The sequence below is a fragment of the Paenimyroides aestuarii genome (genome assembly GCF_024628805.1).
GTDB lineage: Bacteria > Bacteroidota > Bacteroidia > Flavobacteriales > Flavobacteriaceae > Flavobacterium > Flavobacterium aestuarii_A.
In genome coordinates this window covers 576,336-632,785 of sequence record NZ_CP102382.1, presented here as the reverse complement: position 1 = coordinate 632,785, position 56,450 = coordinate 576,336, and the positions used below count along the sequence as shown (strand labels likewise).

64 protein-coding genes, 1 tRNA gene and 1 pseudogene (2 of these 66 cut by a window edge) are annotated in these 56,450 nt (G+C 35.5%); 37 read left to right on the top strand and 29 right to left on the bottom strand.

Annotation, left to right across the window (positions count from 1 at the left end; translation table 11 throughout):
- The 3 genes from NPX36_RS03090 to NPX36_RS03080 all read right to left on the bottom strand — a co-directional run.
- On the bottom strand, positions 1 to 632 hold the 5' portion of the coding sequence (locus NPX36_RS03090; protein WP_257499963.1) for an NAD(P)/FAD-dependent oxidoreductase. Its footprint begins 427 nt before the window's first position; only the first 632 of its 1,059 coding nucleotides appear in the window; the start codon lies at positions 630 to 632; its stop codon lies beyond the left edge, outside the window.
- Between the two features lie 89 nt (positions 633 to 721).
- Complete coding sequence (locus tag NPX36_RS03085; RefSeq protein WP_257499962.1) at positions 722 to 970, bottom strand: NifU family protein; 249 nt, start codon at positions 968 to 970, stop codon at positions 722 to 724.
- 36 nt (positions 971 to 1,006) lie between these two features.
- Positions 1,007 to 2,134, bottom strand: coding sequence for an Mrp/NBP35 family ATP-binding protein (locus NPX36_RS03080; RefSeq protein WP_257499961.1), 1,128 nt, complete (start codon positions 2,132 to 2,134; stop codon positions 1,007 to 1,009).
- 229 nt (positions 2,135 to 2,363) lie between these two features.
- On the opposite strand from NPX36_RS03080, the gene tpx reads away from it, so the two are divergent.
- Positions 2,364 to 2,864, top strand: coding sequence for a thiol peroxidase (gene tpx, locus NPX36_RS03075; RefSeq protein ID WP_257499960.1), 501 nt, complete (start codon positions 2,364 to 2,366; stop codon positions 2,862 to 2,864).
- Positions 2,865 to 2,939: 75 nt separating this feature from the next.
- Here the strand turns inward: tpx and NPX36_RS03070 are convergent, their stop codons facing one another.
- The 5 genes from NPX36_RS03070 to NPX36_RS03050 all read right to left on the bottom strand — a co-directional run bounded on the left by NPX36_RS03070 (position 2,940) and on the right by NPX36_RS03050 (position 6,349).
- Positions 2,940 to 3,251, bottom strand: a complete 312-nt coding sequence (locus NPX36_RS03070) for an MGMT family protein (protein ID WP_257499959.1) — start codon at positions 3,249 to 3,251, stop codon at positions 2,940 to 2,942.
- On the bottom strand, positions 3,251 to 3,874 hold the full coding sequence (locus NPX36_RS03065) for a LysE family transporter (RefSeq protein ID WP_257499958.1): 624 nt from the start codon (positions 3,872 to 3,874) through the stop codon (positions 3,251 to 3,253). The genes NPX36_RS03070 and NPX36_RS03065 overlap by 1 nt, the downstream gene beginning before the upstream one ends.
- Positions 3,874 to 4,548 carry a tRNA (guanosine(46)-N7)-methyltransferase TrmB gene (trmB, locus tag NPX36_RS03060; RefSeq protein ID WP_257499957.1) on the bottom strand — a complete coding sequence of 225 codons (675 nt, stop codon included), beginning with the start codon at positions 4,546 to 4,548 and terminating at the stop codon, positions 3,874 to 3,876. The genes NPX36_RS03065 and trmB overlap by 1 nt, the downstream gene beginning before the upstream one ends.
- A gap of 68 nt (positions 4,549 to 4,616) precedes the next feature.
- Positions 4,617 to 5,666 carry a sensor histidine kinase gene (locus tag NPX36_RS03055; protein WP_257499956.1) on the bottom strand — a complete coding sequence of 350 codons (1,050 nt, stop codon included), beginning with the start codon at positions 5,664 to 5,666 and terminating at the stop codon, positions 4,617 to 4,619.
- Positions 5,666 to 6,349 carry a response regulator transcription factor gene (locus NPX36_RS03050; protein ID WP_257499955.1) on the bottom strand — a complete coding sequence of 228 codons (684 nt, stop codon included), beginning with the start codon at positions 6,347 to 6,349 and terminating at the stop codon, positions 5,666 to 5,668. The genes NPX36_RS03055 and NPX36_RS03050 overlap by 1 nt, the downstream gene beginning before the upstream one ends.
- A gap of 181 nt (positions 6,350 to 6,530) precedes the next feature.
- Here NPX36_RS03050 and NPX36_RS03045 point away from each other — a divergent pair, with 181 nt between their 5' ends.
- The 5 genes from NPX36_RS03045 (at position 6,531) to NPX36_RS03025 (ending at position 13,145) form a co-directional block, all read left to right on the top strand.
- The gene (locus NPX36_RS03045; protein ID WP_257499954.1) at positions 6,531 to 9,266 is read left to right on the top strand and encodes a TonB-dependent receptor; all 2,736 of its coding nucleotides are present in this window, start codon (positions 6,531 to 6,533) and stop codon (positions 9,264 to 9,266) included.
- Positions 9,267 to 9,353: 87 nt separating this feature from the next.
- Positions 9,354 to 10,553, top strand: coding sequence for a hypothetical protein (locus tag NPX36_RS03040; RefSeq protein WP_257499953.1), 1,200 nt, complete (start codon positions 9,354 to 9,356; stop codon positions 10,551 to 10,553).
- Between the two features lie 195 nt (positions 10,554 to 10,748).
- Entirely contained in the window at positions 10,749 to 11,099 is a 351-nt protein-coding gene (locus tag NPX36_RS03035; RefSeq protein ID WP_257499952.1) for a T9SS type A sorting domain-containing protein, read from the top strand.
- 121 nt (positions 11,100 to 11,220) lie between these two features.
- A complete protein-coding gene (locus NPX36_RS03030; RefSeq protein ID WP_257499951.1) occupies positions 11,221 to 12,081 on the top strand; it encodes a lamin tail domain-containing protein in 861 nt (286 codons plus the stop codon).
- Positions 12,082 to 12,164: 83 nt separating this feature from the next.
- Positions 12,165 to 13,145, top strand: coding sequence for a LuxE/PaaK family acyltransferase (locus NPX36_RS03025; RefSeq protein ID WP_257499950.1), 981 nt, complete (start codon positions 12,165 to 12,167; stop codon positions 13,143 to 13,145).
- Between the two features lie 61 nt (positions 13,146 to 13,206).
- On the opposite strand, the gene NPX36_RS03020 is transcribed toward NPX36_RS03025, so the two are convergent.
- From NPX36_RS03020 to NPX36_RS03005, 4 genes are all read right to left on the bottom strand, one after another.
- Positions 13,207 to 14,085: a hypothetical protein gene (locus NPX36_RS03020; RefSeq protein WP_257499949.1), complete on the bottom strand. Its 879-nt coding sequence runs from the start codon at positions 14,083 to 14,085 to the stop codon at positions 13,207 to 13,209.
- Between the two features lie 210 nt (positions 14,086 to 14,295).
- Positions 14,296 to 14,916: a DUF4230 domain-containing protein gene (locus NPX36_RS03015; RefSeq protein WP_257499948.1), complete on the bottom strand. Its 621-nt coding sequence runs from the start codon at positions 14,914 to 14,916 to the stop codon at positions 14,296 to 14,298.
- Between the two features lies 1 nt (position 14,917).
- Entirely contained in the window at positions 14,918 to 15,871 is a 954-nt protein-coding gene (locus NPX36_RS03010) for a GSCFA domain-containing protein (RefSeq protein ID WP_257499947.1), read from the bottom strand.
- Between the two features lie 21 nt (positions 15,872 to 15,892).
- Positions 15,893 to 16,252: a putative quinol monooxygenase gene (locus NPX36_RS03005; RefSeq protein WP_257499946.1), complete on the bottom strand. Its 360-nt coding sequence runs from the start codon at positions 16,250 to 16,252 to the stop codon at positions 15,893 to 15,895.
- A 90-nt stretch (positions 16,253 to 16,342) separates the two neighbouring features.
- Between NPX36_RS03005 and NPX36_RS03000 the strand changes: the two genes are divergently transcribed.
- A complete protein-coding gene (locus NPX36_RS03000) occupies positions 16,343 to 16,927 on the top strand; it encodes a hypothetical protein (RefSeq protein WP_257499945.1) in 585 nt (194 codons plus the stop codon).
- Here NPX36_RS03000 and NPX36_RS02995 read toward each other — a convergent pair.
- From NPX36_RS02995 to NPX36_RS02980, 4 genes are read right to left on the bottom strand one after another with little or no spacing between them, the layout of a single operon-like run.
- A complete protein-coding gene (locus tag NPX36_RS02995) occupies positions 16,921 to 17,517 on the bottom strand; it encodes a phosphatase PAP2 family protein (protein ID WP_257499944.1) in 597 nt (198 codons plus the stop codon). The genes NPX36_RS03000 and NPX36_RS02995 overlap by 7 nt on opposite strands.
- A complete protein-coding gene (locus NPX36_RS02990; protein ID WP_257499943.1) occupies positions 17,517 to 17,903 on the bottom strand; it encodes a twin-arginine translocase TatA/TatE family subunit in 387 nt (128 codons plus the stop codon). The genes NPX36_RS02995 and NPX36_RS02990 overlap by 1 nt, the downstream gene beginning before the upstream one ends.
- A gap of 34 nt (positions 17,904 to 17,937) precedes the next feature.
- Positions 17,938 to 18,666, bottom strand: coding sequence for a hypothetical protein (locus NPX36_RS02985; RefSeq protein WP_257499942.1), 729 nt, complete (start codon positions 18,664 to 18,666; stop codon positions 17,938 to 17,940).
- 50 nt (positions 18,667 to 18,716) lie between these two features.
- Positions 18,717 to 19,406 (bottom strand): hypothetical protein, encoded by a 690-nt coding sequence (locus tag NPX36_RS02980; protein WP_257499941.1) that lies wholly within the window; start codon positions 19,404 to 19,406, stop codon positions 18,717 to 18,719.
- 121 nt (positions 19,407 to 19,527) lie between these two features.
- On the opposite strand from NPX36_RS02980, the gene pepE reads away from it, so the two are divergent.
- Positions 19,528 to 20,235 carry a dipeptidase PepE gene (gene pepE / locus NPX36_RS02975; protein WP_257499940.1) on the top strand — a complete coding sequence of 236 codons (708 nt, stop codon included), beginning with the start codon at positions 19,528 to 19,530 and terminating at the stop codon, positions 20,233 to 20,235.
- Between the two features lie 53 nt (positions 20,236 to 20,288).
- The gene (locus tag NPX36_RS02970) at positions 20,289 to 20,819 is read left to right on the top strand and encodes a hypothetical protein (RefSeq protein ID WP_257499939.1); all 531 of its coding nucleotides are present in this window, start codon (positions 20,289 to 20,291) and stop codon (positions 20,817 to 20,819) included.
- Between the two features lie 175 nt (positions 20,820 to 20,994).
- Here NPX36_RS02970 and NPX36_RS02965 read toward each other — a convergent pair.
- Positions 20,995 to 21,081: transfer RNA gene (locus NPX36_RS02965), tRNA-Ser, on the bottom strand.
- A gap of 37 nt (positions 21,082 to 21,118) precedes the next feature.
- Entirely contained in the window at positions 21,119 to 21,364 is a 246-nt protein-coding gene (locus NPX36_RS02960; protein WP_257499938.1) for an energy transducer TonB, read from the bottom strand.
- 41 nt (positions 21,365 to 21,405) lie between these two features.
- Between NPX36_RS02960 and NPX36_RS02955 the strand changes: the two genes are divergently transcribed.
- From NPX36_RS02955 to NPX36_RS02915, 9 genes and pseudogenes are all read left to right on the top strand, one after another.
- Positions 21,406 to 22,317: a hypothetical protein gene (locus NPX36_RS02955; RefSeq protein WP_257499937.1), complete on the top strand. Its 912-nt coding sequence runs from the start codon at positions 21,406 to 21,408 to the stop codon at positions 22,315 to 22,317.
- An 86-nt stretch (positions 22,318 to 22,403) separates the two neighbouring features.
- Complete coding sequence (locus tag NPX36_RS02950; protein ID WP_257499936.1) at positions 22,404 to 23,441, top strand: NAD(P)-dependent alcohol dehydrogenase; 1,038 nt, start codon at positions 22,404 to 22,406, stop codon at positions 23,439 to 23,441.
- 249 nt (positions 23,442 to 23,690) lie between these two features.
- A pseudogene (locus NPX36_RS02945) lies at positions 23,691 to 24,059 on the top strand (RHS repeat-associated core domain-containing protein); the annotation flags it as partial.
- Between the two features lie 24 nt (positions 24,060 to 24,083).
- Complete coding sequence (locus NPX36_RS02940) at positions 24,084 to 24,788, top strand: hypothetical protein (RefSeq protein ID WP_257499935.1); 705 nt, start codon at positions 24,084 to 24,086, stop codon at positions 24,786 to 24,788.
- Complete coding sequence (locus tag NPX36_RS02935; protein WP_257499934.1) at positions 24,778 to 25,080, top strand: hypothetical protein; 303 nt, start codon at positions 24,778 to 24,780, stop codon at positions 25,078 to 25,080. Before NPX36_RS02940 ends, NPX36_RS02935 begins: the two co-directional genes overlap by 11 nt.
- 236 nt (positions 25,081 to 25,316) lie before the next feature.
- Positions 25,317 to 25,625 (top strand): hypothetical protein, encoded by a 309-nt coding sequence (locus NPX36_RS02930; RefSeq protein ID WP_257499933.1) that lies wholly within the window; start codon positions 25,317 to 25,319, stop codon positions 25,623 to 25,625.
- A gap of 3 nt (positions 25,626 to 25,628) precedes the next feature.
- Positions 25,629 to 26,102 carry a hypothetical protein gene (locus NPX36_RS02925; protein ID WP_257499932.1) on the top strand — a complete coding sequence of 158 codons (474 nt, stop codon included), beginning with the start codon at positions 25,629 to 25,631 and terminating at the stop codon, positions 26,100 to 26,102.
- 63 nt (positions 26,103 to 26,165) lie between these two features.
- Entirely contained in the window at positions 26,166 to 27,401 is a 1,236-nt protein-coding gene (locus NPX36_RS02920; protein ID WP_257499931.1) for an RHS repeat domain-containing protein, read from the top strand.
- Positions 27,367 to 27,852 carry a hypothetical protein gene (locus NPX36_RS02915; protein WP_257499930.1) on the top strand — a complete coding sequence of 162 codons (486 nt, stop codon included), beginning with the start codon at positions 27,367 to 27,369 and terminating at the stop codon, positions 27,850 to 27,852. The genes NPX36_RS02920 and NPX36_RS02915 overlap by 35 nt, the downstream gene beginning before the upstream one ends.
- Positions 27,853 to 28,157: 305 nt before the next feature.
- Here NPX36_RS02915 and NPX36_RS02910 read toward each other — a convergent pair whose 3' ends face one another.
- Positions 28,158 to 28,382 carry a CDGSH iron-sulfur domain-containing protein gene (locus tag NPX36_RS02910; RefSeq protein ID WP_257499929.1) on the bottom strand — a complete coding sequence of 75 codons (225 nt, stop codon included), beginning with the start codon at positions 28,380 to 28,382 and terminating at the stop codon, positions 28,158 to 28,160.
- 340 nt (positions 28,383 to 28,722) lie between these two features.
- Between NPX36_RS02910 and NPX36_RS02905 the strand changes: the two genes are divergently transcribed.
- From NPX36_RS02905 to NPX36_RS02860, 10 genes are all read left to right on the top strand, one after another.
- Positions 28,723 to 29,496, top strand: coding sequence for a DUF3050 domain-containing protein (locus tag NPX36_RS02905; protein WP_257499928.1), 774 nt, complete (start codon positions 28,723 to 28,725; stop codon positions 29,494 to 29,496).
- A 123-nt stretch (positions 29,497 to 29,619) separates the two neighbouring features.
- Positions 29,620 to 30,276, top strand: coding sequence for a MarR family winged helix-turn-helix transcriptional regulator (locus NPX36_RS02900; RefSeq protein ID WP_257499927.1), 657 nt, complete (start codon positions 29,620 to 29,622; stop codon positions 30,274 to 30,276).
- A gap of 11 nt (positions 30,277 to 30,287) precedes the next feature.
- Positions 30,288 to 31,775 (top strand): phytoene desaturase family protein, encoded by a 1,488-nt coding sequence (locus tag NPX36_RS02895; protein WP_317618267.1) that lies wholly within the window; start codon positions 30,288 to 30,290, stop codon positions 31,773 to 31,775.
- A gap of 43 nt (positions 31,776 to 31,818) precedes the next feature.
- On the top strand, positions 31,819 to 32,655 hold the full coding sequence (locus NPX36_RS02890; RefSeq protein ID WP_257499926.1) for a phytoene/squalene synthase family protein: 837 nt from the start codon (positions 31,819 to 31,821) through the stop codon (positions 32,653 to 32,655).
- Complete coding sequence (locus tag NPX36_RS02885) at positions 32,652 to 33,107, top strand: hypothetical protein (RefSeq protein ID WP_257499925.1); 456 nt, start codon at positions 32,652 to 32,654, stop codon at positions 33,105 to 33,107. The genes NPX36_RS02890 and NPX36_RS02885 overlap by 4 nt, the downstream gene beginning before the upstream one ends.
- A gap of 14 nt (positions 33,108 to 33,121) precedes the next feature.
- Complete coding sequence (locus NPX36_RS02880) at positions 33,122 to 33,583, top strand: SRPBCC family protein (RefSeq protein ID WP_257499924.1); 462 nt, start codon at positions 33,122 to 33,124, stop codon at positions 33,581 to 33,583.
- Between the two features lie 6 nt (positions 33,584 to 33,589).
- Entirely contained in the window at positions 33,590 to 34,039 is a 450-nt protein-coding gene (locus NPX36_RS02875) for a sterol desaturase family protein (protein ID WP_257499923.1), read from the top strand.
- Positions 34,039 to 34,743 carry a lycopene cyclase domain-containing protein gene (locus NPX36_RS02870; RefSeq protein ID WP_257499922.1) on the top strand — a complete coding sequence of 235 codons (705 nt, stop codon included), beginning with the start codon at positions 34,039 to 34,041 and terminating at the stop codon, positions 34,741 to 34,743. The genes NPX36_RS02875 and NPX36_RS02870 overlap by 1 nt, the downstream gene beginning before the upstream one ends.
- Positions 34,733 to 36,031, top strand: coding sequence for a cryptochrome/photolyase family protein (locus tag NPX36_RS02865; protein WP_257499921.1), 1,299 nt, complete (start codon positions 34,733 to 34,735; stop codon positions 36,029 to 36,031). The genes NPX36_RS02870 and NPX36_RS02865 overlap by 11 nt, the downstream gene beginning before the upstream one ends.
- A gap of 24 nt (positions 36,032 to 36,055) precedes the next feature.
- On the top strand, positions 36,056 to 36,247 hold the full coding sequence (locus NPX36_RS02860) for a hypothetical protein (protein WP_257499920.1): 192 nt from the start codon (positions 36,056 to 36,058) through the stop codon (positions 36,245 to 36,247).
- A gap of 64 nt (positions 36,248 to 36,311) precedes the next feature.
- Here NPX36_RS02860 and NPX36_RS02855 read toward each other — a convergent pair whose 3' ends face one another.
- Genes NPX36_RS02855 through NPX36_RS02845 form a run of 3 tightly spaced genes read right to left on the bottom strand, consistent with a single transcriptional unit; the run spans position 36,312 to position 41,154 of the window.
- The gene (locus tag NPX36_RS02855; protein ID WP_257499919.1) at positions 36,312 to 37,364 is read right to left on the bottom strand and encodes a phytase; all 1,053 of its coding nucleotides are present in this window, start codon (positions 37,362 to 37,364) and stop codon (positions 36,312 to 36,314) included.
- Entirely contained in the window at positions 37,361 to 38,356 is a 996-nt protein-coding gene (locus tag NPX36_RS02850; protein WP_257499918.1) for a metallophosphoesterase, read from the bottom strand. Before NPX36_RS02850 ends, NPX36_RS02855 begins: the two co-directional genes overlap by 4 nt.
- Positions 38,356 to 41,154, bottom strand: a complete 2,799-nt coding sequence (locus NPX36_RS02845) for a TonB-dependent receptor (protein WP_257499917.1) — start codon at positions 41,152 to 41,154, stop codon at positions 38,356 to 38,358. The genes NPX36_RS02850 and NPX36_RS02845 overlap by 1 nt, the downstream gene beginning before the upstream one ends.
- A gap of 331 nt (positions 41,155 to 41,485) precedes the next feature.
- Between NPX36_RS02845 and NPX36_RS02840 the strand changes: the two genes are divergently transcribed.
- The 3 genes from NPX36_RS02840 (at position 41,486) to NPX36_RS02830 (ending at position 43,928) form a co-directional block, all read left to right on the top strand.
- On the top strand, positions 41,486 to 42,118 hold the full coding sequence (locus NPX36_RS02840) for a TetR/AcrR family transcriptional regulator (protein ID WP_257499916.1): 633 nt from the start codon (positions 41,486 to 41,488) through the stop codon (positions 42,116 to 42,118).
- A gap of 104 nt (positions 42,119 to 42,222) precedes the next feature.
- The gene (locus NPX36_RS02835; RefSeq protein ID WP_257499915.1) at positions 42,223 to 43,476 is read left to right on the top strand and encodes a Y-family DNA polymerase; all 1,254 of its coding nucleotides are present in this window, start codon (positions 42,223 to 42,225) and stop codon (positions 43,474 to 43,476) included.
- Complete coding sequence (locus NPX36_RS02830) at positions 43,473 to 43,928, top strand: LexA family protein (protein ID WP_257499914.1); 456 nt, start codon at positions 43,473 to 43,475, stop codon at positions 43,926 to 43,928. Before NPX36_RS02835 ends, NPX36_RS02830 begins: the two co-directional genes overlap by 4 nt.
- Positions 43,929 to 44,086: 158 nt before the next feature.
- Here NPX36_RS02830 and NPX36_RS02825 read toward each other — a convergent pair whose 3' ends face one another.
- From NPX36_RS02825 to aspA, 4 genes are all read right to left on the bottom strand, one after another.
- The gene (locus NPX36_RS02825) at positions 44,087 to 44,890 is read right to left on the bottom strand and encodes a class I SAM-dependent methyltransferase (RefSeq protein WP_257499913.1); all 804 of its coding nucleotides are present in this window, start codon (positions 44,888 to 44,890) and stop codon (positions 44,087 to 44,089) included.
- Between the two features lie 4 nt (positions 44,891 to 44,894).
- Positions 44,895 to 45,596 (bottom strand): hypothetical protein, encoded by a 702-nt coding sequence (locus NPX36_RS02820; RefSeq protein ID WP_257499912.1) that lies wholly within the window; start codon positions 45,594 to 45,596, stop codon positions 44,895 to 44,897.
- 8 nt (positions 45,597 to 45,604) lie between these two features.
- Positions 45,605 to 46,717 carry a YARHG domain-containing protein gene (locus NPX36_RS02815; protein ID WP_257499911.1) on the bottom strand — a complete coding sequence of 371 codons (1,113 nt, stop codon included), beginning with the start codon at positions 46,715 to 46,717 and terminating at the stop codon, positions 45,605 to 45,607.
- Positions 46,718 to 47,063: 346 nt separating this feature from the next.
- Entirely contained in the window at positions 47,064 to 48,458 is a 1,395-nt protein-coding gene (aspA, locus tag NPX36_RS02810) for an aspartate ammonia-lyase (protein ID WP_257499910.1), read from the bottom strand.
- Positions 48,459 to 48,642: 184 nt separating this feature from the next.
- Here aspA and NPX36_RS02805 point away from each other — a divergent pair, with 184 nt between their 5' ends.
- Positions 48,643 to 49,536, top strand: coding sequence for an IS982 family transposase (locus NPX36_RS02805; protein WP_257498814.1), 894 nt, complete (start codon positions 48,643 to 48,645; stop codon positions 49,534 to 49,536).
- 15 nt (positions 49,537 to 49,551) lie between these two features.
- Here NPX36_RS02805 and NPX36_RS02800 read toward each other — a convergent pair whose 3' ends face one another.
- Together NPX36_RS02800 and NPX36_RS02795 are read right to left on the bottom strand one after the other, a co-directional pair.
- Positions 49,552 to 49,908 (bottom strand): YraN family protein, encoded by a 357-nt coding sequence (locus tag NPX36_RS02800; protein WP_257499909.1) that lies wholly within the window; start codon positions 49,906 to 49,908, stop codon positions 49,552 to 49,554.
- Positions 49,908 to 50,804 (bottom strand): S66 peptidase family protein, encoded by an 897-nt coding sequence (locus tag NPX36_RS02795; RefSeq protein WP_257499908.1) that lies wholly within the window; start codon positions 50,802 to 50,804, stop codon positions 49,908 to 49,910. Before NPX36_RS02795 ends, NPX36_RS02800 begins: the two co-directional genes overlap by 1 nt.
- Before the next feature lie 133 nt (positions 50,805 to 50,937).
- Here NPX36_RS02795 and NPX36_RS02790 point away from each other — a divergent pair, with 133 nt between their 5' ends.
- From NPX36_RS02790 to NPX36_RS02770, 5 genes are all read left to right on the top strand, one after another.
- Positions 50,938 to 51,348: a BrxA/BrxB family bacilliredoxin gene (locus tag NPX36_RS02790; RefSeq protein ID WP_257499907.1), complete on the top strand. Its 411-nt coding sequence runs from the start codon at positions 50,938 to 50,940 to the stop codon at positions 51,346 to 51,348.
- Between the two features lie 82 nt (positions 51,349 to 51,430).
- Positions 51,431 to 52,162, top strand: a complete 732-nt coding sequence (locus NPX36_RS02785; RefSeq protein WP_257499906.1) for a lysophospholipid acyltransferase family protein — start codon at positions 51,431 to 51,433, stop codon at positions 52,160 to 52,162.
- Between the two features lie 31 nt (positions 52,163 to 52,193).
- The gene (locus NPX36_RS02780) at positions 52,194 to 53,198 is read left to right on the top strand and encodes an acyl-ACP desaturase (RefSeq protein ID WP_257499905.1); all 1,005 of its coding nucleotides are present in this window, start codon (positions 52,194 to 52,196) and stop codon (positions 53,196 to 53,198) included.
- A gap of 48 nt (positions 53,199 to 53,246) precedes the next feature.
- A complete protein-coding gene (locus NPX36_RS02775) occupies positions 53,247 to 53,891 on the top strand; it encodes an HD domain-containing protein (protein WP_257499904.1) in 645 nt (214 codons plus the stop codon).
- A gap of 180 nt (positions 53,892 to 54,071) precedes the next feature.
- Entirely contained in the window at positions 54,072 to 55,124 is a 1,053-nt protein-coding gene (locus NPX36_RS02770; RefSeq protein ID WP_257499903.1) for a PA0069 family radical SAM protein, read from the top strand.
- A 307-nt stretch (positions 55,125 to 55,431) separates the two neighbouring features.
- Here the strand turns inward: NPX36_RS02770 and NPX36_RS02765 are convergent, their stop codons facing one another.
- A protein-coding gene (locus NPX36_RS02765; RefSeq protein ID WP_257499902.1) for an Ig-like domain-containing protein crosses the window boundary here: on the bottom strand, positions 55,432 to 56,450 show its end. Its footprint extends 6,010 nt past the window's final position; the window shows 1,019 of its 7,029 coding nt (coding positions 6,011–7,029); its start codon lies beyond the right edge, outside the window; it ends in the stop codon at positions 55,432 to 55,434.

Here is a 56,450-nt window from a genome sequence, read left to right as displayed (position 1 = left end):
GCTGGTGTTATCAAATTGATTTTTCCCTGATGTTTTAATTCCTGTACTTTTTCAACCGAATCTAAAGCACCACGAAATTCGTTTCGTCTGTGAACCAATGTCACGCTTTTAGCTACATCGCTTAAAAAAATACTCCAATCCAAAGCAGAATCGCCGCCGCCGCTTATCACAATGTTTTTACCTCTAAATTGTTCCGGGTTTTTCACAAAATACTCCACACCTTTATCTTCATAGAAATTCAATCCTTCAATAACTGGTTTTCGTGGTTCAAAACTGCCCAAACCGCCAGCAATTGCTACTGCTTTGGCATGATGTTGTGTTCCTTTGTTGGTGGTAACAATAAAAGTGCCGTCTTCTAGTTTTTCGATATTTTCGGCAACTTCGTTTAAGGTAAAACCAGGTTCAAACTGCTTAATTTGTTCCATTAAATTATCAATTAATTCAGCAGCACCAACCGATGGATAACCAGGAATATCAAAAATAGGTTTTTTAGGATATAATTCTGTTAATTGACCACCTGGTTGCGGTAGTCCGTCTATAATATGACAGCGTAATTTTAATAATCCGGCTTCGAACACAGCAAAAAGCCCTGTGGGTCCGGCACCAATTATCAGTATATCTGTTTCGATCATAAAAGTAAAATTTATATAAAATTAATAAACTAAAAGCACAAAAAAAGTGATAAATATCATTACTTACCACTATTTTGTCTTTGTTTTTTTTAAACAACGGCGGGAATATTTTCTACCGTTTCAATTTCGGGTGCATATTTTTTAATGGTCGTTTCCACGCCCGCTTTCAAAGTCATTTGATTGATTTTGCAAGAAGTACAAGCACCTTCTAAACGCACCTTTACATATTTATCGTCTTCAATAGAAACCAAGGTTATATCGCCACCATCTGATTTTAAAAACGGACGGATTTCTTCTAACGCTTTTTCTACATTCTGTTTTATAGTTTCTGAAGCCATATTTTTTAGATTGATATCGAACAATCGATGGTTAATTTAATTTTTTACAGCAGAACAACCTGCCATTGTTGTAATTTTAATTGCTTCGGTTGGTGGAAGCGATTCATTTCTTAAAACGGTTTGCGATACCACATTGCGTGCAATTTCTACAAAAGCATCAGCAACGATTGATTGGTTCTGCAATGCCGCCGGACGACCGTAGTCACCTGCTTCGCGTATGCTTTGCACAATAGGCACTTCGCCCAAAAACGGAACTTCTAAATCAGAAGCTAAGTTTTTTGCACCTTCTTGCCCAAAAATGTAATATTTGTTTTCAGGTAATTCTTCTGGCGTAAAATAGGCCATGTTTTCAATAATACCTAAAACAGGTACATTGATGCTTTCCGCCATAAACATAGATACTCCTTTTTTTGCATCTGCCAATGCAACTGCTTGCGGTGTGCTTACCACAACTGCACCGGTAATTGGCAACGATTGCATTAGTGACAAGTGAATATCGCCCGTTCCTGGTGGTAAATCTAATAAAAGAAAATCTAATTCGCCCCAATCTGCATCAAAAATCATTTGGTTTAATGCTTTAGAAGCCATTGGTCCGCGCCAAATTACTGCTTGGTCAGGACTTGTGAAAAAGCCGATTGATAACAACTCCACACCATAACTTAAAATAGGTTTCATTTTCGATTTTCCGTTTACATCAACCGAAATAGGTTTCGATTTCTCCACATCAAACATAATCGGCATTGATGGCCCGTAAATATCGGCATCCAAAACACCAACTTTAAAACCCATATTAGCCAAAGTAACTGCTAAATTAGCTGTAATGGTTGATTTTCCTACGCCACCTTTACCCGATGACACCGCGATGATATTGCTGATTCCCGGTATTGATTTTCCTTTGATTTCAGGTTTTTCCGGAGTTTCAACCTTAATATTTACTTTAATTTTGGCTTTATCGTAGATTTTTTCGTGAATTACTTTCATAATGTCCACTTCGGCACGTTTCTTAATATGCAATGCCGGCGTGTGCAGGGTTATATCAACCACCACTTCGTCGCCAAAAGTCATTACGTTTTGTACCGCGCCGCTTTCTACCATATTTTTACCTTCGCCTGCAACAGAAATAGTTTCTAAAGCAGCTAATATTTCTTTTCTGTCTAACTTCATTGTTTGTATCTTAATGGTTGTTTAATTACTTGCAAATAAACAACTTATATAGAATTGTTTTAAATTACAAAGATAACACGAATTTATGATACTTTAAAGTTAATGATTTAATAAATTATGTTTGAAGTTTGATGCTGGGTGAAGGATGTTAATTAAACAAAAAGTTTTGCAAGCACTATAGCCTTTATTTAAAAATAGCTGTAATTTTATAGAAACAAAAATTGAAATTATGGCACAGATAACATTTAAAGGCAACCAAATTCATACCGCAGGAAATTTACCTGAAGTAGGGGCAACCGCACCCGATTTTAAATTAACAAGTACAGATTTATCTGAAAAATCATTGAGTGATTACAAAGGAAAAAATGTGGTTTTAAATATTTTTCCAAGTGTTGATACAGGTGTTTGTGCACAATCGGTTCGCACGTTCAACAAAGAAGTTTCGGCTGTTGACAATACGGTTGTTTTGTGTATTTCGAAAGATTTACCATTTGCATTGAACCGTTTTTGCGCAGCAGAAGGATTAAACAATGTAGAAACTTTATCGGATTTTAAAAGCGATGATTTCATGAATGCTTACGGCGTTAAAATGACCGATGGCCCTTTAAACGGCTTGATGAGCAGAGCTGTTGTGGTAATTAACCCAGAAGGAAAAGTGGTTTACAACGAACAAGTTCCTGAAATTACGCAAGAACCGGATTACAACCATGCAATTAATGCGTTGAAGTAATAATTATTTTTTTTAATGATAACTCCGTCAGAGTTCAAAACTCTGACGGAGTTATTTGTTAGAAATATATTTCTTTTAAGGCTCCCAAAAATATTCCTTAAAATTTTGAACCGTGTTTTCTTTAATTTTTACACCTTCATTTTCTAGCAACTGCTGCATTAAATTAGTTCCTTGAAAATGATGTTTACCTGTTAGCAATCCTTTGCGGTTTACCACTCGATGTGCTGGTACATCTTCCTGCATGCCAGATACATTTAGGGCATACCCCACCATTCGAGCCGATTTGGGTGCGCCAATCTTTTTGGCAATCGCTCCGTAAGTAGTAATTTTCCCATAGGGAATCTGCTTTACAACCTCATAAACCCGCTGAAAAAAATCTTTTTCCATTATTTATAAAACAGTTTACACAGATTAATAACAGTGATAATGCCGGTGATGAATCCTAATATTTTATTGATATTTTTCAACACAAAACTTTCTTCAACTACCGTGTTTTTAAATAGTTTTATGTAGAAAGTAAACGAAAGAAGCGTTCCTAGCAACACGCCGATGGTCAACAAAATATTGCTGATATAGTTTATGCTGTAAAAGTTATTATTAATCGCCGTGATGGTTATAAAAACATAATAAAATATAGGAAACACATTAATCAAAGCAAGCAACATTCCTTGACTGAAGCGTTTACTTTTTCCTTTTATGGTTACTTCGCTTTTTAATTTTTTTTTGGGTTTGGTTGCAAAAAAATAGATGGTTAAGATTAAAAATACCACAAAACCAATTTCGCGGAGCATATTAGTGATAAATGCACTGCGGTCGATTATTTTAGCAAAAAATACCGCCAAATAGGTTTGCAATGCAATTACAATCAATGTGCCTGCAATAAAACTATATGCGTGTTTCATTCCTTCCTTTTTAGAAATTTTCACTACTGTGGCATTCAAAATACCCGGAAGCAGTGTTCCAAGTATCGATGCACCAAGACCAGTGAAAAAAGGAAGGAAATAGTTCATTATTTAATTTGAAATTTAATATAGGTAATGGGCTTGTTTTGCTCTAAATATTGTGATTCGTAAAATGTTTGAATGGCTGTTACCACATCGGGTGCACCTTCATTTCTATACACATTGTGGTTGGCATACAAAACTTTATGCCCAGCACCATGCAACAAACCTAAGGTATAACCATGCATAAATTCGCTATCGGTTTTAAGGTTAACCACTCCTTCGGATTTCAAAATGTTTTTGTATCGAGCCAAAAATTCGGCGTTGGTCAAGCGGTGTTTGGTGCGTTTGTATTTAATCTGCGGATCGGGAAAAGTAATCCAAATTTCATCTACTTCATTTGCTGCAAAACACATTTCAATCAGTTCGATTTGCGTGCGTAAAAAAGCTACATTTGGCAAATTTTCTTCGATGGCGGTTTTTGCACCACGCCAAAAACGAGATCCTTTTATATCAATACCAATAAAGTTTTTTTCTGGATATCGGCGTGCCAATTCCACCGAATATTCGCCTTTTCCGCAGCCTAATTCTAAAACAATTGGGTTGTTGTTTTTAAAAACCTCTTTGTTCCATTTGCCTTTAAAAGAAAAAATGTTTGTTGTAAGTGCTTCTCTGGTTGGCTGATATACATTTGAAAACGTTTCGTTTTCTCTGAAGCGTTTCAATTTATTTTTACTTCCCACTTTTATAAATTTTGGTAAAAATACAACAATTGAACGGTAGTTTAAATTTCCAAAAACAAAAAAAGCTATTATTTTTTAACAGCTTTTTCAATGGTAAACGAAAATTCAGAGCCAACGCCCACTTTGCTTTCCACGTAAATATGTTCGTTATGGGCTTCTATAATGTGTTTTACGATTGAAAGCCCTAAACCAGAGCCACCAATATCGCGGGAGCGGCTGCTATCGGTTCGGTAGAAGCGTTCAAACAAACGACCGATGTGTTTTTTTTCTATTCCGAAGCCATTGTCTGTAATGCGAACCAGTAATTTTTTTTCGGTAAGATTTTCTATAGATACTTCGGTGGTGCCGTTTTCTTTTCCGTATTTTATGGAATTATCAATTAAATTAAGAAGTACTTGATTGATTTTTTCGCGATCGCCTTTCACCAAAATAGTGCGGTAATGGTCTTTATCAAACATCAAAGTAATGTCTTTTTTATCGGCTTTCATTTCCAAAAGATCAAAAACACTTTGAAAAAGTTCAATGATATCAAAAGATTGTATATTCAGTTTTAATTCATTGGTTTCTAACTTGGTAATCATATCCAAATCGTTCACAATGTCAATTAACCGTTCAATACCTTTATCGGCACGTTCTAAGTATTTTTTGCGGATTTCTTTATCTTTTACGTCGCCTTCTATTAATGTAGAAATATAACCTTGCACGGTAAAAAGCGGTGTTTTAAGTTCATGCGCCACATTGCCAATAAACTCTCGGCGGTATTCTTCTTGCACTTTTAAAGATTCTATTTCTACTTTTTTTTCGCTTGCAAACTTGTTTACTTCATACATTAAGGTTTGCATATCGGTGGTTATGGGCTGGTTTCGCAACACCGATTCATCTAAAATGCTTACTTCTTTATAAATTTTTTGAATGCGGCGGTAAATAAAGCGTTCCACGCGGTATTGCAACACAAAAAAGCAAAAACCAAAAAACAGTAACGAAAAAGTTACTGTGAAAAAGATGTCTATTTGATGAAAAAAATAGTGCAACAGAAACAAAAGCAGCATACTGAATAGACTGATTACTGCTGCTGATTTTGCTGCAAATTTATATGATTTACGATATTTTACACCCATTAAATCTCTATTTTGTAGCCCACACCTTTTATGGTTTTAAACAAATCGTCGCCAATTTTTTCGCGCAATTTTCTTATGTGAACATCTATGGTTCTGCCACCCACAATCACTTCGTTGCCCCAAACTTTGTCTAAAATTTCTTCGCGTTTAAACACTTTTCCGGGTTTTGATGCTAACAAATAAAACAATTCAAATTCTTTTCGCGGCAAAATAATTTCGGTATTGTCTTTTATGATTTTGTATTCTTCGCGGTTTATTTCAATGGTTCCAATGCGCAACACATCGTCTGCCAAAGCTTCTTCTTTTACCCTGCGAAGCAATGCTTTTACCTTGGTAACCAACAATTTTGGTTTAATGGGTTTGGTGATATAATCGTCTGCGCCCACATCAAAACCGGCAACTTGCGAGTAATCTTCTCCGCGCGCCGTTAAAAAGGTGATAATGGTATTGTTCAATTCTGGCAGCTTTCGCATGTTTTCGCATGTTTCAATTCCGTCCATTTCGGGCATCATCACATCAAGAATAACCAAGTTAGGAACTTCTTTCTTGGCAATGGCCAAAGCTTCTCTTCCGTTTTTTGCCGTAAAAACCTGATAGTTTTCTGCTTCTAAATTAAAACCTACAATTTCTAAAATGTCTGCATCGTCATCAACCAATAAGATTTTTATGTCCTTATTTTTCATTTGTCTTCTATGTTGTTTATGCTGTAAAATTAACTATAAATAAAAAGCAAACCACCGCTTAACAATTATTTAATGTGGTAACGTTTTGTTTACAAAAAACCAACCTATTGGTAAAGCCCTTATAACTTTACAATAACTTTTAGGTAATTCCTTTGCACTGAAAATTTATAACACAAAAATAATGAAATTAAATTTTTTGGCAGCAGCGTTATTATTTGGAGTAGTTACTTATGCGCAAGACACAAAAACGATCAAAGGCCACATTTATGATTCAGCAAATAACAACGAACCGTTGGCTTATGCAACCATTATGTTGAAAAACACCGAGCTTGGTGCAGAAGCTGATGAAAACGGATATTTTGAAATTGAATGTACGGAAGGTTCTTATTTGTTAGAAGCATCTTATATGGGTTACCAAACCTATACCATTCCTTACGAAACTGAAAATCCTGAAGAGTTAAATATCAACCTAGTTCCCGAAGTGGGCGATTTAGACGAGTTGGTTATTACAGTTAATAACAGAAAATCGTCGGAAACAGCTTTGTTGAACGATCAAAGAAAATCATTGGAGATTAAACAGCAAATTGGTGCTCAGGAACTTTCGCGAAAAGGTGTGGGTGATGTGGCAGCAGCGGTTGCAAAAACATCGGGCATTTCAAAGCAAGAAGGAAGCAACAATGTATATGTTCGTGGTTTGGGCGATCGATACAATTCTACTACTTTGAACGGTTTGCCGGTTCCGTCAAACGATCCAGAGAAAAAGAACATCAATTTACAATTATTTTCTACCGATCTGGTAGAGTATATTTCGATTGACAAAACCTTTAGTTCGCGAAACACGGGTGATTTTGGTGGAGGAAATGTTGATATTTTATCAAAAGATTTTAAAGACAGCGCTTTGTTCGAAATAGAATTAGGTGCACAAATAAACACCAATGCCACTAAAAAAGGAAGCGATTTTCTATTGCCACAAGGGCCAAGCAAAATGGGCTATGCAAACTATGGTGTGCCTAATAATGCGTTAAGTGGTTACAATTTTCAAAACAGTTTACAACCTGAAAACGCAGGACCTGTTGGAGGAAATTTTGCAGTGCGTGCCGGAAAATCATTTTTAATGGGCGAAACGGGTAAGTTGAATCTATTTGCAAATGCAAGTTTCAACAACGGATTTACGTTTAGAGAAGGAATCAACCAAAGTGCAAGTGCGCAAGGTGCAAAGCTAAAATCGTTCTATCAGGAAAATTTTTCGCACACCACCAACACCACGGGTATGTTTAACGCTAATTATCACGTAAACGACAAAAACCGTGTGGCTTATAACTTTTTGTACATTAATTCATCGGATTTATTTAGAGATACATTCACCGGTTTAGACCGCGACTTTGAAGGCGATCACGATGCTTTGTTGGTGCAACGCGGTACTTTTATTCAAAATACGGTATTGATCAATCAATTGTTGGGAAATCATACATTTAATGATAAATTAGGATTTGATTGGGCGGTTTCATACAACACCATTAAAAGCGATATGCCCGATAGAACCCAAAATAAATTGTTTTATTGGAACGATACCGACAGTTACACGTTGGCTCAGCGAACCATTACCGATAACCACCGCTATTTTCAAAACTTGAAAGAAGATGAGTTGGCAACAAATTTAGCGTTGAACTATAAATTGGGTGCCGATGAAAACGGTAACGAAAAAGGAAAAATAACCATTGGATACAACGGTCGTGTAAAGAAAAGAGATTTTGAAGCCATTCAATTTAACTTCCGAATTGCAGGTGAGCAATTAAGCACACCAGTGAATCCAAATAATTTAGATGCATTTTTCAATCAACAGAATTATACCGATGGCTTGTTCGGAATTGAAGCTTTTGCTGGTGACACCCCTCAAACTTATAGTGGAGAGCAAAATATTCATGCAGGTTTTGCAAATGTAGAATACCGCTTAACCGATAAATTGAGTGCTGTTTTAGGTTTGCGCTACGAAAAAATTGATCAAAGCGTAATTTGGAGAACGCAGCTAGATGCGGTGGAAAGAGAAAACGAATTTAAACGCAACGAATTCTTGCCCAACTTATCGTTAAAATACGAATTAAGCACCATTCAAAACTTGCGTTTGGCTGCCAGCAAAACTTACACATTGCCACAGTTCAAAGAGCGTGCACGCTTTATTTATGAAGATGTAACCGAAATCAAAGTAGGTAACCCATACTTATATCCCTCACAAAACTACAACTTAGATTTAAAATGGGAATTGTTTCCAAACAACGATGAAGTGGTATCGGTAGCAGCATTTGGTAAATATATTTTAGATCCAATCAACGAAATCACGATGGCATCATCTACGAATGATATCACTTGGGTGAACATTGGCGAAAAAGGATATGTATATGGTGCAGAGTTTGAAATCAAGAAAAGAATCATTGATTTTGGCGGAGCAAATACCAACAACCTTTTTGCAGGATTGAATGTATCTTATATGAAAACCGACCAAGAAATCGACCGTGAAAAAATTCAAAAGGAAACCAACGGATTAATCAATACCAATTTCGATTTTGAGCGTTCATCGTTCACCGGCGCATCAGACTTATTGCTGAACGCAGACGTGTCGTATGTGAGAGATTGGAACGATGGCAAAGGAATGACAGCTACTGTTTCCTATATGCATTATTCAGACCGTTTGTATGCATTGGGTGTGGAAAGCAAAGGAAATTTAATTGACAAAGGCATGGGAACTTTAGATTTTGTATTAAAAACCAGAGTTCACAAGAATTTCGCAATCGATTTTGCAGCACGCAATATCTTAAATCCAGAATTCCGCAGAATACAAGACAATGCTTCAGGTGCTATTGATGCTATTACCTACAAGCGTGGAGCATTTTTCAGCTTGGGTGCAAAATATACATTTTAACAACATATTCATCACATACGCTTAACATACATTAACGTATTAATACTCAACTTTGTATCAAATAAAAATAATAAATTTTTAAAGAAAATGAAAAAGCCAATTTCAAAACTATTTAGCTTCACATTATTATCATTAACATTAGCAGCAACAGCAGTTTCTTGCTCTAGCGATGATAGCACACCAGTTACAGAAGAACCAACGCCGGGTGAAACCGATTTTAAAGTAGATCGCAATGCATTAACAGGTGAAATCACAAAAGGACATGTAATTTTAACCGAAGGAACTTATAAATTAACCGGAAAATTAATCGTAGGAGCAGGTGCAAAATTAACCATTAAACCAGGTGTTCGAATTGAAGCAACACAATTAGCTTCGGGTCAGTTTGATGCAGTTCGATACATTGCAGTAGCGCAAGGCGGACAAATTTTTGTAGAAGGAACAGCAGCAAACCCGGTAATCATGACTGCCGAAGTTAAAAAACCAGGATCTTGGGGTGGTTTAGTAATTTGTGGTAAAGCACCAATCAACAAAGGAACAACAGCTACTGCAGAAGTTTCAGAATTAACCTATGGTGGTACAGAAACAAACGACAATTCAGGAGCAATCAAATATCTAAGAATTGAATATTCAGGTTACGCATACAATGCAGATAAAGAGTTCAACGGACTTTCAATGTTTGGTGTGGGTAAAGGAACAACTGTTGAATATGTACAAGTACACGATGGTTCAGACGATGGTTTTGAGTTTTTCGGAGGAACTGTTGATACCAAATATTTAGTAGTAACAAACTTTGCAAGCGAAGTGGGCGATGATTTGTTTGACTGGACAGAAGGTTGGAACGGTATGAACGAAAATTGGTACGGAAAAAGAACCAACGACGGTAACCGTGGAATTGAAGCAGACAACAACTCAAACAACCACATGGCAGCGCCAATTGCAAACCCAACAATCAAAAACCTTACATTGATTGGTAACAATGGCGGTGGAGAAAACCACGCAATGAAACTAAGAGTAGGTACTAAAGCAAATTTCGACAATGTGGTTTTGAGCAACTTTGGAACAGGTTTCGATGTAGAGCACGATGAAGGCATCAGCTATGTGGCAAGTGGCGAATTAAAAGCTACCCGCGTGAAATTCGACAATATCACAACCAAAGCAAAAGGTAAGAAAACCGATGGTTCTGCAGCAGATGTAAACGCAATCTTCACCGAAGATGCAACCGCTACAGGAGCAGGTAACGGAACAGCAACCCCAACTTGGGCAACCGGCTGGACAGTAGGTTTGTAATACATTTCAAAAAGTACTGCCACCAAGTGAAGTCAGTTTGTCATATTTTGTTAAAGAAAAACAAGTAAAGCAAAGACAATAACGGCAGTAAATCAGTTAAAATCTTCCTAAATAACCACAAATTTATTTTTGTGGTTATTTTTTGGTATTTTATTTGATATTATTTTTATATATTTACGTATTCAAATAAAAACTATGAAGAAAAAATACCTATATATATTCTTACTGTTACTAATAACCGGCTTTTCAGCAACCGCGCAAACAGCCAAAAACAGTGGAATAGCAGAGCAAACCAAGACCGAAAACACCTTAGAAAAGGTGCAGATATATCCCAATCCGGTTACCGGCGGCAAAATTTATATCAATGCCGAGAACAACTCGGCAAAGGTTATAGAATTATACGATATGCTGGGTAAACGCATTTTAATAGCAGAAATGAACGGATACCAGAAAGAACTAAACGTGAGCAATTTAAAAGCAGGTGTTTATATTTTAAAACTCACTGACAAAAACAACAGCATTACCCGAAAAATCATCATAAAATAAAGAAGAGCCCGTAACATGTTTACGGGCTTTTTTATAAAAAAAACAATTTATTAATATTCCTTTTTTTACACTTCAAAAATTTACCGTAAATTTGTACCATAAAATTTAAAATCAATTAGATATGAAAAAAATCTACACTTTAATTACAATTGTTGCAGCTTCTTTTGCAGCAAATGCGCAAATTGTTATTAGCCAAGTCTATGGAGGCGGTGGGAATAATGGGGCAGATTACAAAAGTGATTTTGTTGAGTTATTTAACAGAGGTGCTGTAGCTGTGGATATCACAGGTTATACATTGCAATATGCATCTGCTTCAGGAGTATTTGGAGGTACAGCAACAAATCCAAACAAAACACATCTTCCAAGTGTTACTATTCAACCAGGACAGTATTATCTTATCCAACAAGCTACAGGTGCGGGAGGAACAATTGATTTAGACCCTGATTTTACCCCAACAGGTAATGAATTATTATCAATGAGTGGAAGTAACCTTAAAATCGCCCTTACTTCTGATGATACTACAATCACATCTCCAACAGATGCAAATGTAATTGATTTTGTTGGTGTGGGATCAGCAAATGCTTTTGAAGGTACTGGAGCTTCAGCTGTTATTTCAAGTACTACTGCAGCTTTTAGAAGTGGTGATGGATGTGTTGACACTGACGATAACGCATCAGATTTTATTGTAGCTGCACCTGCTCCGAGAAATACTAAAAGTCCAATTAGTATTTGTGCTGCTTCAACAAAAGAAAACAACATCGAAGGTTTAAGTATTTTTCCTAATCCGGCAGATGAAATCTTAAACATTACATCAAACAGTACTGCTGAGAAAAACGTACAGTTGTTCGATTTAACCGGTAAAAAAGTATTAGATGTTACTACGGTTTCGCAAATAAACGTTTCTTCGTTAAAAGCGGGAATTTATGTAGCAAAAATCAACGAAGCTGGTAAAACAGCTACACGCAAAGTGATTATTAAATAATCAACAGCAACATACAACAAAAAGCATCTCCTCACCGAGATGCTTTTTTTATTTGTAATTTTGTATTTTAAAAAGCAATAATTGTGTTTACACCCGAAGATATTATTTCGATACATACCACCAAAGAGTTTCATAAAACAGCGATGAAAGTGTTTCGCTATCAGTTTCAGCACAACGAAGTGTATCAAAAATACTGTTTGTTGTTGAAGAAAAGTCCGGATAATGTGAAGCATCTTACAGAGATTCCTTTTTTGCCTATCGAGTTTTTTAAATCGAAAGATGTGTTAAGCACAACAAATGCCGTGCAAACCACGTTCACAAGCAGTGGAACTACAGGAATTATCACTTCTAAACATCATGTGACCGACTTGAGGTTCTATGAAGCCAGTTTTCGTACTTCCTTTTCAAAGTTTTACGGCAATATAGAAGATTATGCGGTTTTGGCATTGTTGCCTTCCTACTTAGAGCGCGAAGGTTCTTCGCTTATTTATATGGCAAAAGATTTTATAGAAGGATCCAATCATCCCGATTCTGGCTTCTATCTTCATAATTACAGGGAACTTGCAAAGAAATTAGTAGAATTAGACCAGAGCGGACAAAATGTGTTGTTGATAGGTGTTACCTATGCGTTGTTAGACCTTATTGAGATGCAAAAATTCCATTTAAAAAACACTATTGTGATGGAAACCGGTGGCATGAAAGGCAAGCGCAAAGAACTAATTCGCGAAGAATTGCACGGGCTTTTGACAACTGGTTTTGGGGTAGAAAAAATTCATTCAGAATACGGAATGACCGAATTACTTTCGCAAGCATATTCATTTGGAGACGGTGTTTTTGAATGTCCGCCGTGGATGGATGTGTTGATTAGAGATGCCGAAGACCCGCTATCGATTATTGAAAATGGAAAAACAGGCGGTATCAATGTAATTGATTTGGCAAATATGAATTCGTGTGCATTTATTGCCACACAAGATTTAGGTAAAAAACACCCCGATTTTTCTTTTGAAGTCTTAGGCAGATTTGATCAGTCTGATATTCGCGGTTGTAATTTAATGGTTTATTAGTGTACATAAAAAAACGCTGCCTGTTACAGCAGCGTTTTTAAGTATTGCGTTTTAAACTTTATTATTTTTTAAGCTCTAAAGTGGTAGCGCTTTCAATTGTTTTAAAATTTTTGATTTGCTTTACATCAAAGCCATTTAGGATATTACCCATCTTAGCTTTAGCTAGTAAATTTCTTCCACCACCATTCCAAGTTCCATTCCAGAATAACTCCGCAGAATTACCACTACCCGTTCCTGTAGCCAAGCCGGTAAAGTTAGCTGTGCCAGTCCAAGGTGATGGTGAATCATCAGCAGGGGAAGTATTACCTGTTCCAGCAAAATTATAAACGACATTTGCTGTATCAAAAACATCATTACCATTAATAGTTACTACCCCTCCATTTAAATGTTCGAACGGACCTGGTGTATTATTTGGGAAAGCTAATTTACCATTTGCTTTAATTGGAACATAGGTAAACGTAAGGAATTGATTAATAACCTCATCATTACTGTCAAGTTCAATTGCTAGCATTGCCCAAACCGTGCAAGTAACTCCATTACGGTTGTATGGTTTAATTTGGTTATTTTCAGCATGCACAAGCCATAATACTTCAGAAACTGGGTACGAATTTCCTCCATACTCAATTCTATTACCAGTTGGCTCTGGCGTTGTGTCTTCTTCTAAAACAGTAAATTTAAAGCTAGCTGTAAAGTCATCCATTGAAGCCAACACCGAATGAGAACCTTCTTTAAATGGTACATAGGTGTTTCCAGGAATATCTACACCGTTCACTCTAAACTTTGTGGTAGATGTAACATCAACACCGTTTAAGGTAGCTTCAAAAGTAAACTTGTCATTTACATATTTTGCTTCTTCCGGATTGCTATGCATTGCTTTAAAAACTTGTTGCTCCGGTGTCTCTGGTCCGTCTGGTTTTGTTCCGTTATCTACATATTCCACACATGAATTTAAACTCACGAGTGCCAATAGAAAAAAGAGTAGTTTATTAATTTTCATAAAAAATATATTTTTAAGTTTTGTAATTAAACCCCTAAAGTATAAAAAAAATTTGTAGCTGTTAAAAAATTAACACATTTATTTTTAAAAGTTTGCTTGCTTTGCTTTTTATGATGAACAAAACCGAGGATAACGACGGTGAATCAACTGGTTCTAAAGTGGTAGGAAGGTATTCAAATCTTCGGTATTTGCAATGGTTTGATTTTGGTATTGCAACTGCCAACCCAAGGATTGGGTGACCACCAAAAACTTACTCAATTCGCTCAGTAAACGGTTTTGGGCGTTTGCACGAATGTTCGATTGGGAGATTTTTTCGTGAAACTGTTTGGTGACACTTTCTTGAATGATGTTGTAATCGGCACCTTCAAATGCATTAAACCGCGATTCTTCTACATCGTAAATTTTAATTTCCGGACTGATTTTCAATTCTTCTTTAGGAATAGATGTAATTTTTACGATTTTGTTGGCTTCGTCTATGGTATATTCCAGCTTAGATAAATCGTACATGATTTGCACATCGGCATTAACAACTACCATCGCTTTTTTATCGAACGAGAGTAGATTCATAAACGATTTTTCATCTTTATAATTGTAAATCTGTGCTATTTTGGCTTCGTTTACTACCAATTTGCTCACGTTTTTCATTTGTTGCTGAATGAGTTCAGTGTCGGGCACCACTTCGTTTTTTTGTGCGCTTTTTCGCATTATAAAAAAAGTGAATAAACTGCCCAATGCAATACAAATCACAGCAAATATTAAGGCTTTCTTTATCATTTTATCTAAATTTCATAAATGGATAGTTTTCTAATAAATCATCTAGTTTCATTGCTAGTACATCTAAAAACTGCTGATGTGCTTCGGTGTATGGGTTAAATGGGCGGTGCGCCAATCCTTTCTGCACCTCTTCCACTTTTTTCATCGTAGGCAATGCTTCCGGGTACATGCAATGGGCAACAAATCGCTCCCAAATATAGGCAACAGCTAAATCGTTTGGATGCAACATATCTTTGCCATAAAAACGATAATCGCGCAATTCATCCATCATGATTTCATACGAAGGAAAATAATAATTGTGCGGGTCATTATTTTCTATATGTTGATGCAATGCGGCGATTAAATGGGCTTTACTGCGTTGGTTTTCTGCAAAACCGTCTTTAATATGGCGAACCGGTGAAATGGTATAAATAATTTGAACAGTTGCATTTACTTGCCGAATTTGTTGTTCTATTGCTTGTAATGCTTGCAAACAATCGGCTACCGACAATAATTCTTTTTGAAATTTTTGTTGCGAAACTTTATGACAATTTGCCACAATTTCGTTGGTTTCCATAAACCGATACACCCAAGCAGTTCCCAATGTGATGATACAATGCGAAGCGGTCTGCAAATCTTCTTTGAAAACAGTTGTTTTTTGATTGATGGATGCCACAATGCTTTCAGCGTCTAACTCGTTTAAATCGGAATGGGTGTGCAAACAACTCCATATTTCGTTATGGCAAAAAACATCACTTTGCGTAAATAAACGCGCTTTTACTGCGGTGTTTACTAATTTTTCGATTGCCAATGGATGAAACAATATCCCCCACGGATTCACCGTATTTTGAAATTGATAGTGTGCCAGTTTTTGTGCAATATGTACTGCAAAACAACTGCCTAGACTCACAATTTTTGATGAGTAATCTATTTTTCTGGATAAAGGCTCAACGGGCACAAGGGTTTGTAGCTGCATGTTTTTCTGTAAAATTACAAACTATCTTTTAAAGTAAGCCGTCATATCTTCGCCACTTTTCTGTTCCAGCGTATAATCATCGCACGAATACATGTGTATCCCCTCAAAAATCACGGTTGGACCTTCCATAATGAATGCATCAGCCTCTTGCAAAAAGGCTTTTAAAATAGCACCTTGCAAATGTTCAGAATAGGCTTCTTTCGATTCAAAAATCTTTAGGTTTAGAAATTTATTAGGATCTATTTGATCAATCATATTGGTTACATGCAAAGTTCCCAATTCGTTTTGAACCAATGCCGTAGCCTCTTTTCGAACCAAATTAAAAAAAGCTTCGCGCTTATCCGGAAAAACCCGATAAGCCACAATTACAACGTATCTCATAACACAAATTTTTACTATAAAGTTACAATATTTTACTAAAATGCAATATTACCCGCTGCAAAAACGTTTGTTAAAATAAATTTTTAGTAGATGAAAAATGTTGTATTATTTTTGTTGATTTCTTTTAGTGTATTTTCACAAGAGATTCATATTGAATCAAAAATGAACGAAACCAAGTTTGAAAATGCGCTTAAAAATTTTGAGGGCTACACCTATTATAGTTTTGATTTTGTAACTGCTGAAACTTCTTCGTTACATATTGAAATTATTGAAAAAGAGTATGTTAATGGAAAACTTGTAAAAGAAATCAGTTGTTTCAATTCTAACAAGATGCCCGTTGATACTTCAAACGAAAGAATCCCTTTTACGATACTTGCCAAAAGCAATTCCGATATAAACTATCGCATACAATATCAGTTTTATGATTTTATCAATTTATATCGAAATCATGATTTAAAAAGAGAAGATCGATATGCTTTTAAAATTTTTATAAATGAAGCACAAAAATTTACTTTTAATCAAAAATATCTATTTTCGGCAATTGTAAAACCAATAAAAATTGATGAAAACACCTTTCGAAATTGCGATTTTGCCAAAGAAATGGATAAGTATGATCAATGGTATGAAATCTTTGGAATTGACAGATACTTTATTTATGAAATAAAATTCTACTGATTGATTACTTCCTGCGTTTTTTGTTTATCCTTTAAACGGTATTTATTATTCAAAAATTTAAAAACGAAAAAGAACATAAAGCCCGATGAAATACCGAAAATATATCCACAAATGATATCTAACGGATAATGCAACCCCAGATAAATTCGGGTGTAAGCAAACAATAGTGGGAAAAAGAACAGCACCCAAGCGTATTTGTAATATTTCTTAAGGATTAAAAAGATTATGAGAATAGAGCCGCTGGAATTGGATGCATGCCCTGAGAAAAAACTGGGGCTACCTGCTTTACGCAAAATACGCAAATAAGGCGAAATCAATGGATCGTTTACCGGGCGCAGCCTATCGGTGCTGTATTTTACTAAATTGGTAAATTGGTCGGTAAACACAAAAAAAACAGTGAGTACCAATACCAAAAGGCCAAATTGTTGCAGTGAAATTTTCTTTAGAAGTAAAAAAATAAGAAATAAAAAAAACGGCCACCAATTGATTTGATGCGTGATATACATAAAAACCGGATCCCAAAATTCTGTTCCCAAATTGTTGAGATACACCAGCAATTGCTGATCTTTTTGTATTAACTGTTCCAACATTATTTCATGCGCTTAATGGGTCCTGTCATGTTTTCAATGTCTTCTTTTGTTTGGTCGATTTCTTTTTGAATATCGTTTACAGGGTTGAAATGATCTATATCCATCGACTCTTTGATTTCATCATAACCCATTCGTTTTTTTATTTCATCCACGTTTACCGCATCTTTAATGTCTTTCACAACACCGGTTTCTTCCACGCTTTTTGTGATTTCCGATTTAATATCGTTCGAAGCATTCTTCACTTGATTAATAATGCGCGCCAATCCACGAGCCATTTCGGGTACCTTATCAGAACCGAAAAGCATCAAAATAATCAACATGATAAAAACCAATTCACCGCCACCAATTCCCAAAAAAAGCGGGGTTATATTTAGACTTGTAAACATTTTCTGAAATTTACTACAAAGTTACACAAAACAATTATCTTAACACCTTAAGTATTTCTAAAAATTCAGTTGCTTTTTCGGCATAAAGCAAACTCAATTGTTCGCTATTTGTGGTTTGATAAGATGTTACAACAACGGGGTCTTGCGCCATAAAATAGCCAAAAGCCATGTAATATTGTGGAGGTATTTGTAATTTTTCACTGTAATATTCTTCGGGAAATTTACTTAAAATTTTTTCTACAAAAAGATATTCTTCCTCTAGTGCTAGTGCTTTTTTAAGCATTTTTGTTCTGCCCGAAATGGCGTTTACAATGGCATCAATAGCAATTATACCGCCGCTTGAAGATGTTGCTCGGTGCAAGTTTCGCTGAGCAGGTGTGTATCGCTTTACTTTGCCAAAGCCCAAGGTTTCTGAATTTACGGTGCGGTCAATCACAAGTTCATCTAACACGTTATCGATAAATTCCATAGGTATAAAAACCAACGATTTGTTCATGTCTGCATACGAAAGCACTTTTTCGCGCCCCACTAAATGCACTGCCGAAAAAATCAGTGTGTCGTTTGGGCTGGCTTCAATAGAAAAATAACCGCCTTTTTGGGTAAGAGCCGATTCATTGGTAGTAATATTTTTTACGTAAATCCCTTCTAAATCGCGCGTTTTTGCAACCACTTTACCCAAAACACTTTTTGTTTGAGCAAGCATACTGCTACTTACAAATAGCATTAAAAGGAAAACGATTCGATAACTACTGATTTTTTTCATGATACAAAACTATTGATTCTTTTAAAAGCACCCTATCTATTATAACGATTTTAACGCTCTTGTGGTTGCTGTTGTTCTAAAAATTGGAACGATTTATCAAGCAAATGCATGCGCCACTTGGCTTCTTCGCCATTTTTTATATATTGATCAATCAAATAATCATCGTTCATAAAATAGTAAAACTTTTCCACTAAATCTTCAGGTATTTTTAGATATTCGGTAATAACACTTCTGGGAAGCGAAGCCACATACGGATTCATTTCATGAGGAGCGCGCAGCAACGATGCTTCTTTTTTCTTGCGCAATTTACTAGCCACCCACAAAAAGAGTGCCTTAAAATCCATATTCGGGTTAGGGTTGCGTTTGTAGATGTATTTATTTATTGAAGCAGCATCGATACCTAATGATTTCGACGTGATTCGTTCCACTTCCACTTCTTGCAACACCATATCTAAAGGTTCAGCATAAATTCGAACAATACTGCTTTGCAAATCGCTGCTTTTTAGTTGGTATTTTAATTGATAAAATTCGTTTTCAACCAATGCCAATTCGTCTGCTTCTTGAACGTTCATTACAAAAAAGCCACCGCTATCTGTTGTAACAATTTCATTGGTGTTTTGATTAATTACCTTTAGTGGAAAAGCATTTGCTTCTGCCATCAAACGCATTTTGTGCAGATTTCGGTTTTGTGCAAAGGAATTGATTGAAACAAAAAACAATAAAAAATAAAGATACTTCATAAATGTTTATTTAATTTCAACAAAAATATTTGCAAAAGTGTTAAAAGATAAACAGCGTTTTGGTAAACAATTGTTAAATAAATAAGTTTGCTGTTTGTTCCACACATCATCCATCAATATTATGAAGCATTTACTCATTGCAAGCACATCAACCCTACATGGAATGGGGTATTTAGAATATTTACTACCTGTTTTGAAAAATCATTTTAAAACTGCAAGCACCATATTGTTTATTCCCTATGCAAGGCCAGGTGGTATTTCGCATGATGCATATACTGCTAAGGTGGCAGATGCTTTTGCAAAAATTGATAAAGACGTGGTGGGTTTACATACTTTTGAAAATCCTGTAGCAGCAATTGAAAAAGCCGAAGCTATTTTCACCGGCGGTGGCAACACCTTTTTATTGGTAAAACAACTGTATGGGCAACACGTTTTATCGCCTCTAAAAAAAGTACTGCAAAACGGTACGCCCTATTTAGGCTGTTCGGCTGGAAGCAATATTACCGGTTTAACTATGGAAACTACAAACGATATGCCGATTGTGTACCCACCGAGTTTCCAAACATTGGGAATGGTTCCGTTTAATATAAACCCGCATTATTTGGATCCGGTAGAAGGTTCTACACACATGGGCGAAACCCGCGAAACTCGTATTAACGAATTTCATTGTTTTAATTCACAACCTGTTCTTGGACTTCGCGAAGGAAGTTGGCTGGAAGTGTACGGACAAAAGATTACGTTGAAAGGCAGTTTACCGGCGCGATTGTTCTGTCAAAATCAACCAGCGGTAGAGCTGCAACCCGAAACAGATTTATCTGATTTGTCCTAAGCGCGTTTCAAAATCTTTTCTATCTTTAACGAAGAAATATTGCTTGTTTGATTATGAAAAGTCTATGGTTAATTGGTGCTTTATTGTTGTGTTTAAGCGCATCGGCACAAAAAAAGAAGATAAGAAAAGTTATTCCACCACCACCCGTTCGACAAGTTGAGAAATTACCCGTTGAAATAGAAGAACCAATAATTGAAGCTACCGAAAAAAAGTGTTTTATCTATAAAAACGAAACGCAAAAAGAGGCAATGGTGTATGTTACTGAAACACTTTTAGAATATGGTTGGAGCAACAATTTAGCACAAATGGTTATTACCACATATCATTTTGATCCTATAAAAAAAGAACAAACTGAAAAAGCAGGTTATTCGTGGGGGCAAGTAAAAAATATTCAGTTTATAAACGGAACTTTTAGCGTGGAAGAAGATATGTTTGTTTTTACGCCTGATAAATCTGGAAATTTTGAAAAGCAGGTGTTTAAGATGAATTTTGAAGCTGGAACGAAAGAAGTTTCTTTTTTAACAAATGAAACGAATAATATGTTCCAAAAGGGTGACTGTTTTGAGCCCATAATAAGCATGTAAACCAAAAGTTTTAATAAAATAAAGACTTTGGGTTTGTTGGTATGCGCTGTTTTTGTAACGTTTTTTTGAACAGATTTTGCGGCTGAATTTTCAAAATAAATGCTTTCAGCAGCGTGCGGGTTTTGTTATTGGAAATTAAAAAAACCGACTACTGTCGGCTTTTATATATTGCTTGCAGAGAGGAAGGGATTCGAACCCTCGATGCAGTTACCCACATACAAACTTTCCAGGCTTGCTCCTTCAACCACTCGGACACCTCTCTTTATGGTTGCGAAGGTACATTTTATTTTCTTAAAAAACTATTCTAAAGCCAATCGAATAGGAATTCTGAACCGAACACGTTCTGGTTTTCCATTAATTAAGATGGGATTCAGTCGTAATTTTTTAACCACGCGAAGCGCTTCCAAATCGCATTCTTTACAAACGCTTTTGCTAATAGTAGCTTGCTGAACGGTACCGTTTTTTTGGAGTATAAACTTTCTTAACGTTTTAAGCCAAATATTTTTCAGGTTTTGTACGCTAGGAAAATTGAGCTTTGTGCTCAAATAAAATATATTATCTTTATAATCCATATAAAATCAAAATTATGAAAACACTATTCTTGTTATTTAGCTTTTTATGTATATCAAATACCCAAGCACAAACCTACCGCGATTCTTTAGCATCGCAGATTATTTACAATTTCCCTAAAGATGATAATGCTTATCAAAAATTAAAAGCAGATATTAAAGAGTTAGAAAAACTAGAAGAAAAGTCCAATCCTGAAATTTTACATTCAAAATTATCATCAATTTATAAATTCAACGACATTGATTATTTTAAAGAAGTTTTAACCTTACTAACTCGTAAATATGGTTATAATTTAAGCTATGCATCAGGATCCGAAAATTATTATAAAGCAATTATTCAAGGCGATTTAGCGGTTTGGTTTAAAGAAATGTATATTAAAAACCACAGCGAATGGTTAAGTGAAAATTTAGATAAACAGATTGATATTTATAGATTGAATTCGTTACATGAAAAAGATCAAATTCAAAGAAACTTTTTTAGCATGATACGCAGCGTAAAAGACTTAACTGATAATCAACTTAAAGAAATTAGAACATTAGAAGGTGTTACGTTTACTAATAATTTTGAAACATTAATTGATGTTACTAAAGAAATAAATAATCTTCCAAAGGGAAATTCTTTTGCGTTAATTCAAAATGGTTATGGTATTGTAGAGTTACACATTATGCAACACGAAGATACTTTTGAAAAAGCTTGGCAAATATTGTATCCTTGGTATAAAAAAGCATACCTTAATAAGGATATTTCTTCCAAATATTTTAGAGATATAGATTCTTGGATGTATAAATACAACGGCAAACAACTATTTAACCTTCTTAAAATTGAAGACGTTCCTGAAAGTTGGAGAAACAATCCAAACGATAAAGAAATTCCGTTAGTAGATCCCGAACAAACAAAGAAATTAAGACAAGAGTTAGGATGGGAGTAAATTCAGCATAAAAATTTTAAGTAAACATTTTTACATCTAAATAAATCTTTCCCTAACTTTATAAAATCAAACATAAAAAACAAAAAATGGCAACAAAAGCTTATGCAGCCTTTAATGCGGTAGATCCGCTGGGCCCACATACCATAGAACGAAGAACATTAAACGCAAAAGACGTTTTTATAAAAATAGCATATTGCGGCGTTTGCCACAGCGATTTGCATACGGCAAAATCAGATTGGGGGGCCGCGAATTATCCGGCTGTTCCGGGGCATGAAATTGTTGGTAGAGTAGAAGCTGTGGGCAGTGAAGTATCAAAATTTAAAGTGGGCGATATTGTAGGTGTTGGTTGCATGGTAGAATCGTGCCAACATTGCCATTCGTGCGGTGAAGGTTTAGAACAATATTGCGAAAACGGTTTTACCGGAACTTACAATTCTAAAAATTCTAAATACGGTGGCATCACTTACGGTGGATATTCAGAAAACATTGTAGTGGAAGAAGATTTTGTGTTAAACGTGCCAACCAATCTTCCGTTAGAAAATGTTGCACCTTTATTGTGTGCCGGTATCACAACTTGGTCGCCACTGCGTCATTGGAACGTAAAAAAAGGCGATAAAGTAGGCGTGATTGGTTTAGGAGGTTTGGGGCACATGGGCGTGAAGTTTGCCAAAGCAATGGGCGCACATGTGGTGATGATTACCACATCTGAAGCAAAAGGCGAAGATGCCATGAAATTGGGAGCAGATGAGGTGTTGATTTCTAAAGATGCCGAGCAGATGAAGCAGCACGCATACAGTTTTGATTTTCTTTTGAACACCATTCCAGTAACGCATGATGTAAATCCGTATTTATTGTTGTTAAAGCTCGATAAAACCATGTGTATGGTCGGAGCCATTGAACCGTTCCCGATTCACGGTGGTGTGTTGATAACCAAACGCAGAAATATAGCCGGATCATTAATCGGCGGAATAAAAGAAACACAAGAAATGCTTGATTTTTGTGGCGAACACGGCATTGTTTCAGAAGTAGAAGTAATCAATATGCACGATATCAATGAAGCTTATGTGCGCATGCAGCAGTCCGATGTGAAATATCGTTTTGTAATTGACATGAAATCGTTGTAGTAATATAATCAGACTACATTAAAATGTCATTCCGACGAAGGAGGAATCTTTGAGATTCTTCACTTCACTTCGTTGCGTTCAGAATGACACCACGCTGGCGCGGGCATCTTGCCCGTGCAATAAGCAATAAATAAAAACCAACAGCCTCTTTACAAACGCATGGAGGCTGTATTATAAAAAACGTTACAAACCTTTCCCCATGCTGAGGGCTATGTTAAAAACAATGGTGGTAATTATGTTTATCACTATATTTACAAAGACCATTTAGGAAACGTACGTTTAACATACCGTGATGGTTTTAGAAACCACCCTACATTAGAATATGCAAAAGACGGTGTTATACAAGTAAGCGAGATTATTGAAAAAAGCGATTATTATCCTTTTGGTTTAAAACAAAAAGGAGACGATTTACCTGATTACAGCATTGTAAACAAATATAAATACGCTTACGGCGGTAAAGAGTTAAACGATGAATTAGGGCTAGATTTATACGATTTTGGCGCACGTAATTACGATGCGGCTATTGGTAGATGGTTGAACATTGACCCGTTAGCAGAGAATTCGAGAAGATGGACACCGTATAACTATGCGTATAACAACCCTATTTATTTCGTTGACCCTGATGGAATGCAAAGCAGACCAATGGATAGTTATGGCAGAGATTTACTAAATGCGGGTGTGGCTTTTAGTACAATGTTCCAAAGTTCAGATTTTTCTGGACAAGTAGAAGAAGACGGCGGTATACTTACAACCTGGAAAGTTTTTCCGGACAATAATAAAAAAGGCAGTTACAATGCGTATGAAAAAGTAAGTACTAAATGGGATGGCGACCCAACAGATGTATATGAAGTTCATAATAATGATGGAAGTATTGATATATACAACAGCACCATTGAATTAAACAAAGCTGGGATCAAAAATGTTAACCGACAATATAAAAATGACAAAGGTTTTGTAGGTAATTTAAAAGAAGCTTATGACGGTTGGGTAAATGCAACAGGAAGAACAGCTGCTGCCAAAGAAACTATGTATGCTTATATTGGTGGTGTAGCTTCGGTTGTTATACCTGAGATTGCAGCTGAATTTTTAGCTGCTAGAGTAGGTACAACTGCTTTAAGTGCTTCTAAATTAAAATCTATTGCATCCTATGAAAACCAAATAGCAAAACATCAAACAAAGCTTCTTGAATATATGAAAAATCCTATGAAATTTGATAATAAAGGATTTTTAAAAAACGCACCAAATGATGCTGTAAGACAACAGATTATTCAATCAAGAATAAATCATTTAAACCATGAAATACAAACATTTAGAAATAATATTCAAAAAATAATTAATGGGGGATAATATGAAAATAAATATTGATGAACTACAAAAAGTTACAATTTTTCTTTTATCAAAATTAAAAGAAAATAGTGGAGAAGAAATAGAAATTAGCAATGATTATTATTGGAATATATTAGATGATGAATTATATAATCCATATGAGAAACCTACAGATTTGACATTAGGTCAATTATCTGATGATTTGGAAGAGATTAAAAGACTTATCAATTCTGATGATGCAATTATGTATGACTTAAAAAGGCTTGCAGTAATTTTTAAAGCTATTAGTATAGAAAATAAAACCGCATTTTGATACTATAACCCAACAAATGTTTTTTCGGTACACAATAACGATGGTTCTATAGATACTTACAATAGTATAAAAGAGTTAAATGCAGCAGGTATAAAAAATGTAGATTATCATCGTAAAAGTGATTTAGGGTTTGTAGGTAACTTTAAATTTGCATACAATGGTTGGGTAAATGCAACTGGTGAAACTGCCAGAGCCAAAGAAACAATGTATGCTTATATTGGTGGTGTAGGTTCATTTTGGCACCAGCAATAGCTTCGGAGCTTTTAGTTGTGAGAGGTAGTAGTTTTCTTGTGCCGTTAGGAAGAGGTACAACAGGAAGAACTACAGCTGTAAATCTTTCAGAACAATTAGCTATGAAAGAAGCTATGTCAAATCCATCTGCTGGGAAAGTTATTATTCATGGATTGAAAGATTCGCGTTGGTCAGGTTGGAGTAAAATGCATTATGTTCATACAAGTTCAACAGGAAAAAAGACAGTAATACATTATGTAGCAAAATTCGAAAAAGGAATTATTAAATATGTCGATGATTTTAAATTTAAATAAATTATGAAAGTACGTTGTGTAAAAAATAGAGGAATAGACTTACGTCCATATGAATATGAGTTGATTACTAATAAAGAGTTTTTTGGAAGATTTGGGGTGTCTGAAATAGCAGAATATGAAATTGAGGTTAATAAAGAATATTTTGTAATGGGAATAATCATCTTTAAGACTTATCAAGCCTACTTAATAGATGATGGAGGGTTTATTGCTACTTATCCTTGTCAACTATTTGATATTATAGATAGCAAAATAAATTCAAATTGGCACTATAGATTAGTTGAAAAAGAAGAGAGTGTTTACCCTTTTATCCAAGCTATTTTTGGGTATTATGAATTGTGTTATGATAAAGAAGCTTATGTAAAACTTATAATAGAAAAAAACGAAAATGATGAGAGGATGTATTTCGCACGGAAGAACGAATTAGAAACAGAAAATAAACCCAGCTACGCAAAGTCTCACGACTTTGAGCAACAATAAACAAACAACAGCCTCTTTACAAACGTATTGAGGCTGCTTTGTTATAAAACACTTACTGTTGCTATGCCACAGGCACACGATCAAAAAAAGCAAGTACAACCCAGCGGTGATGCGTTAGTAACTACCGATTATGTTAACGGATTCCAGTATGTAGATAATGCGTTAAAATTTTTTCCGCATACGGAAGGTTATGTAGAATTTGAAAATAATCAATACCTTTATACCTATCAATACAAAGATCATTTAGGAAACGTACGTTTAACATACCGTGATGGTTTTAGAAACCACCCTACGTTGGAATATGCAAAAGACGGGATTATACAAGTAAGCGAGATTATTGAAAAAAGCGATTATTATCCTTTTGGTTTAAAACAAAAAGGAGACGATTTACCTGATTACAGCATTGTAAACAAATATAAATATGCTTACGGCGGTAAAGAGTTAAACGATGAATTAGGATTAGATTTATACGATTTTGGTGCACGTAATTACGATGCTGCTATTGGTAGATGGTTGAATGTAGATCCGCTGGCGGAGAATTCAAGAAGATGGACACCTTATAACTATGCTTGTAACAACCCTATTTATTTTGTTGATCCTGATGGAATGCAAGCGGTTTCAAATTCTCAATTGAATGATTTAGATGATATAATTAAAATAAATGTAGATACTGGAAATGTAGATATAGAAACAAAAGCCGGGGATGATATTGTTCAATTTGTTGATAATAAAGGGACAATAAAAGATGAATATAAATATGGTGATAATGGTAGTTTTAAAAAAGATTTTCAACATACTGAAACAAAGAAAGGAGATATACCAATAAATGAACTAAAAACTAATAATTTTAAAAAAGGGGATAAACTATTTGATAAAATTGCACAAAATTCAAATATAGAATGGGAATATATGACAATTAGCCAAAATGGGCAATATATATCTACTGCTATGGGTAACACAGGTAGATATTTTAATGATGGACTGTCGGTTGGATATGCCGCTCATTACTTTTTTAATGATATGTCTAATATCTATTCAAATATAGGAATGAAAATTAGTTCCCATGAACACAATCACCCAAAATTCAAAAATGGATTGATAGCAGATTGGCCTTCATCATATCATAAAAAATCAAGATTAGTGAATCAAGATGCTAAAAAAGGAGATGGAGTTTTTGCCAGAGATTTAAAAGAAAATACAAAAATTGTTGATCCAAAAATTAATTTTTTTATAAGACCGAAAGGAGCTAATTACAAAGTAAAATATGATGGGGTATATCCGTACACACACGTTAAATAAATTACTTATCTGTACAATATTATTTTTCAATATTGGTTGCACGAAGAATGATCGTCTAAAAAAAAATGATGAGCTAGTTAATATTGTTAATTTTTTTATTAATGAATATAAAATATCTAATAATAGAAATTTTTTAATTAGTGAATATAAATTGTCATATTATGATAATATTGAAATTATAGATTCCTTAAAGTATGTATATATACATATACAGGATTATCAAAATGACATACCTTATGTTAAAATTAATGATAATAGAGAACTTTTAAGAGCAAGGACAGGGTCTTATAACATCTATTATGAAGTAGATAAGGGAGATGCAATTAGGATACCAAATTATTTAGAATGGGAAAAAGTTGAACCAGAAATAAGAGATGAAACTCCTATGATAGTTGATTATATAGAACTCCAGTGTTTGTACAATTTAAAAGAAAAAAAGATAGAATTATAAAATAAATTTCTCCACTGGCGGAGGACTCACGAAGATGGACACCGTATAATTATGCTTAGAACAATCCGATATTCTTTGTTGACCCTGATGGAATGCAGGCGGGACCAAATACAGACTATTTTAATATATATGGAAAGTTTCTTCACACTGTAAATGACGGTAAAACTGATAAAAAAATGGTATTAGTATCAGGAAAAAACTCTAAAAAACCCCGATGGCGCGGATTTGCAATCCGTGCCTTTAAAAACACAACAGCCTCTTTACATACGTATTGAGGCTGTTTTATAATAAAATACTCATTGTTGTTACACCTTTTTAGGCGGCAAATCAAAAGCAATGGCATTGTGCTCAAAATGCCCTTTGTGTGCTCCGTCGCAAAAAGGTTTGTTTTTAGATAATCCACAGCGGCAAATTGAAACTATCGTTCTGCCTTGCAATCCGTAAGCATTCCCGTTTTTATCTACTATTTCAAAATCTCCTTCAATTTTAACCGATCCATTGTCGTTAATGGTAAGTTTTGTTTGTGCCATAATTTGAACTGTTTATTCGTTTCATTACAAAACTATGGATAATGTGGGTAATTATCACTTGTGGTATTCTATTTAGAAACGTTCCTTTTAAGACCTAACTTTTTCAACAAGAAAAGCTGACTGAAACGCAATTCACTAAAATAATGTTGGTTATATAGTTCATGAAGCATCGCTTTTTTTGTTGTGGATTCAATCCCCAAAAGGCAACCCAGCTGTTTTCTTTTAGTTTTCAAAAAGTTTTTCCCAACAACTATAATTTCATATTGCTAAAGATGTTAAAATAAAAAGAACTGCTATTTTATAACTTTTTGCAACGTATTTTTGAATAAATTATCCCAATATGAACGCAATTGCATCAGTAAATAAAGCTATTGAGCCTTTAAAGAAGGAGTTAATTCATCATTCGTTATACAAAAAAATCACAACTATTCCGCATTTGCAACTTTTTATGCAAACACATGTGTATGCTGTGTGGGATTTTATGTCGCTTTTAAAAGCACTGCAATCGCAGCTCACCTGCACGTCCAGTCCTTGGTTTGCGTCGCCTAATCCGCAAGCCCGCTACCTAATCAATGAGATAGTATTGGCCGAAGAATCGGATCTTTCTTTAGATGGAAAACGATTAAGTCATTTTGAAATGTATGTTCAAGCAATGGAGAAAAGCGATACAGATACACGAACTTTGAATTTGTTTTTAAACAACGTGCAATCAACCGATGTTTTTTCTGCTATTGAAAAAAGCAATTTACACGATCATGTTAAAGCTTTTTTAGAGTTTACCTTTCAAGTGATTGAAAATGGTAAATCGCACGAAATTGCAGCTGCTTTCACCTTTGGTAGAGAAGATTTAATTCCTTCAATGTTTCATCATTTATTAAAAGAATTAAAAGAACAATTTCCGGAGGTGGATTTATCAGAATTGATTTATTATTTTGAAAGACATATAGAGCTCGATGCTGATGAACACGGACCAATGGCTTTTGAAATGATTGATTTTTTGTGTGGAACCGACGAAAGAAAATGGCAAGAAGTAGAGCAGATTGCCAAAATTGCATTGCAGAAACGAATATTATTATGGAATGCAATCGAAGAAATGATAGAAAAGTCGTCTTAGAAAAATACCTTCCGTAATGTTAAAAAGCAATAAAAAGAAAAGGCATAAGTAATCTTATGTCTTTTTTTAGTATATTTACATTCTAAATTAGAATATTTTAAGTACAAATTAATACTATTTTGTATGAATTACACATTATTAAGAGACGTAATCAACCTGCTGGAAGAGTTTGAAAAAAACGGCAAACATACAAAAAACGACCTGTCAGGTTTTAGAGATTGGCTTGCAGGAAATATTGTTGGTGAAACTTCGTTAGAAGATGTTCAGTGGGAAGGAAAAGAGAAAGGGCGCAGTGCAGAAAGCGTAATAAACACGCTAATTGTGCATTTAAGCAGGTATGCAAAAACCTATTCAAAGGCAGCAATTCACAATTCGGAATTTTCTACGCAAGAAGATTTTATATATTTGATTAACTTGAATGCTTTTGGAGCAATGAGCAAAATGCAGTTGATTAAAAAAAATATTCAAGACAAGCCAACAGGCATGCAAATTATCAATCGATTAATTGATAAAGGATGGGTAACACAAGAAGACTCTGAAATAGACAAACGCAGTAAAATTATTCAGATTTCCAACAAAGGAAAAGAGGCTTTGGATGCGCAAATGGATAAAATTCGTGTGGCCACTCAAATTGTTACAGGAAACTTGGATGACAACGAAAAAGCAGATCTTATTCGATTGTTGAATAAGTTGGATCATTTTCATCAACCTATTTTCCAACAAAATTACGACAGTTCGGAACTGTTAGAACGTGTAACCGAAAAGTATTTATCCGCATAAATAAAAAAAATATGTCAAAGAGAATAGCTATTATAGGAGCCGGTTTTTCGGGTTTATCAGCTGCCGCTTATGCTGCAAAAGCAGGTAATGAGGTGCATGTTTTCGAAAAGCATGACCAACCAGGAGGCCGAGCGCGACAATTCACTACCGATAATGGTTATACCTTTGATATGGGGCCAAGTTGGTATTGGATGCCGGATATCATTGAAAATTTCTTTAGTGATTTTGGTTATCGCACCTCCGATTTTTATCAACTAATTGCCCTAAACCCGCAATTCGAAATGATTTTTGACGATGGTAACGTAGCTATTCCTGAAAATTATGAAGAAATGAAGGTTCTGTTTGAACAGTTAGAATCGGGGGCTGCCAATAAATTGGATCATTTTATGAAAGCTGCCCGCTACAAATATGAAGTGGGTATGCAAGAATTCGTAAATAAACCTTGCCACAGCTGGTGGGAATTTGTTTCGCCTAAAATTGCAGGCAGCGCACTGAAACTTAACTTGCTGAGTAATTTTCGTTCCTATGTAGCGAAATATTTTAAGCACCCGAAGTTGCGTGCTTTAATGGAATTTCCGGTAATTTTCCTTGGTGCATCGCCCAAAAACATACCTGCTTTGTACAGTCTTATGAATTACGGTGGTTATGCATTAGGAACATGGTATCCGCTGGGTGGGTTTTATCAATTGGTATTGGCAATGCAAAAAGTAGCAGAAGCGCAGGGTGCAAAGTTTCATTTTAATCAAAATGTAGAGCGAATAATCACTGAAGAAAATCAGGCAATTGGTTTAAAGGTAAACGATGAATTTATTGATTTTGATACCATCATAGCTTCGTCTGACTACCACCATACAGAGTCTTTATTGAAAAACGAAGAGAAAAATTACAATGAAGATTATTGGAAACAACGCATTTTTGCTCCATCTTGTTTAATTTATTACTTGGGATTAAAGAGAAGAGTTCCAAATTTAAAACACCATACCTTGTTTTTTGAACATGATTTGGATGCACATATCGATACCATTTACAAAAATAAAAGTTGGCCTGAAAAACCGCTGTTTTATGCATGTTGTCCGTCTAAAACCGATCCAAATGTTGCGCCTGAAGGGCACGAAAATATTTTTTTGCTAATGCCTTTAGCAACAGGTATTGCCGATGATGAACAAACAAGAGAACGCTATTTTAAAGAAATGATAACTCGCTTGGAAAAACATACAGGTACAAAAGATTTAATAAACGATATCGATTACAAACGCAGTTACTGTGTAAGTGATTTTGTGCAAGATTACAACGCCTACCAAGGCAATGCTTACGGATTGGCAAATACGCTGAACCAAACCGCTGTTTTAAAACCGGCTATACAAAACAAAAAAATAAAGAATTTACTATACACCGGGCAATTAACCGTTCCGGGTCCAGGTGTGCCACCATCTATTATATCAGGAAAAATTGTGGCAAAGGAAGCGCATAAAGTGAAGATTGACGAAATAAAAGTCTAAACAGCAAACAAACAATAGAAGTTCCCCCTAAAAAAATATAAAGATGAAAAAACTCTTTGACGAATTATCGCAACATGTAAGCAAAGCTACTACGCAAAAGTACAGCACCAGCTTTTCATTGGGCATTTTGGCATTGCACCCTTCCATTCGCCCTGCTATTTATGGTATTTACGGATTTGTTCGTTTGGCCGATGAAATTGTGGACAGTTTTCACGATTATGACAAAGCGGTTTTGTTGAAAAGACTTACCGAGCAAACCTATCAAGCTTTAGATGAGCGTATAGCATTAAACCCTATTTTGCAATCATTTCAAGAAGCGGTGCACAAATATGCAATTGATCGCAGTTTAATTGATCAATTTTTACACAGTATGGAAATGGATTTAAACAAAATAGATTACAATTCCGACTTGTATAAAGAATATATCTTAGGCTCGGCCGAAGTAGTAGGACTTATGTGCCTGAAAGTGTTCACCGAAGGCAAGCAAGATCAATACGAAGAATTGAAGCCTTATGCAATGAAATTGGGATCAGCGTTTCAAAAAGTGAATTTCTTAAGAGATTTAAAGGATGATTATCATGTTTTGGGCAGAACCTATTTCCCTAATATTGAAATGAATGTGTTTGACAACCGTATTAAGGCACAAATTGAATCCGAAATTGCTGCCGAATTTAAAGAAGCTTTAGTAGGAATCAAAATGTTGCCTGCAGCATCAAAATTTGGAGTGTATTTGGCATACAGATATTATTTGTGTTTGTTCAACAAAATTAAAAAAAGCTCCGCAGAACGCATTTTAAAAGAAAGAGTACGTGTGCATAACGGACAAAAATTAGGGCTTGCAATGACCAGTTACCTGCAATATAAAATTACTGCCTTATGATGAAAACTTTGCTAATAGCTGTGATATGTATGTTGCCTATTGTTGCAAAAAGTGCAGTGGTTTTAGATTTAGAATATGTTCGAAAAAACTATGCCCAAGCTGCAAACAATAAAGAAATATGCCAAACATTAATAACCCAGCTTACCAATGAAACCGGTAGCAACGTGCATTTGGCTTATTTAGGCGCTTTGCAAACCATTTGGGCAAAACATGTGGGCGGTCCCACAGCAAAGTTAAAAACCTTTAATGAAGGAAAAAAAAATTTAGAGAAAGCAGTTAAAGCAGACTCTAACAACGTAGAAATCCGATTTCTTCGATTTTCTGTGCAAGAGAATGCCCCATGGTTTCTCAATTACCGCGACAATAAAAAAGAAGACAAAGATTTTATTATCAAGCACAAAGGAAATGTGCGGTCATCAACCTTACTGAAAATGATCAATGAGGTTGTTTAAAAAAAAATAAAAAGATGCGCTATCAGTTAAAACGAACACAACAGCTTTATTGTGATATAGAAACAGCTTGGCAGTTTTTTTCATCACCGCATAATTTGGCGGTTATAACGCCGAAAGAAATGGGTTTTGATGTACTAACTGCTTTAAATGGCGAATCGATTTATGTTGGGCAAGAAATTGCGTATAAAATAACGCCATTGCTCAACATTCCCATGCGCTGGACCACGCTCATCACACAAGTGGATGAAGGAAAAAGCTTTACCGATTTTCAGAAAAAAGGACCTTATAAATATTGGAATCATTTCCATGAATTTATCCCAAATGAAGAAGGTGTGTTGATGAATGATACGGTAGATTACGAACTACCACTTGGGCCAATAGGAAATATTGCACATAAATTAATGGTTCAAAAAAAACTAGAACATATTTTTAATTACCGATACAAAGTGTTGGAAAAACTTTTTGCAAACAAATAACAAACCATGAATGTATTAATAGTTATAGCTGTATTTTTGCTGATGGAAGGCGCCACTTGGGTGATTCATAAATATGTAATGCACGGTTTTTTGTGGATTTTGCATCGCGATCATCACGATCATAGCAACGAAGGTGAATTGGAACGAAACGACTGGTTTTTTGTGATTTTTGCCACACCTGCCATTGCATTGATGTATTTTGGAGCTCAAGCCGCTTTTAATTATCTTTTTTATATCGGAATTGGCATCACATTATACGGTATGGCGTATTTTTTTGTACACGATATTTTTATTCACCAACGATTGAAAGTGCTTAAAAACACCCAAAATCCATATCTTTTATCAATCCGCAGAGCGCATAAGCAACACCATAAACACTTGGGAAAAGAACACGGTGAATGTTTCGGTTTTTTGTGGGTTCCTGTAAAATATTTTAGAATGTATTTCAATAAATAATGATGCTGCAACCTTATACCTATCTTCTGATAAACTTTTTTACGATACTTATTTGCTTCATCGCATCATTTGATAAGCGCTTGCAGTTTCATAAACAGTTCGGACCGTTCTTGTTGGCAGCCACCATAGTTGCCATTCCTTTTATTGCATGGGATGTATGGTTCACTGCTCACGGCGTGTGGTGGTTTAATACCGATTATACCACAGGTTTAATAATTGCCGGTTTACCAATAGAAGAATGGTTGTTTTTTTTCTGTATTCCCTTTTCGTGTGTGTTTACCTATTTCTGTTTAGAGAAATTTTTCGATTGGCCATGGGCAAGTGCCTTCAACAATGTTATTGTGTTTGTAAGCATCATTGTTTGCGCGGTGGTGGGGCTGTTGCATACCGATAAGATGTACACTTTGGTTACGGCAATCGCTACAATTCTCACGCTTGTTTACCTGCATTTTATCGCTAAAAAAGAATGGATCAGCCGTGCCAGTTTAACCTTTTTAATACTAATGCCTGGTTTTTTTGGCGTAAACGGAATACTCACAGGAACCGGATTAGCATCGCCCATCGTAAATTACAATCCCGATGAGTTTCTAGGTATCAGAATGCTTACCATTCCTGTGGAAGATGCAGTTTATGGTTACGCACAATTTTTATTGGTACTTTATTTTTTCAAGATATTCCAAAAAAAGCCAATTCATGAAAACTAAAGTAAACATATTTTGGTTTCGTCGCGATTTACGTTTATACGACAATGCAGGTTTATCTGCCGCATTGGGTTGTGAGTTGCCTGTGCTTCCTGTTTTTATTTTTGATACAAGCATTTTAAACGCTTTACCAGAAAAACAAGACCGCAGGGTACACTATATTCATCAAGCAATTACAAATATAAATGCTGATTTAGAAAAGATTAAATCAGGTATGCATACGTTTTATTCAAGCGTGTTGGAAGCGTTTGAGGAGTTAACCGAACAATATGATATTCAGGCTGTTTTTTGCAACAGAGATTACGAGCCACAAGCAATTAAAAGAGATGCATTGGTGGCCGATTTTTTGGCCAAGAAAGATATATCGTTTTACACCTACAAAGATCAAGTGATTTTTGAACAGAACGAAGTAACCAAAGACGATGGCAAACCCTATACGGTTTACACACCATATTCCAAAAAATGGCGCAGTAAATTAACGAAAGAATCCCTTAAAACCTACGCCTTAAATACCGCAAATTTTCACAAAACCGCGCAGCACGTTCTTAGTTTAGAGGATATCGGCTTTAAAACCACCGATTTCATTTTTGAAAAACCTGTTTTAGAACCAGCTATTATTAATGATTACGATAAATACCGCGATTTTCCGGCATTGCAGCACACCACACAATTGGGAACAGCATTGCGATTTGGCACCATAAGTATTCGCAAGTGTGTGGCTTTTGCCATGAAACACAATGATGTGTGGCTTTCTGAACTAATTTGGCGCGAATTTTTTATGCAAATTTTGTATCACTTTCCGCACGTGGTGCATCAATCTTTTAAAGAAAAATACGACCATATAGCATGGCGCAATAATGAAGCCGAATTTAAAAAGTGGTGCAACGGACAAACCGGCTATCCCATTGTAGATGCAGGCATGAGGCAATTGAACCAAACCGGTTTTATGCACAATCGCGTGCGCATGATTGTTGCCAGTTTTTTGTGTAAACATTTACTGATTGATTGGCGTTGGGGCGAAGCCTATTTCGCCGAAAAATTAAACGATTATGATTTGGCAGCCAATAACGGCAATTGGCAGTGGGCAGCAGGCTGCGGTTGCGATGCTGCACCTTATTTCCGGATATTTAACCCTACTGCACAAACGCAAAAGTTTGATAAAAAATTAGCATACATTAAAAAATGGAACCCTGATTTTGAAACCAATTTAGAACCACCCATTGTGGTTCATGAACAAGCACGCGAACGCGCCTTAAGCACCTATAAGAAAGCATTACAACAAGAAACCTAAACATTCAACAAAACAGAACTACTCATGAAAAAAATTACTTCCCATTTACTGCTATTCGGTGTGTCGTTGCTTTGCCCGGCAATTCTCATCGTTGGAAATTATTATATTACCGGCAGTGAAAAATCTGCCCAAAAAGAAATCAGTGTGCCTCTTAAAATCGATTCGTTAAAAAATAATACGCACCGAATTGTGAATGAAATGCCTATCGAAAAGTAATCAAAACAATCAATAAAAAAATCCTACAGTGTGTTGGCTGTAGGATTTGTTGTGTTTTCGGGGTTTATTTCTGCTGTTGGTCTATTTCTTTTTGAATAATGCGCCAATCGTAATAATGAAAAACCATACCGTTGCTCATTGCCACAAAAATACCGTTTGGAAACATACTTCCAAAGTTAAAATTAACCGCATCCGCACCATCACACTCAATGGTTGAAAAAGGAATTTTAGCAATCATCTTATGGTCGTGCACATTGTCATTGGCGCCTTCGCGTTTATAAACCACAAAATTATTTGCCTGTTGGTCTGATATAAGAATGTATCCTTCTTTATCACTGGTTTTGAACAAAGCAATACCTTCGTGGTCGCGTTTAAAATCTTTTTGACCAAAAAAGGCCAGTTCTTTATCTCCTTTTGCGGGATCTGCGTAATATTTTCTTATTCCTTGGGTTTCATCGGCATAATAAATATACCCCAATTCATTATCAACCATAATGGCTTCAATCTCTTTTTTGCCTGAATAGTTTCCAAATTTTCGCACCAAATTAGCGGCAACCGTTCCTTTGTTATCCGTTAGTTCATATTGATACAAATAAGCTCCTGAGGCACCTTCTTTTCTGCCCACAATGGCATAGATTTTTCCGTTGGAAGGATTGGTGTACAATGCAATACCCATAGGATCCTTCTGTTCTGAATCGGCAAAAACAGCAATTCCGCCGTTATCAATCGGTTTTAAATCAGGCAAAGAAAATATGCGGATTTGATTTTTTTTTCGTTCGGTAACCACCGCAATATCCACTTTTTTACCGTTCAATGGCAAGTTGTATGCAATATCCACATTATTTGGGCGATCCATTGGATATACTTTATGCACCATTTTTCCTTGCAAATCATAGGCATACAAACCGCCGGTAGCCGCTTCTTTATCGGTTCCGATGATTAATGATTGCGAAGGGTTTGTTTTGTTGATCCAAATAGCAGGATCATCGGTATCATGGGGTGTTGGTTGGGTAACAATTGTTGGTTTTAAAGCATTTTTTGCAACAGGAGCCAATTTAGACGAATTGCAAGATGCTATAAAAGTGGTAACTGCTATAAGATAGAGTACTTTTCTCATTTTTTAATTTCGGTTTGATAAATTATTTTGAAATCATTTGCTGTTGATTGAATTACATAAGCTTTCAACGCATTGTTGGTTAACGTAAAAGCCATAAATCCCGGAACAGCTTCAGCAAAAAGCGAGCCTTCTGTTTTTCCGGTTTCGCGCAGTTCGCTACCAGCACCTGATAAAAATTGCATCACATTTTTATCGCTTTTTTTAATAATCTGCAAATCATGTTCGTGCCCGCAAATGTATGCATCTACCTTATGTTTTTCTAAAATGGGTTCAAAAAGCAATTGAATATCTTTGGTTTCTTGATCATTTTTTCGTTTGCCACCTGTGTACAGCGGATGGTGTCCCACTACAATTTTCCACACAATTTTGGGGTCGTTGTTGGCTAATTTTGTTTCCATCCATTGTAATTGCTCTTGTGTGTTTTGATCAGCTATTCCCAAATATTTTTCAGGATTTGCCTTGTATTTAGCAATAAACGGATTGGTATCAATCACCAAAAGTTGTAAGTATTTGCCTTTGTCAATTTCTATTAATCGTTCAAAATAGCGATGAGGCATTTGCCAACGTCTCGAAATGTTGCTGTAATCAATCTGTGCTTGGGCATTTCCTTCATAATCGTGATTTCCCAAAGCCACAAACCATGGCTCGTGCAATAAATGGTGCGTATAAATGCTTTCAAACGATGAAATCCACTGGTAATCTTGCGTACTTTGAACGCCATTTGGATAAAAATTATCGCCCACAGAAATGGTGAAATTCAAATCTAAAATTTCTGCAACCGTTCCCATGTCACGGGCAACTTCTTTTTGGGTGAATGCGCCATGACGGCCAAAATCGCCAATTGCCAAAAATGAAATCCCCTTTTTTACAGCTTGTATTTCTGCATGTTGATTCGCTGTTTTACTAAGCGCATGATCAGGACGCGCCTGACCATACGAATAAAAACTAATGACTAATAAAAATAATAAGTAGATTGAATGTTTATTTTTCATTAAAAATCATATTTAATGCCCAAGGTGAAGCGAGATTGGTAAAATTCCATTTGTTTCATGCGGTTGCTTTCACCTTGGTAATAGCGCAACGGCTGATTGGTTAAGTTGTTTGCTTCTAAGAACACGCGCCAATTTGGCAAGAATTTGTAAGCCATGTTAAAATCAAGGAAAAATTGTTTGTCGTAATAACTATCTTCAAATTCGTTGCCACCAATTTCATCTAAATAAGCCGAGGTGAAGTTAGCTGATAAACGCGCAGAGAATTTGTCGTTTTCCCATGCCAAAGATCCATTCACCATGTGCGGTGCGGTGCGTGGCAAACCTAAACCTGTGCGTGGAGTTCCGTCTTCGTTGGTAATTCCTTTTGCTTCAGATTTTGTAAAGGTATAGTTGGCATATAAACCAAAGTTTTTAAAGAATTTTCCAGGCAAGAAATCTAACTGTCGCTGAAAAGCTACTTCGAAACCATAAACGCTTACTTTATCACCGTTACGAGCTTGTGTGAAATCCCAATTTTCGCCAGCTGGTATTGGGTTGGCTACGTTCGGGAATTGTGCTGCAAAATCTTCAGTTGTAAAAATGGTATTGTTATAAGTATAAATAAAGTTATCTAAATTTTTATAGAATGCCCCAGCCGACACAATACCAATATTTTCAAAATAATTTTCTGCCATTACATCGAAATTAGTTGCATAGGTTGCTTTTAAATTGGGATTACCCGCAGCAATTTCAGCATCGGCAGGAATTGCATTTACATAAGGAGCCAAATTGTAATAATTAGGACGTGCAATACCTGTGGTTACTGCAGCACGCAAAATAAAATTATTGGTGATATAATGTTTTAAAGTAATACTTGGTAAAATGTTCAAATAATCGTTTTCGTTTTTAATTTCACCTACTAAATCTTCTTCATCTATGATATAATTTCCTGTATATTCGATAGCTGTATGCTCTAAACGAACACCTGCAATTATTGATGTTTTCTCGTTAAAGTCTTGATCCCAACGCAAATATCCTGCTGTGATGTGTTCTTTTGCTTTATAGTTTGATGATAAAAATTCTGAAGGTTGTAACGAAGCTTCGAACAAATCAGGATTTCCTAAATTCAAAGAACCCAAAAAAGCATTGTTTACAAAGTATCCGGGTGCATATTGTGAGCCTGGATTGTATCCGTTTCCTGACCAATTCACATTTGGAGTGTTTGCTAAACTGCCCCATTCTGCTATAGGTTGGTATTCGTAGAAAATATTATCACGTACTTTATCTTTCAAGCGCAATCGTGCTCCAAAGCGCAAGCGTCCTTTTTGGTTTTCAATTACCGAAAACGGCATACGGAAATTAATTTTAGCTCCGATTTCTTCTTCTTGCGTATAATCGTGGTTTTCAGATATTGTTCGCAATTCAAAATCATTTGGATTTTCACCATTCAATGCAAATACTAACGGTTTTTTGCCATTAGAAAGATCTTGCCCCATAGCCACGTCTTTCTGTCTGAAATCGATGTATCGCTCATTAGGACGGTCTTCGCTCGCTTTTGAATAAGAAAAAGCCCAATCCATGTCTAATTTTGGCGACAATAAGTGCTCACCACGCAACGATACGTTAACAACACGTTGATCTTCTAAACGTGCATTTTGGTTGCGGTTGTTATCAATTCCGCCTTTTGTTTCTCTGCGAATTTCACCAATATAGGTGCCGTCGTCTTGTAATTCCAAATCGCGGTATCGTGCTCTGTAGCGGTTTTCGCGATCGTCGCGCCAGTTATACATTGCTGTGAAATCAATTCGGTGGTTTTCGTTGAAAACATAATCGGCACTCAATGAAGCACTTCTGCGTACACGTTGCACATCGTATTTGCGGATGTCCATTTCGGTTAAATAAGCATTGCCATTGTCGTCCTTGTCCCAAACAGCTTCTACGTTGTCTGATCCAAAATTTTGTGACTGCCATGTTCCTGAAGCAATAACGCCTAATTTATTATCAACAAACCGATTTCCGTAGATAAAGGCACCATTGTATAAACCTTTGTCACGAATTGGTGCGTATCCGCCAGACAAAGTTGCCGAAATTCGCTCGCGATTTGGAACAGCACGGGTAATAAGGTTTACAGACCCACCAATAGCATCGGCATCCATATCCGGCGTTAATGTTTTATTTACTTCGATCGAAGAAATCATATCCGATGGAATTAAATCCATTTGAACATTTCTGTTGTCTCCTTCAGCAGAAGGGATACGGTCGCCATTTAAAGTAACTGAATTCAGCTCAGGAGATAATCCGCGAACAATAATGTTACGAGCTTCGCCTTGATCGTTCTGCATAGTGATTCCCGGCACCCTTTTTAAAGCGTCACCGATATTGGCATCTGGAAAGCGCCCCACTTGGTCAGACGATATAATGTTGGTGATATTGGCATTGTTGCGTTGTTGGTTTAAGGCTTTTGCCTGCCCGCGAAGAAAATCACCGATAATTACAAGCTCTTCCAACTCTTCAGAACCCGTAAATAATTGAAAATTTGCAGTTGTTGTAGTATTTGAAACAACAACAACTTCTTGCGCAGCAGTTACATACCCAATGTATTCTACATACACCGTATAGGTGCCTTCTGGAAGGCTTAAAAATTCGTAGCCACCGTTTTGATTGGAAATAGTGTAACGATTCGAATTTTCGATTTTAATTGTAGCTCCGGGTAAAGAAAATTGATTGTTTCCATCTACTACTTTTCCGGAAATCACTCCGTTTTGTGCAAAAGTCATTGCACCAACTAACGATGCGGCTAAAATGTAAAAATGCTTCATTTTTATAGTTTTGGCTTAAAAATTTATTTGCCACAAAACTAGCGCAGCAAAGAAAACCAAATGTTAGCCTTGTATTATTGTAAGGTTAAAGTAGGGGGTGATAAGGTAATGAAATTGTTAAGAAAAGTGGTTAAAATAAAACAATTCCGAACTATTTTTGCCCGGAATTGCGATGATAAGTGTTTTGATAAAATTATGGTGATGTATAATTACAATTCCTAATAATTGAAACTTAGCTTTATAGCGAAGTTAATGCAAATATAACACAAGTCACCAATAAGTGAATTAAAAAAATGATTATTTTTGCTAAAAACTGTAAAAAAAAATGAAATTGCCTGAAAATGAACCTAGAAAGAGGGATAAAAATAAGAGTAAGAAGCAGTTTTTAAATGCCGTAGGGCATATCTTGAAAACGAAAGGTTATACTGCTTTGAAAGTGAATACTATTGCCGAGACTGCAGGTTTAGACAAAAAACTAATCTATAAATATTTTGGAGGACGCGAGGAATTAATTGACGAATATCTACGCACATTTGACTTTTGGAGCAATGTGCAAATGCAAAACGAAGTTTTAAATGATGGTGGCGAGGCTTTTGTTAAAGAAATGTTGGTGCAACAGTATGACTATATGGATAAAAATGATGCACTACAAAATATTTTGCTTTGGGGTATATCTGAAAAAAAACAAGCGCTGAAAAATATTAACGACGAACGTGAACGTAATGGTGAACTGCTGCTTCAAAATTTAACTGACCCCTATTTTGGTGAAAAGGCATTAGAATTCCGGGCTTTTTCTGCACTATTAGTTTCGGGAGTGTACTACTTAAATATGTATAAAGGTGTAAACGGGAACACATTTTCTGGAATTGATTTAACAACCCAAGAGGGAGCAGACCAAATTAAAAACATCCTCGTCAAAGTCATTGATTTGTTTTACAAAGATTTTAATCAAAACAACTCGTAGGGGGTTATTTATAGCTGTGAGTTCGGAAAAAATAATCGGTTTTTTTCAGCAAAACGACACCATTTTAACTTCTTTTACATTTTATAAAAAATTACATTTGTAAAATGTATGCTTTGGTAGATATTAATAATTTTTATGTAAGTTGTGAACGTATTTTTAATCCAACTTTACGCAATAGACCTGTTGTTGTTTTAAGTAATAACGATGGTTGTGTTATTTCGCGTTCAAACGAAGCTAAAAAAGCAGGAATTCCTATGGGGGCTCCCACGTTTAAATATAAAGAAAAGTTTCAAGAATTAGGAATACAAGTATTTTCTTCAAACTATGCACTATATGGCGATATGAGCAATAGAGTGTATCGCATTCTACAAAATTACACACTTAATTTAGAAGTGTATTCTATCGATGAATGTTTTTTGAATCTCCATGATTTTTCTAGGCACTCACTAGGTGCATATGGCAAAAAAATAAGGCAAGAGATTTTACAGAAAACGCTTCTACCAACTTGTGTGGGTATTGCGCCTACGAAAGCTTTGGCAAAAGTAGCAAATCATATCGCAAAAAAATTTCCTGAGTTAAAGGGTGTTTATCTTATAGATACAGATGAAAAACGTCTTAAAGCTTTAAAATGGCTTAATATAGAAGATGTTTGGGGTATTGGAAGACAAATGTCTAAAAAGCTGAAAGCCAATGGTGTCCATAAAGCTTCTCAGTTTATAGAACTTCCCGATGAGTATATAAGAAAACAATTTTCAGTAGTAGGATTACGTCTAAAAAAAGAGTTAGAGGGAATTTCGGTTTTAGGGTTGGAAGAAATTCAAACCAAAAAGCATATCGCAACCACGCGCTCTTTTGATACCACTTATACGGATAAGGAATACATTAAAGAACGTATAACAACCTTTGCAGTTACTTGTGCCCAAAAATTGCGTAAACAAAAATCAACTTGCCAAGTAGTTACAGTTTTTATATATACCAACCGCTTCAATGAAAAACAAGACCAATATAGTCGCTCTATAAATGTGAGTATGCCATATCCAACAAACTCAGATATAGAACTTGCTAAATGTGCACAAAAAGGTCTAGATTTAATTTTTAAACAAGGATACCATTACAAAAAAGCCGGAGTTATCGTAGGTGGTATTGCACCAGAACATGGAAAACAATTTGTTTTGTTTGAAGAAGAACCGGTAAAGCATCGAACACTTATGCAAACAATAGATCGGTTAAATTCTAAATACGGTACCCAAAAATTGAAATTGGCTTCGCAAGCATTAGATAAAACATGGAAAATGAATCAAGAGCATTTAAGCCCTAATTATACCACAAAATGGAATGAAATTTTAGAAATAAGATGATACAGTTTATAAAATTTGATAGCGAATTAGAATTTTTACCCATTCATACCGATGGTGAAAAATATTATGTGCAGGTAAAAGAAGGTGTTAATGCTGGTTTTCCATCACCAGCAGAAGATTTTTTAAATGATCGTATCAGTTTAGACGAATTGTATCTTTCCAAAGTGGAAGCAACATTCGTAAATCGTGTAAAGGGCTTGTCCATGTATCCTGATTACCAAGAAAACGATATTCTAATCTTGCGCTCCGATTATGAACCGCAACACGGAGATGATGTGGTGGTATCAATTAACTCATCAGCATACACCTTAAAACGCTATGATAAAATGAATTCTAAATTAGTGGCATTAAATCCAAACTATGCGCATTCTGTTGTTATTACCGAGAGTGATGAAGTCGTGATTTTAGGTGTGGTAGATGCTTTAGTTAGAAATATTAAAAAACGTAGATGATTTTTTATATCCCTTAAGTTTTTTTAATATCTTCCCTGTCCCGGAATGTGTAAGTTAAAAACTTAAGGCTTGGATTTTATAATCGGGTATTTAAAAAAAAATAAGCAGAAAAATCCATCAGATATCCAATAGCTTTATTAAGAAGCCTGTGATAACCTTTATTGTTTTGCTTTAACAGCCATCAACGAATAAACCATTGGTATATTATTACCCAAATGCGCAATTCTAAACTTATTTGGTTCAAATTCTATGGTATTATCAAAGCAATTGTAAGGGGAGTAATCATATTCGTTAAACGAATTGATCTGTAATCCTTGTTGCAACAAACTGCTTAAAACTTCGCTTAAACTGTGATTCCAAGTAATGAAATGTTGCTTTGCATCGGTTGTTGATTCGGTATAAGATCCTTCCAAAGTTTCAATGGCCTCACTTTTAAAATAGTTGTATTCGATTTTTTCAAAAGCATCATCGAACATCCAAACCACTGGATGAAATTCTACAAATACGAATTTTCCATCGGGTTTTAAAAATTGCGATACAATTTTCGCCCATTTATCTAAATCGGGCAACCAGCCAATGGTGCCATAGCTTGTAAAAACCATATCAAACGTTTTGTGTAAATGATTGGGCAAATCATATAAATCGGAACAAATAAATTCGGCATCGGCGTTTAATTTTTGAGCCAAATCTTTTGCGGCTTCTATTGCTTTGTCTGATAAATCAACACCCGTCACTTTTGCACCCATTCTGCTTAGTGAGATAGTATCTTGTCCAAAATGGCATTGCAAATGCAAAATCGATTTTCCAGAAACATTTCCCAATAATTCCAATTCAATTGAATTTAAAGACGATTTTCCCTGCATGAATCCCTCTAAATCATAAAAAGCAGAGCTAAGATGCACTTCGGTTCGGTTGTTCCACGAATTTCTGTTGATTTCTAGATAATTTTTTTCTGTTTTCATACACTTAGTAATATTCGTAATACCTAAAAAGCACCGATTTTGGCACGCTACTTTCGGTGGTTTCGTAAAAATAAATCACAGTGGGATTGTTAAACACATCTACCGATTTTATTTTGCGCACATCTTGAATAGTAGAAATTTCATCGCCATCGGTGGTTTTAACATGGTAAACAAGTTGTTGCAACTGGTTGTTTTCATCGTACAAGTAGGTGGCTTCTTCCTCAGATTTAAAATTAACTCCTTCAAAAACAACCTTTTTTATAGAGAAATCAGTGTTTAAATGCACAGTGGTTTTTGTGCTATCGGCAACCGATTTGGGCAGTATTTCATAACTTAAATCCGTTGTCCAATGATAGGTGTAATCGAGCTTCTTTTCTTGTTCACCGTTTAGACTGCTAGTTTCGGTAAACGATATATTTTTTCCGGAACCTTTATAATGCATGTTGCTTTTAAATACGTAATCGGGCATTTGATACATTTTTGTATAGGTGGTTACGTCGCCCGCTTTTGTGAAATGGATACTGGTTTTACCAAAATAATCTACCGTATCTGTTGGAATTCGATATTTAGTGGTGCGCACCATATAAGTAGTCACTTTTTTCACTGCGCCTTTAAAACCATATTCTTTTTTTTGATTATAGGTGTTGTTTTGTGCATTTGCAAAACAGTTGCAAAGAATAAAAAGCAACCCTATTATATTTTTCAATTGATGCATTATTTTGTTTTTAAAATTTTTATATTTTTAAGCCCTTCCAGCCATTTTTGTTCCATTTCATCTAATTCATTTGGCTCTGGCACATACGCTTCATTGGGAATATACCAAGGCATTTTCTCATAATAATTCTTCAAAATTTTATTTTTAAAAATATATCCTCTGCGGGCATAAGGTAAATTTTGAAGCACTTTTAAAGCATTTTCGTCTTCAATTTCATCAAAAAATATCGTTAAATCTTTATGAAAGGGAAGATTATTTTGCAAACTAAAAACATTATTAATGAAGAAAAAACGCGGATTGAACAGAAATAATTCTCCTTTAGGATGAAAATCTTTCTTTTTAAACTGAATAGTTCCGTTATGAATAAAAAACCCCGCCGCATTTTGTCCGTTAGAAAACCGGTATTCTTTCATGAAATCATCCACTTTTTCGCCAACGCCATGAATGGTCCATTCATCAACCGATTTAAAAAAAGTAGGATTTATGTAAAAATCCTGATAAGCACCCATATCGATGTTCAATGTAAAATCGTCAATTTTATTATTTGCCCACCTGTTTGCTGCTGTTAAAATATAATCAAAATCATACGCATAATCTACCGAGCCCGACAAGCGAAATTTGTAAGTATGCACCAAACGATTGTTTCCCGGCTGAAAAGTAGCATTAAAATGATACACATAGTAAAATTCTGCATAATCAAGCATGTAATCGCTGTTTTCAATTTCTGCTAAAGAAAATTCCTTTTCCTTATTTTCAGTCGATACATACGAAATCTCATACGGAAGTATCTTTTGATTCAAATTCACAGTAAAATCGTTCATATAAGGATGTTGCCCATTTTTAGGGTAGAAATCTGCATCGCCTTCTGGAGAAAAAGCTTCAAAACCCACCAAAATCGTTTTTGACCTCTTTTCCGGATTAAAAAAAGTATAATCAACCGTGACTTCTAAAAAGTCGCCCATCCGTTTTAACGAAAGTATTTCCTTGCGCACCTCAATACTTGTTTCCTTAATAGGTATCAACTGATTGCCGCTCATAAAATAAGCACCATCGTTCGCAAAAACAACCCCTGCAAAAAATAGAAAAAGTAAAAAAGCCCCAATTTTTTTCATGTATTTATCCATAAAATTAAACGATGAATATAAAAATAAATAAAACAACCACCAACAAAAGTTTTTCTTTGGGCAATTCCTTCCACTAGCGTTTCAGGTCGGGCTTTCCGCCGTCGCTTTTGTTTTTTTTAGCAAAAAACAAAGAGCTCCAACAAGGCTGCAATCCCTATTGCAAAACCACATTTTCGGCATATATGCAGAGGCGGGTATTTTACAGAAATCTATGGGAAACCTGCATTAGCCTTTACCCAGCATGTTTGGTTAAGAAGAATAAATCTCAAAGTGTTTAAATCCGTTAAAAGTAAAAAAGCCATTCCTTGGAGAAAAGAAAATGGCTTTTATTATTCTAATGCGAACTCAACATGTTTTTGGGGTCTAAATATCGGTCTAACTCTTCTTTTGTAAGAATGTTTTGCTCTAAAATCAAGTCATATACACTTCGGTTTTCTTCCAAGGCTTGTTTAGCAATTTTTGTGCTGTTTTTATAACCAATGATAGGGTTTAAAGCAGTAACAATGCCAATACTGTTTTGCACTTCCGCTCGTAAGTGTTCTGTATTAGCAGTTATGCCTTCCACGCATTCAATACGTAAGGTATCAATGGCATTCGTTAAAATTTCAATCGATTCAAAAAGCGTTAAAGCAATAATGGGTTCCATAACGTTCAATTGCAATTGACCAGCCTCTGCAGCCAAGCAAACCGTTGTTTCATTGCCAATTACTTTAAAGCACACTTGGTTGACCACTTCGGGAATCACGGGATTCACTTTTCCAGGCATGATCGATGAACCGGGTTGTTTGGGAGGTAAATTTATTTCATATAAACCAGTTCGTGGTCCGGAAGCCAGTAAACGCAAATCGTTGCATATTTTGGATAGTTTAATGGCTAATTTTTTTAAAGCACCAGCATATGCAACAAAGCTGCTGGTGTCTGATGTTGCTTCTACTAAATTCTCTGCCATTTTCACAGGTTCATTTAGTAAGGTTGCTAATTTTTCAGCGCATAACTGTGCGTACCCTTTCGGAGCGTTCAGTCCTGTACCAATAGCTGTTGCACCCATATTCACTTCCAAAAACTGATAGGCTTGTTCTTGCAAATAAGGAATTTCTTTCTTTAATGTAAAAGCAAAAGCTTCAAATTCCTGACCTAAAGTCATTGGCACAGCATCTTGCAGTTGGGTACGCCCCATTTTTATAACGTTTTCAAATTCTTTTGCCTTGCGATCCAATGCAAAGAATAATTTTTCTAACGCATTCGTTATTTCTTTTGAAGATTGAAACAAAGCCAATTTTAAAGCAGTAGGGTAGGTGTCGTTGGTAGATTGTGAAAGGTTCACATGATCGTTTGGTGAGCAATATTGGTATTCACCTTTTTTATGCCCCATTTTCTCCAAAGCAATATTTGCAATAACCTCGTTGGCGTTCATGTTTACCGATGTACCTGCACCACCTTGAATCATGTCAATTGGAAACTCGTTGAGGTACTGATCCTTCAAAATATCCAAACATGCTTGGGAGATCGCCTCTTTTAAATCATCTTTTATTAAACCTAGTTCAAAATTGGTTTCAACAGCTGCTAATTTCACAACAGCCAATGATTTTATAAAAATCGGGTAGTGATTTAATTTATAGTTTGATATTTTGAAATTTTGAATGGCGCGTTGAGTTTGCACACCATAATAAGCATTTACGGGAACTTGTAAATCGCCCAATAAGTCTGTTTCTATACGAAAAGAAGTCATACTTTTTTTATTTAAAAGTACAAAAAATGATTTGGTTAGCAGTGTTTTTCAACAGAATATTAACAAAATTTTACTTAAAAACCTGAGTTCGATTATTATTATTTAGGATAAATATATTGTATAAAAAAAGAAATAGTTGTATATTTAATTATCTGATTGTTAAACATTTAAACAACTATTTCTTATGATTAATTTCGATAAAATTACAGAAATTTTTTGTCTTGTTGATGAATTTTGCCAGCAATTTTTTCCTTTTCTTGAAAAAAACAGTATTGGAAACAAATCTAAAAGACCCCCAATGATGTCACCCAGTGAAATAATAAGTATTATGATTCTTTTTCATTTGAGCGGTTTCAGATGCTTTAAGCACTTTTACATTTTCTATATTCAAAAACATATGCAAGCTGAGTTTCCTAAAACAGTGTCTTACAATAGATTTACAGAGCTTATGCAATCCAACATACTTCCGCTCACAATGTTTTTAAAAACCTGCTGTATGGGCAATTGTACAGGTATTTCATTTGTTGATTCCACTCCAGTAAGGGTTTGTAAAAACAAGCGAATCAAAAACAATAAAGTGTTCAAAGATATAGCTACCGTAGGCAAGTCCACTATGGGGTGGTTCTATGGGTTCAAGCTTCACTTAATTATCAATGAAAAGGGTGAAATTCTAAGCTTTACTATTACACAAGCCAATGTAGATGACCGTGAACCTCTTAAAAATGAAGGATTTCTCAAAGGGATTTTCGGAAAACTCTTTGCAGATAAAGGGTATATCTCTAAAAAAATTGCAGACATATTATTTGTTGATGGTGTTCATCTAATCACACAACTTAAAAACAATATGAAAAACTGTTTAATGACCTTGTCTGACAAAATACTATTGAGAAAACGTTCTGTTATTGAAACAGTTAACGATGAATTGAAAAATATGTGTCAAATTGAACATTCAAGACATAGATCTATAGGAAACTTTCTTACAAACCTTATTTCGGGTCTAATTGCTTATTCATTTTTTCCTAAAAAACCTTCAATACAATATAATGAACTAAAAACAAATCAGTTAACAATGTTCTGATTAATCGAACTCAGGTTAAAAGAAATAATAAGCGTTCGGAATATGGTTTATTTCGGTTGTTTTTCCAATAATTACCGAAATAATATCCAAGCTCACTTCTAAGTCTAAATCTTTTTCTTGAATGTAGGCATTGGTTGCCTCTAAAATCAATTTGATTTTTTTGTTGTTTACAAAGCTTTCTGGTTCGCCATAATCGGTAGAGGTGCGTGTTTTTACTTCAATTATTGCTAAAAGATGATCTTTGGTGGCAATAATGTCGATTTCGGCTTTTTTATAGCGATAGTTTGTTTCTAAAATGGTGTATCCATTCGTTTGTAAATATTCTTGGGCTAATCGTTCCCCTTTTGTGCCAATATCATTGTGTGTTGCCATTATGTGTATTTTAAAATGGTGGCGTTTGCAGTAACATCAAGCGAAACGGTTGTTCCTAATTTCAATGCACGATTATCAGGTATATGTCCTGCGGGAAAATCAAAACAAATAGGAAAATCGAATTCTTTACACAAATCCAAAACAATTTGCCTTACATCATAACCAAACGGAATTTGGTTGTCATGCATATCGGTCATTCCACCCATGATTAATCCATTCAAATCATCGAAATAGCCATTGCGTTTTAAATTGTAAAACATACGGTCTATGTGATATAAATATTCATCTAAATCTTCCAAGTACAAAATTTTTCCGTGGGTATTGATGGACGATTTAGAGCCTAAAAGACTATAAATAATCGATAAATTTCCACCAACAAGGAAACCTTCTGCCGTACCTAATTTGTTGCTTGGGTTCGATGCGCATTCTATGTGATAGGCTTCATTAAAAAGCGCTTTTTTTAGGGTTTCTTTTGCGGTTTCAAGTGCTTTGGGCACAGAATACGGCATAATGGCATGCAAAGTTGCCACGCCTAAGTTGTGAATATGGCTGTGCAAAACCGTAATGTCGCTAAAACCAATAATCCACTTAGGGTGCTTTAAAAATTTTGAAAAGTCAATGGAATCGATAATTCGCACCGTTCCGTATCCGCCTCTCGCAATCCAAATAGCTTTTATATTGGGGTTGTCTAACATTTGTTGCAAATCGTCTGTGCGCTGCTGGTCGGTTCCGCCTAATTGGTTCACATTCACATCGATTGTTGCCCCTAATTCAACCAACAAACCCCACGATTGTAGTAGTTCTATAGCTGGTTGAGCAGCTTCACTCGAAAAACTTCTTGCGGTACAAATTATTCCTACCGTATCGCCTTTTTGTAAATATGGTGGTTGTATCATGTTTTTGTTTTCAACAAATTTATAAAACTGCAAAGAATCTTTATCAAAACAAATAACATTTCTTTAAGTTTTATTGATTTTCATCTGTCGTTAAAAATGATTAATTTTGTGGATAATTATTAAACATAAAAATATGTATCCAGAAGAAATAGTAAAACCCATGCAAGAAGAATTAACTTCGGCAGGTTTTGAAGCATTATATACAGCAGATGAAGTTACAAATGCATTAGCAAAAGACGGAACCACTCTAGTTGTAGTGAACTCGGTTTGCGGTTGTGCGGCTCGTAATGCGCGCCCGGGAGCAATCATGAGTTTAGGCAACGACAAAAAACCGGCACAAATTGTAACGGTTTTTGCAGGTGTTCACAAAGAAGCTGTTGACACCGCACGCGAAAAAATGTTTCCTTTTCCACCTTCATCGCCTTCAATGGCTTTGTTTAAAAATGGCGAATTGGTTCACATGTTAGAGCGTCACCATATTGAAGGGCATCCAGCAGATGTTATTGCTGAGAATTTGAAGGAAGCATACAATGAATATTGTTAATTTGTATGCCAAATAACATAAAAATCTACTGAATTTCGGTAGATTTTTTTTTTGTTGTATATTTGAACATAAATTGTAACAAGTGCACAAGATTTTATCTTATCCGTTAAGTATTGTATATTATTTATTCTTAAGTTTAAGTTTGTTGTTGTTTCATCCTATACAATGGATTTGCTTGAAATTGTTTGGGTATCAAGCCCATAAAACCAGTGTAGATATTTTGCAATGGTTTCTAATGCGCAGCGCCAACATTTTGGGAACAACATTTAATGTGGAAGGACGTGAGAAATTGCCTCAGAACAAACCAATTATCTATGTATCAAACCATCAATCGATGTTTGATATTGTATCGATTATATGGTTTTTAAGAGCAACACATCCAAAATTTGTAAGTAAAAAAGAATTGGGAAAAGGCATACCAAGTGTGTCGTTCAATCTGAAATACGGTGGGTCGGTTTTAATTGATCGAAACGACCCCAAACAAGCATTACCCGCCATAAAAGGTTTGGGTGAATACATACAGAAGCACAACCGTTCGGCAGTGATTTTTCCAGAAGGAACGCGCTCTAAAACCGGAAAACCAAAGCGTTTTTCAGAAAACGGAGTGAAAATGCTTTGTAAATTTGCTCCCGATGCGTATGTAGTGCCTTTAACAATTAACAACTCATGGAAAATGTTTCGGTTTGGAATGTTTCCAATGGGTTTGGGAAGCGCCCTAAAATTGCAAGTTCATGAGGCCATGAAAGTAAGCGATTTTGATTTTGCAACATTGTTTCAAAAAACCGAAGAAGCAATTGTTTCATCAATAAAGTAACGCAACAAAAGTTGTATAAAAAATTATTAAAATGTCTATTCAAAATGTTCGATTAGAAGTAATGCAGTTCTTGGAAAAGAACATAGATACCTTTGTGCAGAATTATTTAATCCCTGTGGAAAAAATTTGGCAGCCTTCTGATATGCTACCTGATGCGCGCAATGAAAACTTTCTAGAAGAAGTTCGCGAATTACAAGCGTATGCCAAAGAATTACCTTATGATTTTTGGGTGGTTTTAGTGGGCGATACCATTACCGAAGAAGCATTGCCCACCTATGAATCATGGTTAATGGATGTGGAAGGTGTAGATCAAAGAGGCGGTGAAGATGGCGATGGAAACGGATGGGCAAAATGGATCCGTCATTGGACAGGTGAAGAAAACCGTCATGGCGATTTGCTAAATAGATATTTGTATTTGTCTGGTAGGGTAAACATGCGCGAGGTGGAAATGACCACTCACCATTTAATCAACGATGGTTTTGACCCTGGAACAGATCGCGATCCTTACAAAAACTTTGTTTTTACTAGTTTCCAAGAGTTAGCTACGTATGTTTCGCACAACCGCGTGGCACAAATGGCAAAGAAATACGGCGACCACAAACTATCAAAAATATGCAAATTGATTGCAGGCGATGAAATGCGCCATCATCATGCATATTCCGAATTTGTAGAACGCATTTTTCAGGTAGATCCTTCAGAAATGATGAAAGCTTTTCATTATATGATGAAAAGAAAAATCACTATGCCAGCTAATTTAATCCGCGAATCGGGTGGGGCAATTGGAGATGCTTTTCACAACTTCTCAGAATCGGCACAAAGAATAGGTGTTTATACCTCTATGGATTATGTGGATATCCTAAATAAGTTGATTAAACGTTGGGAAATAGACAAGATTACCAACCTAACAGATGAAGCCGAAAAAGCAAGAGATTATTTAATGAAACTTCCAGACAGAATGGCAAAATTAGCCGATCGTATGAAGATTTCAGATGAATCACATATTTTTAAATGGGTAACCCCCGCAATTGTAAAATAACAAAAAACAGCCGATAGAAATATCGGCTTTTTTAATCGTTTTCTTCAAATGGATTACATCAATCAAACAGTAAATTTTGTAAAAAAAGAGTTAGAAGGTGCAGAAGCTGGGCATGACTGGTTCCACATTCAACGGGTTTATAAAAATGCAATAACCTTGCTGAAAAAAGAACAAGCCAATGAGCAAGTTGTTGTGTTAGCAGCATTGTTGCACGATATTGCCGATAGTAAGTTTCACAATGGCGATGAAACCATCGGTCCTAAAAAAGCACGCAACTTTATGAAGTCTATCCATATTAAGGAAGATGTGCAAGCGCATGTGGTGAAAATTATCGAGAATATTTCGTTTAAAGGCGGAAATTTCAACAGAACATTTCATTCAAAAGAGTTAGAAATTGTTCAAGATGCCGATCGTTTAGATGCCATTGGAGCCATTGGTATTGCCCGAACTTTTAATTATGGAGGTTATAAAAACAATGCTATGCACAACCCCGAAATAACGCCCAAATTAAAAATGACCAAAGAGGAATACAAACACCATAAAGGCACAACAATTAATCATTTTTATGAAAAACTATTGCTTTTAAAAGACTTAATGAATACCCAAACAGGAAAAGAAATGGCGGCGAAACGTCACCGTTATATGGAAGGTTTTCTAGAGCAATTTTTTAATGAGTGGGAAGGTAAAGTTTAAACTCTCACCTAGTTTTATACATTTTGCAATACCTACTGTTTTTTAATGGAATAATCCCACATGATTTAGGTGTAATTTTTTTTTTATTCTGTAGATGCAAAGATATATTTGGTTTCAATGACACAAAATGTCTTTAGCTGAATGTATTTTTGAAAGATAGAAGCGTAAGGGTAAAACAGTATGAAAAAAGAAATTCCAAAAGGACAAGGTGCCGTAGAAAATATTGCTAATAAATTCTTTAAACAACGTTATGAAACCTCGATTTATCAAGATAATTATGAAGAAGAATTGGCTAAAACACAAATTTTAGAAGTATTCCCAAAAACAATTGTCAATAAAATTAAAGGCAATAGCTTACCCTTTTTATATTCTGTAAACCCATATCAGGGTTGCGAACACGGTTGCGCCTATTGTTACGCCCGCCCAACGCATCAATTTTGGGGTTTTAGCGCTGGCGTAGATTTTGAGCGTGTTATTTTAGTAAAGAAAAACGCACCCGAACTTTTAGAGCAGTTCTTTTTAAAACGCGGTTACAAAGCATCAACTATTCAATTATCGGGAAATACCGATTGCTATCAACCTTTAGAACGAAAATTAGAAATTACTCGCAAAATATTGCAGCTGTGCTTAGATTACCGTCATCCGGTAAGTATCATTACCAAAAATGCCTTAGTGGTGCGCGATTTAGACCTTTTAAAACCACTGGCAGCTAAAAATTTGGTGAATGTATCTTTAAGTATTCCGACCATAAACGAAGATTTGCGTAGAGTTTTAGAGCCCAGAACGTCATCGGTAAAAATAAAATTAAAAGCACTGCAAACGTTATCCGAAAGTAATATTCCCACGCATGTAATGGTTGCGCCGATCATTCCCGGTTTAAACAGCATGGAAATTCTACCTATTTTGAAAGCAATTGCAGAAAATGGGGCACATTCTTTTGGATACACTTTAGTGGGATTAAACGATGAGGTGGAACCTGTTTTTAAAGATTGGTTGGAAGTGCATTATCCCGATCGAAAAGAAAAAGTTTTAAATCAGATTGCATCCTTGCACAAAGGTAATTTAGCCGAAAAGAATATCGCAAAACGCAATACTGGAAACGGAAATTTTGCCGACATGATTCACAAAACATTTGAAATTGGCAGAAAGAAATTTTTTAGTCGATCTAAATTTCCGGCGTTATCAACCGATTTGTTTGATGGAACAAAAGGCGAACAGTTGCGGTTGTTTTGATAAAAACCTTCAAGAAAATTATGACTTTGTAGGTTTAAAAATATTGCCTAATAATCAAAACAACATTTACAAAAATGTCGCTTAACTTAAACTGTAAGTTTTATTTGCATATCCAGTTACCCATGTGATGCAAACTTAAAATAGGCAATTAAAGGTTGCTTATGAAAAATAAGAAGTTACTTCTGCTCTGTGAATTATAAGTTTAATAGTTAAAGTAGTCTTATGGCACAAGCTGTTAATTAAAAGTGATTAAAAAAATAGAAGCCATTCATTACGAACGGCTTCTATTATTTATTATTAATTAAAACTATTTTTTTACAATTTTAATAAATTGGCTGTTTTCCTTAGTTTTAACATTCAACATATAAGTTCCTGAACTTAATCTGCTAAAATCTAATTGAACTGTTTCTTTATCAAAACTATTTTTCATTACCAATCGTCCATTCAAATCAAATACTTCCACATTGGTGATTACTTCACTGTAAGTGATGGTTAATTGATCGTTTACTGGGTTTGGATAGTAATTTAATTTACTTAAATCAAAATCGTTTACTCCTAATAAAATACGAACTTCTATAGGGGTTGGTAAACTTGGACATCCGTTCGAACCAATAATTACTGCGTAATAAGTTGTTTGATCAACCAATGGCATATTTTGGTTCAATGGGTTTAATCCTTTCATAGCATCATCGTATGTTGCATACCAAACCACATTTGGCTGGGTCATAATCAAACTGCTTATTTGTGCATTGTCTGTATCGTTAAATGTTTGAGGCGATGCACCTGTTGGGCTGTTTGGTCTGCTATTGATGGTGATTTGAACTTGTGTACGTGCTGACTCACATCCGTTTTCAACGCGTGTCACAAAGTAATATCCTGATTGTAAAACATCTGTTGATGGTAAAACTACTGTTGAAGTACTGTTTACATACCATCTGTAAGATACTCCTGATGGTGTTGGTAAGGTGATACTTCCTACTGTAGAGCCCGCACATAATGTTATTGGAGCTACTGCCGGAGCAGCTGTACTTATTAAACGAACTGCTACTGGCACTTTTACCGATACGCAGTTGCCTACTCTTTGAGAAACATAGTAAGTTCCATTTGTTAATGGCGTATTGGCTGCCAATGGTGTTACCGCTGTTGCATTACTATACCACTCTGCTGTTGCATTTGGTAAAATTTGTGCATTTAATTGCGCTACTGTACCTGCTCCACAAATATTCTGGATTGTTGCAGTTGGTGCCGGAACACTTCCTTGGGCAGTTGCAATAACCTGAACACGTAATGATTCACATCCGTTTACACGCTGAGAAACATAATAGG

Excerpts from the sequence above, each read along its gene's own strand:
- NPX36_RS03070 (WP_257499959.1), bottom strand. The coding sequence starts at position 3,251 with ATGGAAAAAGATTTTTTTCAGCGGGTTTATGAGGTTGTAAAGCAGATT.
- NPX36_RS02770 (WP_257499903.1), top strand. The coding sequence starts at position 54,072 with ATGAAAAAAGAAATTCCAAAAGGACAAGGTGCCGTAGAAAATATTGCT.
- NPX36_RS02995 (WP_257499944.1), bottom strand. The coding sequence starts at position 17,517 with ATGTTGGAACAGTTAATACAAAAAGATCAGCAATTGCTGGTGTATCTC.
- NPX36_RS03040 (WP_257499953.1), top strand. The coding sequence starts at position 9,354 with ATGAAAAAGCCAATTTCAAAACTATTTAGCTTCACATTATTATCATTA.
- NPX36_RS02990 (WP_257499943.1), bottom strand. The coding sequence starts at position 17,903 with ATGTTTACAAGTCTAAATATAACCCCGCTTTTTTTGGGAATTGGTGGC.
- NPX36_RS02895 (WP_317618267.1), top strand. The coding sequence starts at position 30,288 with ATGTCAAAGAGAATAGCTATTATAGGAGCCGGTTTTTCGGGTTTATCA.
- NPX36_RS03015 (WP_257499948.1), bottom strand. The coding sequence starts at position 14,916 with ATGATAAAGAAAGCCTTAATATTTGCTGTGATTTGTATTGCATTGGGC.
- NPX36_RS02970 (WP_257499939.1), top strand. The coding sequence starts at position 20,289 with ATGAAAAGTCTATGGTTAATTGGTGCTTTATTGTTGTGTTTAAGCGCA.
- NPX36_RS03080 (WP_257499961.1), bottom strand. The coding sequence starts at position 2,134 with ATGAAGTTAGACAGAAAAGAAATATTAGCTGCTTTAGAAACTATTTCT.
- NPX36_RS03035 (WP_257499952.1), top strand. The coding sequence starts at position 10,749 with ATGAAGAAAAAATACCTATATATATTCTTACTGTTACTAATAACCGGC.
- NPX36_RS02805 (WP_257498814.1), top strand. The coding sequence starts at position 48,643 with ATGATTAATTTCGATAAAATTACAGAAATTTTTTGTCTTGTTGATGAA.
- NPX36_RS02955 (WP_257499937.1), top strand. The coding sequence starts at position 21,406 with ATGAAAACACTATTCTTGTTATTTAGCTTTTTATGTATATCAAATACC.
- NPX36_RS02905 (WP_257499928.1), top strand. The coding sequence starts at position 28,723 with ATGAACGCAATTGCATCAGTAAATAAAGCTATTGAGCCTTTAAAGAAG.
- NPX36_RS02980 (WP_257499941.1), bottom strand. The coding sequence starts at position 19,406 with ATGAAGTATCTTTATTTTTTATTGTTTTTTGTTTCAATCAATTCCTTT.
- NPX36_RS02875 (WP_257499923.1), top strand. The coding sequence starts at position 33,590 with ATGAATGTATTAATAGTTATAGCTGTATTTTTGCTGATGGAAGGCGCC.
- NPX36_RS02815 (WP_257499911.1), bottom strand. The coding sequence starts at position 46,717 with ATGAAAAAAATTGGGGCTTTTTTACTTTTTCTATTTTTTGCAGGGGTT.
- NPX36_RS03000 (WP_257499945.1), top strand. The coding sequence starts at position 16,343 with ATGAAAAATGTTGTATTATTTTTGTTGATTTCTTTTAGTGTATTTTCA.
- NPX36_RS03005 (WP_257499946.1), bottom strand. The coding sequence starts at position 16,252 with ATGAGATACGTTGTAATTGTGGCTTATCGGGTTTTTCCGGATAAGCGC.
- NPX36_RS02860 (WP_257499920.1), top strand. The coding sequence starts at position 36,056 with ATGAAAAAAATTACTTCCCATTTACTGCTATTCGGTGTGTCGTTGCTT.
- NPX36_RS02880 (WP_257499924.1), top strand. The coding sequence starts at position 33,122 with ATGCGCTATCAGTTAAAACGAACACAACAGCTTTATTGTGATATAGAA.
- NPX36_RS02845 (WP_257499917.1), bottom strand. The coding sequence starts at position 41,154 with ATGAAGCATTTTTACATTTTAGCCGCATCGTTAGTTGGTGCAATGACT.
- NPX36_RS02940 (WP_257499935.1), top strand. The coding sequence starts at position 24,084 with ATGGATAGTTATGGCAGAGATTTACTAAATGCGGGTGTGGCTTTTAGT.
- NPX36_RS02850 (WP_257499918.1), bottom strand. The coding sequence starts at position 38,356 with ATGAAAAATAAACATTCAATCTACTTATTATTTTTATTAGTCATTAGT.
- NPX36_RS03085 (WP_257499962.1), bottom strand. The coding sequence starts at position 970 with ATGGCTTCAGAAACTATAAAACAGAATGTAGAAAAAGCGTTAGAAGAA.
- NPX36_RS02910 (WP_257499929.1), bottom strand. The coding sequence starts at position 28,382 with ATGGCACAAACAAAACTTACCATTAACGACAATGGATCGGTTAAAATT.
- NPX36_RS02925 (WP_257499932.1), top strand. The coding sequence starts at position 25,629 with ATGAAAGTACGTTGTGTAAAAAATAGAGGAATAGACTTACGTCCATAT.
- NPX36_RS02790 (WP_257499907.1), top strand. The coding sequence starts at position 50,938 with ATGTATCCAGAAGAAATAGTAAAACCCATGCAAGAAGAATTAACTTCG.
- NPX36_RS02865 (WP_257499921.1), top strand. The coding sequence starts at position 34,733 with ATGAAAACTAAAGTAAACATATTTTGGTTTCGTCGCGATTTACGTTTA.
- NPX36_RS02855 (WP_257499919.1), bottom strand. The coding sequence starts at position 37,364 with ATGAGAAAAGTACTCTATCTTATAGCAGTTACCACTTTTATAGCATCT.
- NPX36_RS03050 (WP_257499955.1), bottom strand. The coding sequence starts at position 6,349 with ATGAAAAATAAGGACATAAAAATCTTATTGGTTGATGACGATGCAGAC.
- NPX36_RS03030 (WP_257499951.1), top strand. The coding sequence starts at position 11,221 with ATGAAAAAAATCTACACTTTAATTACAATTGTTGCAGCTTCTTTTGCA.
- NPX36_RS03010 (WP_257499947.1), bottom strand. The coding sequence starts at position 15,871 with ATGCAGCTACAAACCCTTGTGCCCGTTGAGCCTTTATCCAGAAAAATA.
- tpx (WP_257499960.1), top strand. The coding sequence starts at position 2,364 with ATGGCACAGATAACATTTAAAGGCAACCAAATTCATACCGCAGGAAAT.
- pepE (WP_257499940.1), top strand. The coding sequence starts at position 19,528 with ATGAAGCATTTACTCATTGCAAGCACATCAACCCTACATGGAATGGGG.
- NPX36_RS02915 (WP_257499930.1), top strand. The coding sequence starts at position 27,367 with ATGATGGGGTATATCCGTACACACACGTTAAATAAATTACTTATCTGT.
- NPX36_RS02795 (WP_257499908.1), bottom strand. The coding sequence starts at position 50,804 with ATGATACAACCACCATATTTACAAAAAGGCGATACGGTAGGAATAATT.
- NPX36_RS02885 (WP_257499925.1), top strand. The coding sequence starts at position 32,652 with ATGATGAAAACTTTGCTAATAGCTGTGATATGTATGTTGCCTATTGTT.
- NPX36_RS02935 (WP_257499934.1), top strand. The coding sequence starts at position 24,778 with ATGGGGGATAATATGAAAATAAATATTGATGAACTACAAAAAGTTACA.
- NPX36_RS02890 (WP_257499926.1), top strand. The coding sequence starts at position 31,819 with ATGAAAAAACTCTTTGACGAATTATCGCAACATGTAAGCAAAGCTACT.
- NPX36_RS02985 (WP_257499942.1), bottom strand. The coding sequence starts at position 18,666 with ATGAAAAAAATCAGTAGTTATCGAATCGTTTTCCTTTTAATGCTATTT.
- NPX36_RS02825 (WP_257499913.1), bottom strand. The coding sequence starts at position 44,890 with ATGAAAACAGAAAAAAATTATCTAGAAATCAACAGAAATTCGTGGAAC.
- NPX36_RS02775 (WP_257499904.1), top strand. The coding sequence starts at position 53,247 with ATGGATTACATCAATCAAACAGTAAATTTTGTAAAAAAAGAGTTAGAA.
- aspA (WP_257499910.1), bottom strand. The coding sequence starts at position 48,458 with ATGACTTCTTTTCGTATAGAAACAGACTTATTGGGCGATTTACAAGTT.
- NPX36_RS03045 (WP_257499954.1), top strand. The coding sequence starts at position 6,531 with ATGAAATTAAATTTTTTGGCAGCAGCGTTATTATTTGGAGTAGTTACT.
- NPX36_RS02950 (WP_257499936.1), top strand. The coding sequence starts at position 22,404 with ATGGCAACAAAAGCTTATGCAGCCTTTAATGCGGTAGATCCGCTGGGC.
- NPX36_RS02830 (WP_257499914.1), top strand. The coding sequence starts at position 43,473 with ATGATACAGTTTATAAAATTTGATAGCGAATTAGAATTTTTACCCATT.
- NPX36_RS02800 (WP_257499909.1), bottom strand. The coding sequence starts at position 49,908 with ATGGCAACACACAATGATATTGGCACAAAAGGGGAACGATTAGCCCAA.
- NPX36_RS03065 (WP_257499958.1), bottom strand. The coding sequence starts at position 3,874 with ATGAACTATTTCCTTCCTTTTTTCACTGGTCTTGGTGCATCGATACTT.
- NPX36_RS03055 (WP_257499956.1), bottom strand. The coding sequence starts at position 5,666 with ATGGGTGTAAAATATCGTAAATCATATAAATTTGCAGCAAAATCAGCA.
- NPX36_RS02900 (WP_257499927.1), top strand. The coding sequence starts at position 29,620 with ATGAATTACACATTATTAAGAGACGTAATCAACCTGCTGGAAGAGTTT.
- NPX36_RS02920 (WP_257499931.1), top strand. The coding sequence starts at position 26,166 with ATGCCACAGGCACACGATCAAAAAAAGCAAGTACAACCCAGCGGTGAT.
- NPX36_RS02835 (WP_257499915.1), top strand. The coding sequence starts at position 42,223 with ATGTATGCTTTGGTAGATATTAATAATTTTTATGTAAGTTGTGAACGT.
- NPX36_RS02870 (WP_257499922.1), top strand. The coding sequence starts at position 34,039 with ATGATGCTGCAACCTTATACCTATCTTCTGATAAACTTTTTTACGATA.
- NPX36_RS02780 (WP_257499905.1), top strand. The coding sequence starts at position 52,194 with ATGTCTATTCAAAATGTTCGATTAGAAGTAATGCAGTTCTTGGAAAAG.